Annotated in this window: 52 protein-coding genes, 1 rRNA gene and 1 pseudogene (1 of these 54 cut by a window edge); 45 read left to right on the top strand and 9 right to left on the bottom strand. The window is 46.7% G+C overall.

Going from position 1 to position 55429, the window contains the following annotated elements; all coding sequences use genetic code 11:
* From BM358_RS23110 to BM358_RS23190, 16 genes are all read left to right on the top strand, one after another.
* Positions 1 to 394: the 3' portion of a FecCD family ABC transporter permease gene (locus tag BM358_RS23110; RefSeq protein WP_023987173.1), read on the top strand. It extends 620 nt beyond the left edge of the window; the window shows 394 of its 1014 coding nt (coding positions 621-1014); its start codon lies off the left edge, out of view; its stop codon occupies positions 392 to 394.
* Positions 391 to 1434, top strand: coding sequence for a FecCD family ABC transporter permease (locus tag BM358_RS23115; protein ID WP_023987174.1), 1044 nt, complete (start codon positions 391 to 393; stop codon positions 1432 to 1434). Before BM358_RS23110 ends, BM358_RS23115 begins: the two co-directional genes overlap by 4 nt.
* 13 nt (positions 1435 to 1447) lie before the next feature.
* Entirely contained in the window at positions 1448 to 2269 is an 822-nt protein-coding gene (locus BM358_RS23120) for an ABC transporter ATP-binding protein (protein ID WP_023987175.1), read from the top strand.
* Entirely contained in the window at positions 2238 to 3020 is a 783-nt protein-coding gene (locus BM358_RS23125) for an IucA/IucC family C-terminal-domain containing protein (protein WP_049828457.1), read from the top strand. The genes BM358_RS23120 and BM358_RS23125 overlap by 32 nt, the downstream gene beginning before the upstream one ends.
* 332 nt (positions 3021 to 3352) lie before the next feature.
* Positions 3353 to 4378, top strand: a complete 1026-nt coding sequence (locus BM358_RS23130; RefSeq protein ID WP_023987178.1) for an ATP-grasp domain-containing protein — start codon at positions 3353 to 3355, stop codon at positions 4376 to 4378.
* Positions 4379 to 4697: 319 nt separating this feature from the next.
* Positions 4698 to 6413 (top strand): IucA/IucC family protein, encoded by a 1716-nt coding sequence (locus BM358_RS23135; protein WP_231517219.1) that lies wholly within the window; start codon positions 4698 to 4700, stop codon positions 6411 to 6413.
* On the top strand, positions 6401 to 8185 hold the full coding sequence (locus BM358_RS23140; protein WP_028542064.1) for an IucA/IucC family protein: 1785 nt from the start codon (positions 6401 to 6403) through the stop codon (positions 8183 to 8185). The genes BM358_RS23135 and BM358_RS23140 overlap by 13 nt, the downstream gene beginning before the upstream one ends.
* On the top strand, positions 8182 to 8958 hold the full coding sequence (locus BM358_RS23145) for an HpcH/HpaI aldolase family protein (protein ID WP_028542065.1): 777 nt from the start codon (positions 8182 to 8184) through the stop codon (positions 8956 to 8958). The genes BM358_RS23140 and BM358_RS23145 overlap by 4 nt, the downstream gene beginning before the upstream one ends.
* The gene (locus BM358_RS23150; RefSeq protein WP_049828458.1) at positions 8955 to 10208 is read left to right on the top strand and encodes a type III PLP-dependent enzyme; all 1254 of its coding nucleotides are present in this window, start codon (positions 8955 to 8957) and stop codon (positions 10206 to 10208) included. The genes BM358_RS23145 and BM358_RS23150 overlap by 4 nt, the downstream gene beginning before the upstream one ends.
* Positions 10168 to 12090, top strand: coding sequence for an IucA/IucC family protein (locus BM358_RS23155; RefSeq protein ID WP_028542066.1), 1923 nt, complete (start codon positions 10168 to 10170; stop codon positions 12088 to 12090). Before BM358_RS23150 ends, BM358_RS23155 begins: the two co-directional genes overlap by 41 nt.
* A gap of 218 nt (positions 12091 to 12308) precedes the next feature.
* A complete protein-coding gene (locus BM358_RS23160; RefSeq protein ID WP_028542067.1) occupies positions 12309 to 12650 on the top strand; it encodes an iron-sulfur cluster biosynthesis family protein in 342 nt (113 codons plus the stop codon).
* 416 nt (positions 12651 to 13066) lie between these two features.
* Complete coding sequence (locus BM358_RS23170) at positions 13067 to 13624, top strand: SLOG family protein (protein WP_023987185.1); 558 nt, start codon at positions 13067 to 13069, stop codon at positions 13622 to 13624.
* Between the two features lie 157 nt (positions 13625 to 13781).
* Positions 13782 to 15647, top strand: a complete 1866-nt coding sequence (locus tag BM358_RS23175) for a rhamnogalacturonan lyase (RefSeq protein WP_028542068.1) — start codon at positions 13782 to 13784, stop codon at positions 15645 to 15647.
* Positions 15648 to 15822: 175 nt separating this feature from the next.
* Entirely contained in the window at positions 15823 to 16056 is a 234-nt protein-coding gene (locus BM358_RS23180; protein WP_023987187.1) for a hypothetical protein, read from the top strand.
* A 111-nt stretch (positions 16057 to 16167) separates the two neighbouring features.
* Positions 16168 to 17037 (top strand): DL-endopeptidase inhibitor IseA family protein, encoded by an 870-nt coding sequence (locus BM358_RS23185; protein WP_028542069.1) that lies wholly within the window; start codon positions 16168 to 16170, stop codon positions 17035 to 17037.
* Positions 17038 to 17127: 90 nt separating this feature from the next.
* Positions 17128 to 17373, top strand: a complete 246-nt coding sequence (locus tag BM358_RS23190) for an HPr family phosphocarrier protein (protein ID WP_023987189.1) — start codon at positions 17128 to 17130, stop codon at positions 17371 to 17373.
* A 76-nt stretch (positions 17374 to 17449) separates the two neighbouring features.
* Here the strand turns inward: BM358_RS23190 and BM358_RS23195 are convergent, their stop codons facing one another.
* Positions 17450 to 18238, bottom strand: coding sequence for a formate/nitrite transporter family protein (locus BM358_RS23195; RefSeq protein ID WP_013308962.1), 789 nt, complete (start codon positions 18236 to 18238; stop codon positions 17450 to 17452).
* Positions 18239 to 18327: 89 nt separating this feature from the next.
* Positions 18328 to 19110 (bottom strand): Cof-type HAD-IIB family hydrolase, encoded by a 783-nt coding sequence (locus tag BM358_RS23200; protein ID WP_023987190.1) that lies wholly within the window; start codon positions 19108 to 19110, stop codon positions 18328 to 18330.
* Between the two features lie 198 nt (positions 19111 to 19308).
* On the opposite strand from BM358_RS23200, the gene BM358_RS23205 reads away from it, so the two are divergent.
* The 16 genes from BM358_RS23205 to BM358_RS23280 all read left to right on the top strand — a co-directional run bounded on the left by BM358_RS23205 (position 19309) and on the right by BM358_RS23280 (position 34617).
* Complete coding sequence (locus BM358_RS23205; protein WP_023987191.1) at positions 19309 to 20340, top strand: WXG100 family type VII secretion target; 1032 nt, start codon at positions 19309 to 19311, stop codon at positions 20338 to 20340.
* Between the two features lie 516 nt (positions 20341 to 20856).
* Entirely contained in the window at positions 20857 to 21303 is a 447-nt protein-coding gene (locus tag BM358_RS23210; protein ID WP_023987192.1) for a tellurite resistance TerB family protein, read from the top strand.
* A gap of 28 nt (positions 21304 to 21331) precedes the next feature.
* Complete coding sequence (locus BM358_RS23215; protein ID WP_013308969.1) at positions 21332 to 21925, top strand: TerD family protein; 594 nt, start codon at positions 21332 to 21334, stop codon at positions 21923 to 21925.
* Between the two features lie 47 nt (positions 21926 to 21972).
* Positions 21973 to 22548, top strand: a complete 576-nt coding sequence (locus BM358_RS23220) for a TerD family protein (RefSeq protein ID WP_023987193.1) — start codon at positions 21973 to 21975, stop codon at positions 22546 to 22548.
* A gap of 31 nt (positions 22549 to 22579) precedes the next feature.
* The gene (locus BM358_RS23225) at positions 22580 to 23161 is read left to right on the top strand and encodes a TerD family protein (RefSeq protein ID WP_023987194.1); all 582 of its coding nucleotides are present in this window, start codon (positions 22580 to 22582) and stop codon (positions 23159 to 23161) included.
* 102 nt (positions 23162 to 23263) lie between these two features.
* Positions 23264 to 24532, top strand: a complete 1269-nt coding sequence (locus tag BM358_RS23230; protein WP_028542071.1) for a TerD family protein — start codon at positions 23264 to 23266, stop codon at positions 24530 to 24532.
* A 26-nt stretch (positions 24533 to 24558) separates the two neighbouring features.
* Positions 24559 to 25293 carry a TerC family protein gene (locus BM358_RS23235; protein WP_023987196.1) on the top strand — a complete coding sequence of 245 codons (735 nt, stop codon included), beginning with the start codon at positions 24559 to 24561 and terminating at the stop codon, positions 25291 to 25293.
* Positions 25294 to 25460: 167 nt separating this feature from the next.
* A complete protein-coding gene (locus tag BM358_RS23240; protein ID WP_028542072.1) occupies positions 25461 to 26648 on the top strand; it encodes an HpcH/HpaI aldolase/citrate lyase family protein in 1188 nt (395 codons plus the stop codon).
* 52 nt (positions 26649 to 26700) lie between these two features.
* The gene (locus BM358_RS23245) at positions 26701 to 28047 is read left to right on the top strand and encodes a phosphoribosyltransferase family protein (RefSeq protein WP_028542073.1); all 1347 of its coding nucleotides are present in this window, start codon (positions 26701 to 26703) and stop codon (positions 28045 to 28047) included.
* Positions 28044 to 29195: a cysteine protease StiP family protein gene (locus BM358_RS23250; RefSeq protein ID WP_023987199.1), complete on the top strand. Its 1152-nt coding sequence runs from the start codon at positions 28044 to 28046 to the stop codon at positions 29193 to 29195. Before BM358_RS23245 ends, BM358_RS23250 begins: the two co-directional genes overlap by 4 nt.
* A complete protein-coding gene (locus tag BM358_RS23255; protein WP_023987200.1) occupies positions 29192 to 30028 on the top strand; it encodes an HAD family hydrolase in 837 nt (278 codons plus the stop codon). The genes BM358_RS23250 and BM358_RS23255 overlap by 4 nt, the downstream gene beginning before the upstream one ends.
* Positions 30029 to 30045: 17 nt before the next feature.
* Positions 30046 to 31077, top strand: a complete 1032-nt coding sequence (locus tag BM358_RS23260; protein ID WP_023987201.1) for an ATP-grasp domain-containing protein — start codon at positions 30046 to 30048, stop codon at positions 31075 to 31077.
* A gap of 58 nt (positions 31078 to 31135) precedes the next feature.
* A complete protein-coding gene (locus BM358_RS23265; RefSeq protein WP_028542074.1) occupies positions 31136 to 31816 on the top strand; it encodes a hypothetical protein in 681 nt (226 codons plus the stop codon).
* A 98-nt stretch (positions 31817 to 31914) separates the two neighbouring features.
* Positions 31915 to 33015, top strand: a complete 1101-nt coding sequence (locus BM358_RS23270; RefSeq protein WP_023987203.1) for a toxic anion resistance protein — start codon at positions 31915 to 31917, stop codon at positions 33013 to 33015.
* A gap of 336 nt (positions 33016 to 33351) precedes the next feature.
* Positions 33352 to 33897, top strand: coding sequence for a hypothetical protein (locus BM358_RS23275; RefSeq protein WP_023987205.1), 546 nt, complete (start codon positions 33352 to 33354; stop codon positions 33895 to 33897).
* Between the two features lie 42 nt (positions 33898 to 33939).
* On the top strand, positions 33940 to 34617 hold the full coding sequence (locus tag BM358_RS23280; protein ID WP_028542075.1) for a vWA domain-containing protein: 678 nt from the start codon (positions 33940 to 33942) through the stop codon (positions 34615 to 34617).
* 251 nt (positions 34618 to 34868) lie between these two features.
* On the opposite strand, the gene BM358_RS23285 is transcribed toward BM358_RS23280, so the two are convergent.
* The 4 genes from BM358_RS23285 to BM358_RS23300 all read right to left on the bottom strand — a co-directional run bounded on the left by BM358_RS23285 (position 34869) and on the right by BM358_RS23300 (position 38966).
* On the bottom strand, positions 34869 to 35249 hold the full coding sequence (locus BM358_RS23285) for a DUF3899 domain-containing protein (RefSeq protein WP_028542076.1): 381 nt from the start codon (positions 35247 to 35249) through the stop codon (positions 34869 to 34871).
* Positions 35249 to 36892 carry a peptide ABC transporter substrate-binding protein gene (locus BM358_RS23290; RefSeq protein ID WP_028542077.1) on the bottom strand — a complete coding sequence of 548 codons (1644 nt, stop codon included), beginning with the start codon at positions 36890 to 36892 and terminating at the stop codon, positions 35249 to 35251. The genes BM358_RS23285 and BM358_RS23290 overlap by 1 nt, the downstream gene beginning before the upstream one ends.
* A 195-nt stretch (positions 36893 to 37087) precedes the next feature.
* Complete coding sequence (locus BM358_RS23295) at positions 37088 to 38038, bottom strand: ABC transporter permease (RefSeq protein ID WP_023987209.1); 951 nt, start codon at positions 38036 to 38038, stop codon at positions 37088 to 37090.
* A gap of 1 nt (position 38039) precedes the next feature.
* Positions 38040 to 38966: an ABC transporter permease gene (locus tag BM358_RS23300; protein ID WP_023987210.1), complete on the bottom strand. Its 927-nt coding sequence runs from the start codon at positions 38964 to 38966 to the stop codon at positions 38040 to 38042.
* A gap of 318 nt (positions 38967 to 39284) precedes the next feature.
* On the opposite strand from BM358_RS23300, the gene BM358_RS23305 reads away from it, so the two are divergent.
* The 5 genes from BM358_RS23305 (at position 39285) to BM358_RS23325 (ending at position 43207) form a co-directional block, all read left to right on the top strand.
* Positions 39285 to 40052, top strand: coding sequence for an amino acid ABC transporter substrate-binding protein (locus BM358_RS23305; RefSeq protein WP_028542078.1), 768 nt, complete (start codon positions 39285 to 39287; stop codon positions 40050 to 40052).
* Positions 40053 to 40092: 40 nt separating this feature from the next.
* Positions 40093 to 40752 carry an amino acid ABC transporter permease gene (locus BM358_RS23310; protein ID WP_023987212.1) on the top strand — a complete coding sequence of 220 codons (660 nt, stop codon included), beginning with the start codon at positions 40093 to 40095 and terminating at the stop codon, positions 40750 to 40752.
* A gap of 15 nt (positions 40753 to 40767) precedes the next feature.
* Positions 40768 to 41520 carry an amino acid ABC transporter ATP-binding protein gene (locus BM358_RS23315; RefSeq protein ID WP_028542079.1) on the top strand — a complete coding sequence of 251 codons (753 nt, stop codon included), beginning with the start codon at positions 40768 to 40770 and terminating at the stop codon, positions 41518 to 41520.
* 466 nt (positions 41521 to 41986) lie between these two features.
* Positions 41987 to 42592, top strand: a complete 606-nt coding sequence (locus tag BM358_RS23320; protein WP_028542080.1) for a VC0807 family protein — start codon at positions 41987 to 41989, stop codon at positions 42590 to 42592.
* A gap of 6 nt (positions 42593 to 42598) precedes the next feature.
* Positions 42599 to 43207: a TetR/AcrR family transcriptional regulator gene (locus tag BM358_RS23325; RefSeq protein ID WP_028542081.1), complete on the top strand. Its 609-nt coding sequence runs from the start codon at positions 42599 to 42601 to the stop codon at positions 43205 to 43207.
* A gap of 242 nt (positions 43208 to 43449) precedes the next feature.
* Here the strand turns inward: BM358_RS23325 and BM358_RS27015 are convergent, their stop codons facing one another.
* Positions 43450 to 43620 carry a DUF6809 family protein gene (locus BM358_RS27015; protein ID WP_231517221.1) on the bottom strand — a complete coding sequence of 57 codons (171 nt, stop codon included), beginning with the start codon at positions 43618 to 43620 and terminating at the stop codon, positions 43450 to 43452.
* Between the two features lie 485 nt (positions 43621 to 44105).
* On the opposite strand from BM358_RS27015, the gene BM358_RS23335 reads away from it, so the two are divergent.
* A complete protein-coding gene (locus BM358_RS23335) occupies positions 44106 to 44744 on the top strand; it encodes a glycoside hydrolase family 11 protein (protein WP_028542082.1) in 639 nt (212 codons plus the stop codon).
* Positions 44745 to 45032: 288 nt separating this feature from the next.
* Positions 45033 to 45501, top strand: a pseudogene (locus BM358_RS23340) (formylglycine-generating enzyme family protein).
* Between the two features lie 113 nt (positions 45502 to 45614).
* Here the strand turns inward: BM358_RS23340 and BM358_RS23345 are convergent.
* Complete coding sequence (locus BM358_RS23345; protein ID WP_028542084.1) at positions 45615 to 46967, bottom strand: MATE family efflux transporter; 1353 nt, start codon at positions 46965 to 46967, stop codon at positions 45615 to 45617.
* 138 nt (positions 46968 to 47105) lie between these two features.
* On the opposite strand from BM358_RS23345, the gene BM358_RS23350 reads away from it, so the two are divergent.
* Together BM358_RS23350 and BM358_RS23365 are read left to right on the top strand one after the other, a co-directional pair.
* On the top strand, positions 47106 to 47792 hold the full coding sequence (locus BM358_RS23350) for a TetR/AcrR family transcriptional regulator (RefSeq protein WP_028542085.1): 687 nt from the start codon (positions 47106 to 47108) through the stop codon (positions 47790 to 47792).
* Positions 47793 to 49352: 1560 nt separating this feature from the next.
* Complete coding sequence (locus BM358_RS23365; protein ID WP_028542086.1) at positions 49353 to 49931, top strand: sugar O-acetyltransferase; 579 nt, start codon at positions 49353 to 49355, stop codon at positions 49929 to 49931.
* A gap of 93 nt (positions 49932 to 50024) precedes the next feature.
* Here the strand turns inward: BM358_RS23365 and BM358_RS23370 are convergent, their stop codons facing one another.
* Entirely contained in the window at positions 50025 to 51506 is a 1482-nt protein-coding gene (locus BM358_RS23370; protein WP_028542087.1) for a MocR-like pyridoxine biosynthesis transcription factor PdxR, read from the bottom strand.
* Positions 51507 to 51631: 125 nt separating this feature from the next.
* On the opposite strand from BM358_RS23370, the gene BM358_RS23375 reads away from it, so the two are divergent.
* From BM358_RS23375 to BM358_RS23390, 4 genes are all read left to right on the top strand, one after another.
* Positions 51632 to 52417: a PhzF family phenazine biosynthesis protein gene (locus BM358_RS23375; RefSeq protein WP_023987233.1), complete on the top strand. Its 786-nt coding sequence runs from the start codon at positions 51632 to 51634 to the stop codon at positions 52415 to 52417.
* A gap of 75 nt (positions 52418 to 52492) precedes the next feature.
* Entirely contained in the window at positions 52493 to 53710 is a 1218-nt protein-coding gene (locus BM358_RS23380) for an MFS transporter (protein WP_028542088.1), read from the top strand.
* Positions 53711 to 53740: 30 nt separating this feature from the next.
* Positions 53741 to 54577: a 3-methyl-2-oxobutanoate hydroxymethyltransferase gene (gene panB, locus BM358_RS23385; RefSeq protein ID WP_028542089.1), complete on the top strand. Its 837-nt coding sequence runs from the start codon at positions 53741 to 53743 to the stop codon at positions 54575 to 54577.
* A 633-nt stretch (positions 54578 to 55210) separates the two neighbouring features.
* A 16S ribosomal RNA gene (locus BM358_RS23390) occupies positions 55211 to 55429 on the top strand; the annotation flags it as partial.

A 55429-nucleotide genomic window follows, 5' to 3' on the forward strand; every position in this document is an offset into this window, starting at 1 on the left:
GGTTGCCATTGTGGTATCCCTGTTTATGGGCCGGGCGATCAATCTGCTCCTGACCGGTGATGATATCGCCAAAGGCATGGGACAGAACGTGCTACTGGTTAAGCTGCTTATGGGAGTCGTTACGGTATTGCTAGCCGGTGGTTCTGTTGCGGTGGCCGGTTCGATTGGTCTGGTAGGATTAGTTGTACCGCATATCATGCGGGCGTTTGTTGGCAACGACTACCGCTGGCTTGTTCCCTACTGCATTCTGGGCGGCGCCATTTTGTTATTGGCGGCGGATGTTGTTGCACGGCTGATCATCATGCCGCAGGAGGTTCCGCTTGGCGTTATGACAGCGCTCATTGGTGGTCCCTTCTTCGTCTATATTGCCCGCAAGGGGGGGACGAAGATATGAGGAAGATGATTACTTTTCGCAATAAGAAAGATACGTTATCCTTGCAAATGGAGCGCAAATCGCTGTTCATCATCGGAATCTGTATGGTTTTGGTATTGATTGCATCCATTCTAGGAACCAGTGTGGGTAATGATTTCATATCTCCGCTGAATGTGCTGCAGACGATTTTCGGTCTGGGCGCAGGCGATCATGACTTTGTCGTGTTGACGCTAAGGCTGCCGCGTGTGCTGTTATCGTTGCTTGTTGGTGCAGCACTAGGCATGTCCGGTGCCCTATTGCAGGGGATTATTCGTAATCCGCTCGCTTCACCGGATGTGATCGGGATAACGGGAGGAGCTGCCGTTGCCGCTGTAGGTTTTGTCACCCTGCTGGGTGGAACCATCAGTATCAAGCTGTTGCCGCTGTTTGCCATTATGGGCGCGATGATTACCACAATCATCATATATCTTCTTGCCTGGAAAAAAGGAGTAAGCCCGATTCGACTGGTGTTGATCGGAATCGGAGTGTCAGCCATTACGGGGGCCGGGACGACCTTCATGCTGATTCTTAGTCCATTCTATACGGCTGGTCAGGCGTATATCTGGCTGACGGGGAGTGTGTATGGAGCATCGTGGACCGATGTCAGAACGATCATCCCGGTGATTGTAATCGTGCTTCCGTTGGCGATCTGGTTTGCCCGTAGTCTGAACGCACAGGAATTCGGGGATGATCTAGCCACCGGGCTGGGGGTCACTGTACAGCGTCATCGTTCAGCACTGCTACTGTGCAGTGTACTGCTGGCCGGGGGTGCTGTAGCTGTCGCGGGGACGATTGGTTTTGTCGGTCTGATTGCGCCGCATATTGCCCGGAAACTGGTAGGGCGTATGTTTGGCAGCATGCTCATCGTTTCGGGACTGGTCGGTGCCCTGCTTGTATTTGCTGCTGATCTGATTGCCCGTACGGTATTTCTGCCGCTCGATGTTCCGGCAGGGGTATTTACCGCCGGGGTAGGAGCACCGTTTTTCCTGTATCTGTTGTTCAAGAATCGAAATCAGTTTTGAGGAGGAGAATGCTGTGAGTATTCTGGAAGCCAAGGACCTTACGATCGCCTATGGCGCAGAGCCTATTATTGAGAATCTGAACCTGACTATTCCCAAGGGGAAAACTACTGTCTTGATTGGCAGCAACGGTTGCGGGAAGTCCACCTTGCTGCGAACGATGGCGCGGCTGCTGAAGTCCAGTTCAGGCTCGGTGCTGCTGGATGGCGAGGAGATTGCGAAGTTGCCTACCAAGGAAATTTCAAGACGTATGTCCATTCTGCCGCAAGGCCCTTCTGCTCCAGAGGGACTTACAGTGAACCAACTAGTTCGGCAAGGACGGTACCCACACCAGACCTGGCTGAAACAGTGGTCAGGTGAGGACGAACGCATGGTCAGGCTCGCGCTGGAATCCACACATCTGACTGCTCTGGCTGATCGGCCCATGGACGCATTATCCGGCGGACAACGCCAGCGTGCCTGGATTGCGATGACACTCGCACAGGGAACAGAGACCTTGCTGCTGGATGAACCAACGACTTATCTGGATATGACCCATCAGATTGATATTCTGGATCTGCTGTTCGATTTGAATGAACGGGAGGGGCGCACCATAGTGATGGTTCTTCATGATCTGAATCTTGCGTGTCGCTATGCTCACCATATCGTGGCTGTCCACAACAAGTCCATCTACGCGGAAGGAAAACCGGAAGACATTGTTACGCAGGACATGGTCCGCGCGGTCTTCCAGATGGAGTGCGACATTGCGGTTGATCCGCTGTTTGGCACACCAATGTGCATTCCGCACGGGAAGGGAAGGAAGTTAAATGAAACCACACGCTACAGCCACTTGGCTTGATGATCAAGAGATGCAGGCCTTGGCTGCCGAATACCGTTTGACCTGGGAGCCTTCGACAGATCGTACATTTTCGATGCCATTTACGGACTTGCTGGACCCGTCCAAAAGCCTGAACTATTTGCAAGGGGTGAGTAGCATCTTTGAGACGGATTCTGAAACGGCTACTGTATCTCTCTTTGCTAAACGGTATGCTTACTTGATTTTGGCTTCGGGTCTCTATGCCATGTCACGCTTCAACAAAGGCCTAAATTATGAGATTGCCAACGGCACGATCGAATCCAGTTATCAGGGGGAGGCATGGCTCCCCAAGGCTCGTCTGACTAATTGGCAGACGAGCTCACCGGAGGCGGATCAGCGTGGCGTATGGAGAGATCAGGTGATTGAACAGATGTTCGCCGGTAATCTGGCCAAGGTGTGGCAATCGCTGTCCAAGGCAACGCGGGTTTCACGTTCAGTCCTGTGGGAGAACACGGCCATTTACGTATACTGGCTCTATGAGAACAAGTTTGCTGAAGGAGCCACGCCTGAAGAAAAGCAGCGTGTCGAAGAGGACTTCCATTATCTAATTCGTGATGCACCTGCACATCTCTTTGGTGAATCCCGTAATCCGCTCAAGCAGTTTAACACGCCCAAGCGGGCAACAGCTGTCTCAGATACACCCATTCGTGTGCGCAAAACCTGTTGTTTCTATTATCTCGCTGCAGATGATCCAGAAGATTACTGCCCAACCTGCCCCAAATTAAAGCATTAATGCCGATGATCATCATCCACATCCCCAGCCTATACTTCATTGCATCTCAATACAGCGAATAGCACAGGCAAGCTTATGACATAACGAAATTCAGAGCTTGCCTTATTTGTTGTGCCCATTGTTCCATGAACACTCCTTCATTTGGGGATTCTCTCCCTGCAAAAACCATCTTATTTTTCCTAAAAAGCTTATTATTGACAAGGTGACTGAAATTGCCATAAAATAGATTTTGTTTGAAACTGATAATCATTATCAATATTATTTCCATCAAATCAATCCGATGAAAGCACAACCAGGAGCGAACGCCTTCATTCGGTCGGGGAGGATTTTCATTGTTTCCGAAAGGAATTCATAATCTGCAAAACCGACTCATCATAAGCAAAGCAAGAGAAATGGGAATGACCTGCGAGCCACTTCTCGCAGAATGTGAAGATTTTTTGGAATTATCCTATGGGGATAAGCGCAGAGTCATTAATAAAACCAGATCGCATCGTCTACCCTTGATCGCTGGACTGCTCGCCAAGAACAAGCAGGTTTGTAATATGCTACTGCATGAGCGGGGAATGCCTGTGCCGCCGTTTATCGTTATCGAGGCAATGGGTGACAAGGCAACGCAGTTTCTGAAACTGCATCGTTCCGTTGTAGTGAAGCCGCTGGACGCAAGCGGCAGTGCAGGTGTGACACTGGACGTTCGAACAAACGAGGAACTGGAAGCGGCTATTGCCCGGGCGGGTACCCATAGTAACAGCATCATGCTGCAGCAATTCGTAACGGGTGTGGATTACAGGGTACTGGTCATTAACGGGGAAGTGGCGGCAGTAAATGAGTATCGACCTGTCTATGTAGAAGGAGACGGCACCTCAACCATCCGGGCGTTGATTCGAATGTTGAATCAGCAGCGAATCCAGCATACCAGTATAGGGAAGTTCGAGGCCTTTCCCAAGATTAATGAAGACGCAGAGCCTTTGCGAAAGGTTCTGCTTGGACAGGGAATCACACTGGAGGAGGTACCTGCGGCAGGAAGGGAGATCGAGCTATATGATCTTCGCAATTCGGCCGCCGGGAACATCAGTGAATTTTATATGGACTGTACGGAAGCGATTCTTCCTGACAATGCACAAATGGCAATTGAGGCCGCAGGAGCCCTCCGGATTGATGTGGCTGGCATTGATATCCGTTGTGAGAATATCCGCCAGCCGCTGACAGGAGATCAGGGAGGCATTTTGGAAGTCAACGCATTGCCGGACCTGACCCACCATGTCTTCCCCTTTGGGGGGACCACACGTGATGTCGTCCGGTTGTACCTGGAGTATCTTTTTCAGATGGAACATCATTTCGAAAAGTCGATTGCAGAATAAGGGCAAATCATTGCTTGTTCTGGCTCAATAGCCCGCTTGCGTTTTGCGTTGTTCTTGCTCCTATGGTGTGATCGGTATATTCGAATGGACGTGCCTGCCCGCCGCAAGCGGTGGCATCCATCCAGCATTCCGCTGCTGGTCAGCAGTGTAGGTACTCTGGATGATTAGTCTGCTAATGGTTCAACGGGTCAGAACACCAGCAGATACGGCCAGATGGGCGGCACTGAAAGAGATTAGTATGGGTCTCGGCTGTGCCATCCTGTGACCTTGTCCCTTGTTTTATTTATAACCCGAAAGAAGGTTGGCAACATTGTTCGAGATGGAAAACAGGCTCAGGTCTGAAGCAGAGCAGCAGGCGAATATACACTCTTGTAAGCTGCTGCTCAATTGTTATATCCGGGAGCTTGCGGTGGAGAAGGAGGGCGACATTCGGATTGATCCGAATGCGATGACGTACGCAGTTGCTTTTCAGGCCAGCGGGGTGATGATAACCGGACAATTAGCGTATTACTCGGCTATGGGAGAGCATGAGTACCGAAGCGTACAACAGCACGGGCAAGCGGTGCATTATCAGGACCTGGTTCGCTGGATCACACGGGAGTTGAGTGAAGACACGGCGTATGGAAACAGCCGGCATGAGCAAGGCAGGTTGACCCATGCGGCTGATGTGCGTGATTTTGCGGAAAAGGTAGATAACAGCGTGAATAATCTTGCGCTGTATATCGAGCAGGCTGCTGGACTTGGCATATATGATTACTGTACTTCTGAACAGTCTCTGGTATATGGTCATCCCTTTCACCCGTTTCCGAAAAACTCCAAAGGCTTCACCGAACACGACGTACGGATGTACAGCCCAGAACTGCGTACCTCGTTCCAACTCTGTTACGTTGCTGTGAGGAAGGATGTGTACATGCAGGAATGGGTGGATGATTACACTAGGATCAATCTGCAAGCCAGCCTGCACGGGCATGTGGAACAAGCTTGGGAAGCGGAGTGCGGTGAGTATGGGGATGAGTATGAACTCCTGCCTATCCATCCCTGGCAGTATGCGTACGTGTTGGGCTTGTCCGAGGTCCAACAGTATATTCTGGACAAGAAACTCATTCCGATGGGCAACGGCGGACCGAAGGCCTACCCGACCTCCTCGGTACGCACTGTTTATATTCCAGAGCTGAATTGCAATATCAAGCTGTCGCTGAACATGCAGATTACCAACATGATTCGCACCAATAGTGCAGAGCAGATGCGAAGGACGCTGGACGCCTCCAGGTACGTCAGGCAGCAGAATTGTTTCGGTGCAGATCAGCATACGCAGATTGCCTATGAGACAGGTGTAGCTACTTGTGACTTTCAGGAGGGAGAATTAACGAGTCTGTTTACCGTCGCATACAGACCGATTGAGTTTGACCCGGAATGTACATATGTCCTGTCGAGTCTGGTAGAAGCCCCCTTGCCGGGAATGCGATCACGACTTATGACGATGCTGGGTGGCGTACGTGCTGAAGCCGAACGCTGGTTTGCACGTTATCTGACCTTGTCTTTGCTGCCCATTGTACGAGCGGCCGGAGAGCGCGGCATTCACTTTGAAGCTCACTTGCAAAATACTCTCGTGACGCTAAGGGACGGAATGCCTGAGGCATTTATCGTGCGTGACTTGGAAGGAGTCAGTGTCGATGCGGAGCTGATCCATGAGGAGGATACCGCTCCCTCCAGATTGCTGTTTTATCCACGGGACAAGGCTTGGGCGAGGACATCCTATTACTTTATTATCAATCATTTGGGTTCCCTCATTCATGCGATGGCAAGGGATGTGAACGTACCGGAGGAACATTTCTGGGCAAAGGTCCGCGAAGTGCTGGTGAAGGAACTAGACCGAAATGGAAACGTATATGTGCAGCATTTGCTGACCACGGACAGTTTTCTGGCGAAACAAAATCTGGTGAGCTGTCTCAAGGGGATCAGTCAGACCCCGGCGTATGTGCCGGTGAGCAATATAATGAACCGAATAGGGAGTGAAGTGGCGTGGGGTTCATAGGGTACAGGGCTGAGAAAGGTCACAAGACGGCAGTATACACGGATGTACAGGAACGGATCATGCGGCAGGCACTGGAAGCCATGTGGTTCGAGGGTATCCTTGACTGTAAGGTGGATGGGAACGAATGGCGCACTGTGGGGCGGAATACGTCAGGGCAGGCTGTGACATACAGCTGTGAGGCGGAGCGAAAATTTTCATTTGGCCGAGTGAAGGTGGCGAAGGGCTCGATTCGAAGAGAGGGCGTTCCCTGCACCGATCTGGATCTGTTTCTGGAGGAAATGGTACTGAACCTTCTGGAGGGTGCGAATGTGACGGCCTTCATTCAGGAATTGCTGGAGACGATGGCGAAGGACAGTCAGTGCCGGGCTTTGCTGCCTGAGAAGATTCCGGATGAAGACCTGCACTATGATGCCCTCGAAAGCCATATGAGCGATGGTCATCTCTACCATCCAAGCTACAAGTCGAGGCTTGGCTTCACCCTAAAAGACAATCTTGCTTACGGTCCAGAGTTTAACTCGGATGTGACCGTATACTGGATTGCCGTGAAAGAAGGACTTGTGCAAACGGCTCTTTCCACAGGCTACACGTCAGAACAGTTGGTGAGACAACATCTCACAGAGGAGGATATCAGCCGATTTAATCAGATACTTCAGTCGGAAGACACGGAGGGTAAACGCTATATATTCATTCCTGTTCATCCGTGGCAGTGGGAACACCAGTTGGAATCGGTGTTTGCCCGGCAACGAATGGACAGAGATATCGTTTTTCTCGGCCCTTCGGACTCAACCTATCGCGCCCAGCAGTCCATTCGTTCCCTGTCGAACCGGATGAATTCGAAGGCACCGTATCTCAAGCTGTCGCTGAGTATTACCAATACATCGAGCATACGCATTTTGGCACAGCACACGACCCAGAATGCACCGCTAATCAGCGACTGGCTGGAAGCACTCATTCGAGAGGATGAGTTGTTGCAACGGGAAGAGTTTTCCATTCTGAAAGAGATCATGGGACTCTCGCTCCGGTACGAGAATTTGCCTGCAATCCAGTATGGACGGGCGTATGGCACAACAGGGGCGATCTGGCGTGAAAATGTATCTGTTCATCTGCAAGAAGGCGAGACTGCCTGGCCCTTAAATGCACTTATGCTGGTACAGTCGAACGGGGTACCGTTTATCCAGGGTGCAGTTAAGCATCATGGCATTCAGAAGTGGAGTGAAGCGCTCGTTAGAACGGTATCGCTGCCTATTATTCATCTGCTCTATGCACACGGCATCGCGCTGGAATCGCATGCCCAGAATATCATTTTGGTGCTGGAAAATGATCTGCCGAAACGGATCATCATCAAGGACCTTCATGATGGTGTCCGCTATGTACCCGAGAAGTTGCTGAATCCAGAACGAGCCCCGAAGCTGCACCCCGAACCGGAGACCCACCGCAAGTTCAATCGGTATTCCTTTATCTACGCGGGTGACGTGTCGGAAGTCCGGGACTATACGTATGATGCGTTCTTTTTTATTTGCATGACGGATATTGCGCTGACGCTGGAGAATTTCGGTCTGACGGAAGAAGCGTTCTGGCAGCTGTGCGCGGCCACGATTGTGGACTATCAGCGAGAGCACCCGGAGTACGAGGAACGGTTCGAGTGGTTTGATCTTTTTGCCGAGGATGCGCTGATTGAAGAGATGACCAAGCGCCGCCTGTATGGGGATGGGGAACTGTATTTCCGTAAGGCCAGCAATCCGCTGAAGTTGGCGAAGGACGTTCTCAGATGAGAACCAACACGCTGAAGGAGAAAATTGAACGTAAACAGCCGGTGTTCGGTCTTTTTGTCTCCATTCCGCAACCGGTCATCATTGAGATGATTGGACATGCGGAGTATGATTTTGTAATTATCGACCTGGAACATGCCGCAACGAATATGGAATCGGTGGAAGAGCTGGTTCGTGCTGCGGAACTGGCAGGGATGACCCCGCTGGTACGCATCTCGAAGGTAGAGCGAACAGAGATTCTAAAGGTATTGGACTGCGGCGCACAAGGCATTGTCATACCTCATGTGGAACAGCGGGAGCAGGTGGAGGAAGCGGTTCGTCATGCGTATTATCATCCGCTTGGCATGCGGAGTCTGAACAGTGGGCGACCGGGGGTATTCGGCAAGTATCCACTCACCGGGTATATTCAGGAAGCGAATGAACAGGTGATGGTTGTACCGATGATCGAAAGTGTGGAGGGCGTCCGGCAAAGTGCGAGCATTCTGTCTCATCCCCAGGTGAGCTGGGTACTAGAGGGGGCGGCAGACCTGTCGCAATCACTTGGTGTACCGTGGCAGACGGAACATCCAGACGTGCAGCGTGCGCTAGGCGCATTATACGAAGACGCGAAGGAGTGCCAGGTACCGTATGCAACGGTGGCCAGAAGCCAGGAAGGCATGGCGCTGTGGGCCGAACGAGGGGTATACATATACGTGTTGGGCGATGACCGGAATACGGCTTTTCGGGCATACGAACAGAAACGGAATGACTATGGAAATGCGGGTGGACTGATATGAAATCAAGCGTATGGAATATGATCCATGAACTGCAAAGGGATAGTGAAGACCCGGTATGTGCTTATGTCTACGATCTGGCTGGTATTCAGGAGCAGGTCCGTCACATGCTGCACACGCTGTCCAGAGGCACGCGGCTATTCTATGCCATAAAGGCTAATCCGGATCCTCGAATTATCGAGGCTTTGCTGCCCTGGGTTCACGGGTTCGAGGTAGCTTCCATTGGTGAGTTGCTCAAGGTGAGGAGTGTAAGTAGCGAGGTTCCAATCCTGTTTGGCGGTCCAGGGAAAAAGGAGAATGAGTTGAAGCAGGCTATCGAGCATCAGGTGAGTTTTATTCATGTGGAGAGCCTGCTGGAACTGCGGCGTGTCATCACCATTGCTACAAGGAGAGAACAGGAAGTCCGCATTCTGCTGCGGATCAATCTGAGAAGCAGCACATTGCCGCGGACCCGGATTGTAATGGGCGGCGGTCCGAGTCCATTTGGCATGGATGAGGAGAGCGTGGAAGAAGCAATCCGGGTCATTCGTGAGGAAGGCGCAGGTTTGGTGCGTTTATGCGGATTTCATTTTCACTCGTTATCGAACAATGTGGACGCGAGACTGCATGCCGAGATGATTGAGATGTATTTGCAAAAGGTGGAGATGTGGCAGCAGGCATATGACCTGCATCTTGAAGTAATTAACGCCGGAGGCGGGTTTGGCGTCACATATGATGGTAGCCCCGGGTTTGACTGGTCCCTGTTCACATCCTTAATTGAGCGCAGTGAAGCCAGAGGGCGCCTTGCTTCACGCGGCATACAGTTGTATTTCGAGCCGGGTCGCATGCTTGTCGCTGACCACGGTTATTATGCGGCAGAGGTTACGGACATCAAAACATCGCATGGTCAGCATTTTGCCGTGTTAAGAGGAGGTACACATCATAATCGTTTGCCCGCATCATGGGGACACAACCATCCGTTTCACATTATGTCTACGGACCGTTGGGGGCATTCGTTTGCAAGACCAGAGGTACGGGACAACAAAGTTCACGTGGTCGGAGAACTGTGTACACCCAAGGATCGTATGCATTCAGATGCGGAAGTAGAGCGGCTGCGGGTAGGCGATATTGTTGTATTCGAGAAGTCGGGAGCCTATTGCTGGACCATCTCGCATCATGATTTTCTGGGTCATCCGCACCCGGCATTCCATTATTTGACGGAGGACAATAACCATGTCAACAGTGATGAAGCGTGCCAGTCTGCAAGACGCTGAGCGCCGGATTATGGAGGATCTGATCAATGCATTTCTGGCCGAGCAATTGCTTCCGCTGGAAGGGCATCCGTTCATTGAACTCTCTACTTCACCAGAACCGTTCCGCCGAATGTTTCTGGGGGATGGTAATGGAGGTCCTTCGCAGAGCAGATGGGGAACGGGGAACGGAACCGACGGCAATGTCGCAGGTAAGGATAAGCAGGATGAGAATGGGGCAGGTAGACATAGTGGACAGCTTATGCTGCATCAGAAAGGGATTTTGTTTCTGGTGAAAGCAGGCAAAAGGCAGGGATATCAATGGGTACAAGGTTCACCCGTCTATGGAGAGACACCGGATGGAGGCTGGAAGCTTCTTGAATCTCCGGCAGTCGTAGGACAGGCTGTGCTTCGGATGACGCTTTCGGATGAAGCATACGCGCATCCCGGGGTTGCGGAATTCTTGGCAGGCGTGAAAATAGCCACCGAGCAATTGGCACTGGGACTCCAGCAGGTACAACGTCTGAGAGAACAAGTTCCGTTCAATGCCTACGATTGGTTTATCAAGGGAGAGCAGGTGGCAGCGCTGCGAGATCGTCCATTTCACCCCACCTCCAAGGCCAAGGTGGGGTTCACAGAAGCGGATGTGACCCGGTATGCAGCGGAATTCAGGAAGGAGATCCCGCTGCGATGGGTGGCGGTGCGTTGGGATGCCGTACAACAGGGATGTAAGGAAGGATTGTCCACACTGGATGTACTGGATGAAGAACAGCGGAGCAGGCTGGAAGCAGAATTGGCCCGGAAGGGCCTGAATCTGCAAGAATACATGCCCATGCCAGTACATCCATGGCAGATGGAACATATCATCTTGCCACGTTTCAACGGAGAGATCGCGGACGGTACCATCGTTGTACTGGATATTGAATTGGGAGAGGTTCAGGCGACATCGTCCCTGCGCTCGATGGCCCCGATGGAAGGATCCACACAGATGCTCAAGCTTTCGGTCAGTGTGTTGTCTCTCGGGGCCGCCCGCTATCTCCCGGTGGTGAAGCTACTGAATGGTCTGGCTGGAGAGAAGATGTTACGACAGGCGGTGGCCTGCGATGAATCGCTCACAGGTAAAGTGTGGCTCTGCGAGGAACGGAATTGGTGGGGATACATGCCGGAATCCATGGGATTGTTCGATGATCATCCTCGCCATCTGGCCGCCCAGATTCGCATCTATCCGCCAAAGTTGCTGGAAGAAGGTGTCCAGGTTATTCCCATGGCTGCGCTTGGGGTGACGCTGGAAGGTCGCCATATGTTATCCGACCTGTTGGGCAGAGAGTTAACCAGTGAAGAGGTTATAGGATTCTATACCAATCTGACTGCGTTATTCTATGATGTGGTGATGCGGCTGTTCAAGGTAGGCGTTGTACCCGAAATTCACGGTCAGAACTGCTGCGTGGTCCTGCGGGACGGACAGGTGAACGGCCTATTATTCCGTGACCACGATTCCGTACGTTTGCATCAGCCGTATCTGGACAAACACGGCATTGCGGACCCAGGTTATCATATCCGGCCGGGATACTCGAACAGCTTGTATAATGAGACGATCCGCAAGCTGATCTTCTACGTGCAGTCGCTGGGCACGCAGGTGAACCTAGCTGCGATTATGGAAGCGCTAAGCGAAGTGTATCCTATCCCGGAAGCGAAATTATGGGATATCACCGAGCAGGCGTGGAAGGAAGCGCTACGGGTGGTGCCGCTTCCTGAAGCTGACCGGGCCGAGCTGTTCCAAACGGTATTCGAGAGCAGGGAATGGCCGGTGAAGCTCATTGTCCGTCCGCTGCTTGAAGCGGACGGGGTGCCTGGGGCGATGCCATCGGGCAAAGGCACAGGTCATAATCCTTTTTACAAAGGATAGAAGTTGTGACTAGAATGTTGGTTTAGATAAGATGAGAGATGACGGAGGTGACCCGGTGTAATCGGGTTGCCTTTTTATGTAAGAGTTCATTGATAGCAGTGAGTGCAGTCACATAGACACATTCGAAAACATGACTATAATGAACACATAGTTAAAATTTAGTCTTTATGGAGCTGACGGTTCCAAACATCTCATTTACAAAGGAGAGAATTCATCTCATGAGCATACATTTAGAATTGGATTCCTTGTCCGTTGAAAGACTAGAATTGGCCCTTTCAGGACGACCGGGAATGTTCAAGTTGTTTTATGACACAGAGGATTGTGGATGCAATGGCGTACTCGTCATCTTGGTTGTCACTACACCGAATACAACTGATAAAGTAGTTCAGTCTGAGTCTTATTCTTTTTGGGTAGATCAGCAGCAGGAGCAGCAGTTCGATAGCAGAATGCGGCTTGAGGCAGACCCTAGTTACCCGTCATTCAAGCTAAGTAGTGATGCCGGTATATTTAGTAGCAACATTAGAATTAAAGATGTCCGCATAAAATCGTCTGAGGAGTGATAGGGAATGGAAAAAAATAATCTTACCCAATTTCAATAATATCAGGAGAACAAATTCACCAAACGCATTATTCATAAGGAAGCGGCGGTAGTCAAAGGGGATATCATTCATATCACCGGAGACGAGCATTTTGCTTATCGCAACGGCGCAGATACTACGTCCAGCCTGTATGTCGTTTTAATGAAAATACCAAGTGAGGATTATGCTCAGAATAGATAATAGGAATTCATTAGGCACCCAAAAAGCAGTTCTGAATGAACACCAAACTCCAAAAGACGATCCTGATCCAGCCCAATTGGAAGAGGTTCGTCTTTTGCGTTATATTCAATTCGTTCCTCCAAAAAACGAAGTGTTTAGTGGTCTGCTCTGAAGTGGTACAATAACCTTTATGATAATCGGAGAAGGACGTTGAGAAGATGAAAAACTTGCTTGTTTCGGGCTATCGTGCCCATGAGCTGAATATTTTCAGTCAGAAGCACGAAGGCATTCCATATATTAAAAAGGCGATTGCAGGCAGGCTTATTCCCCTGGTCGAAGAAGGGTTGGAATGGGTGATTACCCCCGGCCAATACGGGGTGGACTTGTGGGCCTGTGAGGTCGTTACTGCACTAAAACAGCAATATCCCCACCTCAAATGCTCTATTATGATGGCTTATCAAAATATGGAAGAAAAATGGAAAGAGGACAAAAAGGAATATTTTCAGCAGATTTGTGCCGAAGTTGACTATGTGGGAGTAGTCAGCCGCCAGCCTTATCAGGGAATATGGCAACTTAAGGCACGGGATGAACTCCTTTTCCGCAAAACAGACGGTTTATTGCTTGTTTACGATGAGGATGCGGGAGAGGGCAGCCCACGTTTTATGAAGGAACTTGCATTGAAAAAACAACAGGCAGAGGGCTATCAGTATATCAGCATCAGCTCGGAGGATATCCAGAGCATTGCGGATGAAGAACGATTATTCATGGACCTCTGATTTTTAAAGCATTAGCCCGGATTTTTGAACAAAAAGGACGTATTCGTCCCTTTACATTTATGTAAGCGCTATCATAAAATTTAAATAACAATAACTTATCAGTCACATAAAATAAATCTATTGAAAATACAAACCATGAAAGGAGCTAATGATTCAGATGAACAAAAGGTTTCGGTATACTGCGTTGCTCTGTCTCGGTGTAATGTTGAGTGGAGTGGTCACCCCGATGGATAGCCAGGTCTCTGCTGCCTCTACGAGGCAAATGGAAAAGCTAAGCCGGGGAGCTGTCGCTGTAAAGGTGCCTGAGGGTGTACTGGTGAGCTGGCGCTTGCTGGGCACGGAAGCGGATTCGGTCGGCTTTAATTTGTACAGAGGGACAAGCAAGGTAAACGATGCGCCGATTACATCGAGAACCAACTTTTTGGACAAGGCAGGTACGACCTCATCTTCGTATACCGTTCGTGCCGTGGTCAATGGAGCAGAGCAGGCTGCTTCTCCTGCGGTGAAGGTATGGAACAACAACTACCTGGATGTTCCGATCCAGCAGCCCGCGGGAGGCACAACTCCGGATAATGTGAACTACACATACCATGCCAATGATGCCAGCGTAGGGGATCTGGATGGGGATGGCGAGTATGAGATTGTGTTAAAATGGGACCCTTCCAATGCCAAGGATAATTCGCAATCCGGTTATACGGGAAATGTATTTTTGGATGGCTACGAGCTGGATGGAACACGCAAATGGCGGATCGACCTGGGACGGAACATACGGGCTGGAGCTCACTACACGCAATTTCTCGTCTACGATTTTGATGGAGATGGTAAAGCAGAGATCGTATGTAAAACAGCAGACGGCACGGTAGATGGTGTAGGTGTAAAGATTGGGGACGCTTCGGCTGATCATCGAAACACGAGCGGATATATTTTGCAAGGTCCCGAGTTTCTAACTGTGTTCTCAGGTGATACAGGCAAGGCTCTTAGTACGATTGACTACGTGCCACCGCGCGGAACGGTATCGAGCTGGGGAGATAATTATGGTAACCGTGTGGATCGTTTTCTCGCCGGGGTTGCTTATCTGGATGGCGTGAGACCCAGCATAGTGATGGCACGTGGTTATTACACCCGCACCGTTCTGGTCGCATATGATTGGCGGAACGGTAACCTGAGCCGACGCTGGACCTTTGACAGCAACAGCTCCACCAATGCCGGGACGGCTGGACAGGGGAACCACAGTTTGAGCGTGGCGGATGTGGATGGAGATGATAAGGATGAGATCGTGTATGGCTCGCTGGTTGTAGACGATAACGGAGCGAAGCTGGCTAACACGGGGATGGGACATGGAGATGCACTTCATGTTGGCGATCTGGACCCCGACCGTTCAGGTTATGAAGTGTTCAAGGTGAACGAGGACAAAAATGCCACCTACGGAGCTGCCATGTACGACCCGCGTAATGGAAATATTTTATGGGGCGTAAATACAGGCAAGGATACCGGAAGAGGCATGTCGGCAGACATTGACCCGCGGACCAAAGGGAACGAGCAGTGGGCACCGGGTATTGGTTTGCGTTCAGCCAAGGGGCAGCTCATCACCAACACGCTACCGTCTTCCATTAATTTTGGCATCTGGTGGGATGGGGATCTCCTCCGTGAACTGCTGGATCATACCTCATCAAGCGCTGGAAAGATAGACAAGTGGAACTATACGAACTCGACTACTTCCAACTTGCTTACGGCAACAGGAACGAGTTCCAATAACGGAACCAAAGGAACACCGTCCTTGCAGGCCGATCTCTTCGGTGACTGGCGTGAGGAAGTCATTTGGCGCAAAAGTGATAATTCGGCGCTGCGGATCTACACAACACCATACGAGTCAGAACATCGATTCTATACGCTTATGCATGATCCAGTGTATCGCCTGAGTGTTGCCTGGCAGAACGTAGCTTATAATCAGCCGCCGCACACCGGGTTTTATCTCGGAGAAGGGATGTCCAAGCCCCAGCAACCGAATATATATACTCCTTGATATGTCGTTCGAAAGTGGTCTGAAAGCAGGTAGAATGAACAAAAACAGAGAGGGCTCCTAGCTAATTGGAGCTCTTTTTGTCATGAGAGCCCAAAAGATAACGTATGATTTCCATAAAAATGGGAACACTAGTTCTTATTGATGGAACATATGTATGAAGAAGGAGGCGGAATCTGTGAGTTCTTTAACGACTGAAGGCATGATCGAGCTCGTAACTAATGTCGGATTCCCTGCTGCATTAAGTCTGATTCTGTTAAAATACATCCTCGTCACTTTGAGTCGCAGATTGGAGGAGCTGGACCGATCTGTTAAGCAACTGTCGCTATCCTTGGAAGAGATGGAGGCAAAGCAGTTGAAACAATCAGAACAGCCGTCCCCGGCAAATACGGACAAACTTCGTGCAGAATGAACAAAAAAAGGCAAATAGAAACAATTTAGCAACCCAATCGAGAAGCGAAATTCTTATAATAGAAACGTGTGCAGTTTATGCAGACATATGATTATGGAGGTGTATATGAGTATGAAAATAAATACGAAGCTATCCGCGCTGTGCATTGCGGCCACACTTATGAGCGTGGCACAGGCCGCCGCTGCCGCGCCCGCCGTGACCGCTCCAGCGGAAGCGACGCAACCGAGCGTGGCCAATCCGGCTGCATCCGTCCCAGCCCAGGTGCCAGCACCAGCAGCGTCTGCATCGGCTACGATGCCAGCCCCGGCGCAAGCGCCATCGGTTCCAGCCGCCTCGACCCCGGCTGCAGCCGCAGGTTCTGCTAAAGCCGCTACACCAGTAGCTCCGTCTGCACCAGCACAGCGTCCATCTACATCGGTAGCACCAGCGGCTGCTCCGTCCGTACCGTCGACTGTGAAGCCGTCTAAGCCGCAACAGCCGTCCACTTCGGCGCCAGCAGCCACGGCTACCAGCGTGAAACCGACGCAGCTGGACAAGCTGAACCACGAGAGTGCGGTTCCGCTAGTGCTGGAGGCGCAGTCTCGTTATCAGTATGCGATTAGTGGTGGCAGCCCGGTAGGTGAGTCGTTCCAGTTGAACGGTAAAAGCTACCGCTATCTGTCCGAGGACATCGGCACGAAGACCAAATTGATCAGCTATCTGACGCAGGCTTACACAAAGCAGGCCAGTGAGCAATTTGTCGGTAAATTTTTCGTTGAAGTTAACGGCAGATTAGCTCAGTTGAACGCAGATGGTGGCAATTTGCTAGAGTTCAGCCGGGCTACGGCGAAAATGGTAACCATGACTCCGGTGAAGCGCAGCTACCTGCTAACCGTGCCTTATCCGGCAGAAACCAAGCAGCCGAATGCGAAAATCACCGTGAATTTTGAAAAGGTCGGCAGCTACTGGAAAATCAGCTCCGCGCCGCATGTCATTTTCTAAATTAAGATTTTGCAACAGGCTTCATATGGGGTAAAGTGATGTTAAGGCTTGTTTCGTAAGCCCCAATTCAATACAGGGGAGTGCTGTGCAATGATGACACCCATCAAGGTAAAAGACGTGAAGGATATTGAAAAAATCAATCAAATCGTTTCGAATTATACCTATGACATCTGGATTCATGGCAAAAGCGGCATGGCAGATGCCAAATCCATTTTAGGCATGTATGTGCTGAAGCTGGATGAGCCGCTAACTCTGGTTGTACCTGACAATGTTAATCCCAAGAAGCTGTTCAAGGAGTTGGAGGAGTTTATCCATTTTCCTGCTCAAGAAGGATAAAAGGCAAGAAAGCATCTGCTCTATTACTAAAATAACGCAAAGAAGCCGTGGAACCTAAGTCCCACGGCTTCTTTTTTTAGTGTTCTTCCTCGTCCAAAAACGGGAGATTCACCGAATAGTACATAACCCCCATAAGCAGCACGCCACCAACCAGATTTCCGAGCGTAACCGGAACGAGATTATGGATCACACCAGCGACAGAAACCGTACCCGGATGATCCAACACGAGCGCAATGGCGAAAGTACACATATTAGCCACACTATGCTCATATCCCGAAATGAAAAAGCAGAATACAAACAGCATCATGGCAAACATCTTTGCGCCATTTTCCTTCATAAACATTGGAACAAAAAAGGCAAGACAGACCAGCCAATTACACAAAATAGCTCGGAAGAATAGCTGCATTGCAGGCGCTTCCATTTTATGCTCAACCACGTTCAGTAGAAAGCTGTTCACGCTGGAGGAGTCAAACAGCCCGGTCAAGTAAATAAGGAGTGCAAATACCCCCGCACCCAGCAAATTACCGCCATAGCTGGCAGCCCATAATCGAAGCACCTGCCCCCAGCGCAGCTTTTTACGGAGCGCAGCATACGTGTAATAGAAGGTGTTACCTGTAAACAAATCCCCGCCGCCGTAAGCGATCAGAATGATGGCCGCTCCGAACGTGAGTGCCGCCATGGGATAAGTGAATGGAGAATGCTCCATGTAAAAAAAGTTGCCCGTCTTGAAGGCTACAATAACGCCGAACCCGATGAACATACTCGCCAGCATGGAACGTGCCAAATACCGGAGTAGGCTCTGCTTGTAAATTTTGTACTTCTTCATGGCTAGCTGTTCGACATTGCGTAAGCCTTCCGTCTCCATATTTAAGGACAACCTCCTATTTTCTCATATGTAAGTCTTTAAACAGACTTTATTTTTCCCGAAACATGCCCAGTCTATCAGCAATCCTATTAGCTTAACAAGCCAAGCTTTTGCAGTCCGTACAAAATACCGTCTTCATCTGCGCGTTTTGTGACCATTTTAGCTGCGGCTTTGGCTTCATCACAGCCGTTGCCCATCGCGACGCTGTTATGTATAGCTGTCAGCATCTCCACATCATTTAAGCCATCGCCAAAGGCGTATTGATTTTCATCGGCAATGCCCAGTCTGGATGTAATTTCGCGAATGCCCTTCGCTTTGGAGCCAGCATGAGGAACAACGTCCACAGAACTCGGATGCCAGCGCACAAAGTCAAACGCCTTGAATACCGCTTCATAGAAAGGCTCTTCTTCTGCTGTACACATCAACAGCGTCTGATAAATATCTCTTCCCTGGAAATAGAGCGGGTCGTATCCAACTGAAATCTTGGCCTTAAGCGTTTGGACTGATCTCTCCACAAGCTCATCGTTAGGAATATTGGCCTTCATGTCCATATGATCCATATATACGAGAGCATGATTATGTGTGAGGGCCAGATCGGTCATTGCTTGCAAGGCTTCTCTGTTCAACGGATTGGTAGCGACCACTTCCCCGCGAAGCACGACATATTGCCCATTAAAGCTGACGTAGGAGTCAATTTCCAACTGCTCGCGGATATCTTTGAACATAAAAGGCGCACGGCCTGTTGCGATGGCTACCTCATGTCCCAGCTCTTTCAAAGCAAAGACGGCCTTTTCTGCCGTTAACGGCATTTTCTTGTCATCGTCCAGTAATGTACCGTCGATATCGAAAAAGATAATTTTTTTGTCTGACATGTCCCTACACCTGACTTTCAATAATGTATTGTCGAAATAAACTCATATGGATTCATTATATCAAAGGAACTGCTTCTGAATACACAAATACGTATAAATCCTCATGAATGTCCGACCTCTATAGCTTACAATATGAAATAAGGATTACTGTAAAATATAATTTCTATCTCCTATTTTCATAGATGGGATGTGATCACCATGACAAAAATCCAAGTCACACCGGAGCAGCTGGACAGCGTGGCCTCCCAATTTGCCAATGCCCACGGCACACTGTATAACCAGTTAAATGGCCTGGATAGCACAATGAACCGCCTTCACAGCCAGTGGGATGGTATGGAGAGGAATCGTTTTTATAATGACTATCGTACGGCTAAATATACACTTTCTTCTGTATTAAATAAGGTTCAATCCATTGAAATTGAGCTGAAAAGCATCGCTTCGAAGTTTAGAAATGCGGATGGTGAAAGCACACGTGGCTTCTGGACAGCCCTAGCAGCGGCAATGAACGCTAGCGCAGCGCTGGCAGGCGGTGGAGAGGCTGGAGATCATGATGGTGAAATTGCCAAACAGCCCAAAAACATAGACGAATGGGATCAGGCAGACGCGGATAAATATCATCAATATGAGGAACTGCTGAAAAACGCCGAGGCCATCGGCGACAAGCAGGTTATGCAGAAAATTCATGACCAGATGAATGTCCTGCGGCTGCAATATGAGGACTCAGTTCCCCGTACAGATTACAATACAGGAGAGACCTCCAAGATCACATCCGATTCCCTTGTCGCCGTCACCGAACTGACAGGTAAAGACGGAAGCAAAACGGATATATCTATCGATAAAAAAGGGAATGTTGTGAGTTATGAGCAAAATACGGATAAATACGATTACTGGGTCCAAAAGCATACCCAATCAGCCGGAGAGCACGCTCTAGGTAAAACGGCCCAGACCGTCACCGGATATGGAATAGGTCTTATTTTGTCGCGCGGGGCTGGAGTTAGTGGGGCAGGTTCGGGCATCGGTTCTGGCGCAGCCTCCGGGTGGGGGGAACACGTCGTCGGCATTGGTGGCGGCATGCTCAGTGACAAAGTACTCTTCTCTGTACCCGATGAGGGCGAAACTCGTACCATGATCTACCGAACGAATAAAGAAACCGGACATATTGAAAATATGATCATCGTCACCAAAGGTGAGAATGAAATGGAGTATCGCTATTGGGAGGATTATAACTAGGTCTTGAGCTGTGAACGATAATAGCGTGAATAGGAGTATCTATAAAATCTACAGTCTTTTTTTCTGGAACAGGTGAGCGGCAGGTGGAAACTGTAAACTCGCTAGCTGGAGAAGTCTGTAGATTTTTTGGTTACCAATTTTTTCGGAAAACCGATATATTAAATAGATAGAATACATATCCAAAGAGAAGTGAAAATTAAGTAGAACTAAATTTATAGATGGATAAACCGTGGATTATGGTCAAAGGCACAGTGCTTCTGTTGAAATTGGAAGGCTGTGCCTTTCTATCAACTCTACCATTTCACAGACTTGCAATTGGGGTACCAAATGATGGATGATGGAAGAGAGGGTTTTATGTAGAAATAGGGCTAAAGATAGAGAGGATACCAATAATAAATAGATCGGATTTACCGTATTTTTGTATATTATTGTAGAAAAAGATCGTAATTCAGGTTATAGTAAAGGAAGAAATTAACTAGGATACCTTTACCCAAATACGTAATTGTGGAGGGAAACATGAGTACATTTAAAAATTGGTTGAATACAACTAAAAAAGGACTTGGAGACCAAGTTAAGAAGTTTAAGAATAAAGATTTTATGGAAGCTGTTGTTGCAGGCTGTGCGTTAGTAGCATTTGCTGACGGTACGATTAGTCCGGAAGAGAAAACAAAAATGGCCGGATACATAAATATCAGTGAAGAATTGAAAGTGTTTGATATGGGTGAGGTCATCAACCGTTTCAATCACTATGTAGCGAACTTTGAATTTTCACCTCAAATCGGTAAACAGGAAGCACTGAAGGCGATTGGTAAATTGAATGGCAAGCCTGAAGTAGGCCGACTCGTCGTTGGCGTATGTAGCGCTATTGGCGCAGCTGATGGTGACTTTGATACCAATGAGCAGCGAATTGTGGCTGAGATTTGCGGCGCGCTTGGTTTGAATCCGTCTGAATTTAGTCTGTAAATTTTACGGAAGGGAGGTGTGTTAATCAGTGGCTGTAATTAATCTGGTCAAGGGCCAGAAAATTGATTTGACCAAGGGAAACACAGGACTAACCAAGGTTATAGCAGGATTGGGATGGGACCCTGTACAGTCCAAAGGATTTTTTGGCTTCAAGAAGCAACCCAATATTGATTGTGACGCTTCTGCCATTTTGCTGGACGCCAACGGAAAACTGACTCAGTCAGATAACGTAGTGTGTTTCCACAATAAAAAAAGTCCATGTGGCTCTGTTGTGCATTCCGGTGATAATTTGACCGGACAAGGCGACGGTGATGATGAACAAATTGCGATTGACCTGGCACGTATTCCTGCCAATGTCGACAAAGTGCTTGTTGTTGTGAATATATATGATTGCGTAAACCGGAAACAGGACTTCGGCATGATCGAGAAAGCGTATATCCGTATTCTGGATGGTGCTAATTCCAAGGAACTGGTGACGTTTAATTTATCTGATAATTATGAAGGGCTGACCGCACTGGTCTGTGGAGAACTCTATCGTCATAACAACGAATGGAAGTTTGCTGCAATCGGTGAAGGAACCCATGCCGTACATATTGATGTGCTGGCTCAGCGTTATATGTAATTTTAGGTTGCTCATACAAAACTTAATGTGAAAAGGGGTTCTTACTCATGGCAATTAACTTATCCAAAGGTCAAAAAATCGATTTGACGAAAACAAATCCAGGTTTGTCTAAAATCACAGTTGGTCTCGGTTGGGACACAAACAAATACGATGGCGGTAAAGATTTTGACTTGGACGTATCCGTGTTTTTGGCTAATGCGGAAGGTAAAGTAGAATCCGATAAGAACTTTGTCTTTTTTAATAACCCACAAAATGAGAACGGCTCTGTCATTCATACAGGGGATAACCGCACAGGTGATGGCGACGGAGATGACGAGCAAATTAAAATTGATCTGGGTAGCGTGCCAGCTAACGTTGAAAAGATCGCTTTTACGATTACAATCTATGAAGCACAAGAACGCAGCCAAAACTTTGGACAAGTGTCCCGTGCTTACGCTCGTATTGTAAACGAAGCAAACAATGAAGAATTGGTCCGCTTTGATCTGGGAGAAGATTTCTCGATCGAAACAGGCGTTGTTGTAGGCGAACTGTATCGTCATAGCGGTGAGTGGAAGTTCAATGCCATTGGTAGCGGCTACCAAGATGGTCTTGCAGGATTGACGCGCGATTACGGTTTGGCGTAAAAAATCTATACAAAGAAAGCAGGTATGCGGAATGACCATTAGCCTTTCCAAAGGACAGCGTATTGATCTGACCAAAACGAATCCCGGCTTGACTCGTGTCGTTGTAGGTCTTGGATGGGATACGAATAAATACAGTGGTGGCGCGGACTTTGACCTGGATGCTTCGGCTTTCCTACTTTATGAAGACGGTAAAGCCAAAGCTGCGGATGATTTTGTATTTTACAACAACCCGACAGGCGGAGCAGGATCGGTTACTCATACAGGCGATAACCGCACAGGTGAGGGCGATGGGGATGACGAGCAAATCATCGTTGATTTCTCGAAGATTCCTGCGAACATCCACCGTATCGGGATCACGGTTACCATTTATGATTACGAGGCACGCGCGCAAAACTTTGGTCAAGTGTCCAATGCTTTTGTACGTGTGGTAGATGCGGCAACGGATCGTGAAGTGCTGCGCTACGATTTGGGAGAAGATTTCTCCACCGAAACGGCCGTCGTATTCTGTGAATTTTACCGTCAGAATGCAGACTGGAAATTCCAGGCTATCGGTAGTGGCTTTGCTGGTGGATTGGGTGCGCTTGCTAAAAACTATGGCTTGGACGCTCAATAATATCCACTTGGGGTGGTGTCCATAGGGCGCTACCCTTTCTTTTTAAGCTATTACATTAGCGTACGCTGACACATGACAAACGGACAGAAAGGTGACACAATCATGGCTGCTATCGTAGTAAAGGGACAGAAGGCGGATTTGACGAAAACAAATCCGGGCCTGACCCATGTCAACGTAGGGATTGGCTGGGAGTCCCCAGCGTCTCTGGAGCTGGATACTTCGGCATTTTTGCTGGGTCCTGGAGGAAAAGTATCGGGCGATGAGGACTTAATTTTTTACAACAATCCGACCACGCCCTTTATCACCTATTCAGACGGACAACAGTCCGGTGACAAAAAGCAATTTGCCCTTGATCTGACGCGAATTCCTGCAAACATCGAGAAGATTGCGTTTACGCTAACGATTTATGATGCGGATCAGAAACGGCAAAATTTTGGACAGGTTCAAGGTGGGTTCATTCGTTTTGCTCATCCGGTTAGCGGAGAGGTTTTGCGGTTTAATTTGGACAGTGGATTTACAGTGGAAACGGCGATTGTCATTGGGGAACTGTATCGTCATAACGGGGAATGGAAATTCAACGCGATTGGCGCAGGTTTTTCCGGTGGATTGGATGCGTTGTGCGTTAATTTTGGGATTGAAGTGGAAAACAGTCCGGCTCCTCCCACGCCAGTGCCTACACCTCCGTCTCCAGCGCCTCGGCCAGCACCAACGCCGCCACCAGTACCACCTGCTCCGAAGCCAGAGCCATCTGCAACACCGGTGAATCTGAATCTGCGGAAAATTGAGCTGAAGAAGAAGGGCGACACCATCAACCTGAAAAAAGGCTCAGGCGGATTGGGTGAAATCCTGATCAATCTGAACTGGAATCAGGTGCAGCAAAGCAAGGGCTTTTTCAATCGCGGCTCCAAGGGTGTCGATCTGGATCTGGGCTGCTTGTATGAGATGAAGAACGGAGATAAAGGCGTTGTGCAGGCGCTCGGGGAAGTTTTCGGTTCTCTAAATCGCTTCCCGTACATTGCTCTGGATGGCGACGACCGTACAGGCTCTGTGAAAACAGGGGAAAATCTTCGCATTAATGGTGCTAAAATTTCTGAAATTAAGCGAATTTTGGTATTCACCTTCATCTATGAAGGAGTCACGAACTGGTCACAAGCGGACGGGGTAGTCACGCTGTACCAGAAGGATGGGCCGGACATTATCGTTCACATGAATGAACATGACAATCGCAAAGGGATGTGTGCGATTGCCATGATTCAAAATGTAAACGATGAAACGTTCAGCATTGAAAGACTCGTGCAGTTCTATGGCGGTCATCGTGAGTTGGATCGGGCCTATAACTGGGGCATGCGCTGGTCGCAGGGTAGCAAATAAATTGAATTATCGGAGGCACTCTTTTCATGTTGAATGATTTGTTTAAAAATATCAGCGAAAACTATGGCCATTTCTTTTCATGGAGTGATGTTGTAGCTACGCTTACTGATCCAGTGAGTTGGGGGATTATAGGAACTCTCATTTTGCTGGAAGGACTTTTATCGGCGGATAACGCCTTGGTTCTCGCAGTTATGGTTAAACACTTACCCAAGGAACAACAGAAGAGAGCCTTATTTTATGGGATTTTGGGTGCGTATATATTCAGGTTCCTGGCTATCGGCTTGGGTACATTCCTGATTAAGTTCACACTGATTAAGGTACTGGGTGCGGCTTATCTGCTCTATATCGCTTATAAGGGCTTATTCAAGTCCGAAGGTGATGGAGAAGTGAAAAACAAACCTACTTCTTTTTGGAAAACCGTATTAATGGTCGAACTGATGGATATTGCCTTCAGTATTGACAGCGTCATTGCCGCTTTCGGTGTGAGCGAGAAAGTATGGGTTCTGTTCCTGGGTGGTATTCTCGGCGTTCTGATGATGCGTGGTGTTGCTCAAGTGTTCCTCAAGCTCATTGATAAATTTCCGGAACTGGAACAGACAGCCTTTATTATGATCGCCATTATCGGGGGTAAAATGCTGGCTGCTGCTTTTGGCTTTCATATGTCGCAGGTTTTATTCTTCGGCATTTTGATTGCTGTCTTTGTAGGCACAATGGTTATCAGCTCGGCGAAAAGAAAGAAAAAGGCCGACAAAGAGGCTTAATGTACAAAGTATAGCGAAATCCCTCCTGAAACTAAGGGGGGATTTCTTTTATACCCGAAGCACAGGGCTTCAGTCAGGCAAGAAAGAGCAAGAGGAGGGGAAGGGCCCTGAAATATTTTAATGATTTAACCTCTGAGGAAGTAGAAGCGATCTTTTATACTCCACCGTTGGAGTTTCATAACCGTTCTCCCAAAAGTATATTGGCTTATGCAATAGGAGCAGCTTTGTACATGCCTGCTACCCGCTCGGAGGTAGCGGAAGAGATCAAAAATGGAAAACATGAAGGACTAACAACGGTCATTTTGGATTTGGAGGATGCTATAGGGGATCACCAAGTCGGACAGGCAGAACAATCGCTGGCACAGCAGCTGCTTCAACTATTATCCTATGTACGGACGGGGATGATGAGTGAACAGCAATTACCTTTGTTATTTGTGCGTGTGCGCTCTGTAGAGCAGTTGGAACGACTACTGAACGGTTTGGGTGAATCTTTGTCGCTGCTCACGGGCTTTGTCTTACCTAAGTTCTCTTCTGATAATGGACGGGCGTATTTTGCACTCATTTCCGAATATAACCGGAATATGCATACAGGGGCAGGAAACGCAAGCGACATGCCTGTGCTGTACGGATTACCGATTCTTGAAAGCTCCAAAATCATATATCGGGAAACCCGCTGGAAAGAGCTGCTGTCAATTAAGGAAATTTTAGACGAGTACCAGGAATATGTGCTCAATGTACGAATTGGGGCAACCGATTTCTCCAGTCTGTATGGCTTGAGACGCAGCCCGGATATTACGATTTATGAAATTGCCGTCATTCGGGATTGCATCGCAGATATTATTAACTTGTTTGGACGCGTGGGCTCAAATTATGTCATTTCCGGTCCTGTATGGGAATATTTCTCTCACCGAGAACGTGTCTTTAAACCTCAATTAAGAGTGTCTCCTTTCGAAGATGCACTTGGAAAGCCGGGAAGACACTTGCGGATGGACTTCATCTCAGATGCCGTAGACGGACTGATTCGAGAAGTCATGATGGACAAAGAGAATGGGATTATCGGCAAAACAATTATTCATCCCTCCCATATTAAACCGGTACAGGCCATGTATGCGGTGACACATGAAGAGTATATGGATGCACTTGAAATTGTTGAGCGTAACGACGGCAGTCTGGGTGTATTCAAAAGTACCTATGCCAACAAAATGAATGAAATTAAGCCGCATTTGAATTGGGCTCATCGAATTATCAATAGATCAAAAGTATACGGGGTGTTACATGAACAACAACATTTTGTCAGTCTCTTACCCAACCACGAAAACACATCTGCTGCCAATCCTGGAGCAGTTCAGCGTTAAAATTACGGAGACGCATAATCCATTCCGCCTTCCTGTGGACAAGCTGTTTGCGATGGCGGCACGGGTCAATAAAAAGCGTTCGTTTTTGTTTGTCAGCAAGGTGCTGGGCAAGCATATTCCGGTAAACCCATACACTTCTCTGCTCAGTGGTGCGGCGCTGGCGATTCTACTATATAAGGAGCTTGTCCCGCAGGCAGGACAACAAATGGATGAACTGATTGGAGAGGCCGTGAGAGGACTTCTTGACCCGGACTATGCGAAAGAGGCCTACCGAAAGCTGATGGATGAACGTCTAGCTTTTGCTTTTACGGAGCCGATCAAGTTTGTTGGTTTTGCCGAGACGGCTACAGCATTGGGACACAGCATGTATCGGTTGTTTGACGACGGAGCCTCGTATATTCATACGACGCGCGAGGATATTCCGGGCCTTCGGCCTATTATTCGGTTTGAAGAAGAGCATTCGCACGCTGTTGACCATCGTTGCTATGCACTGGATGAAGATGCTTTTGCGGGAGATGGCCCGATTGTGCTGGTAGATGATGAAATTACGACGGGAAAAACAACGCTTAATATCATACGGGATATTCAGGAGCATTTTCCGCGTAAGCAGTATGTGATTGCTTCATTATTGGATTGGCGGACAGACAGCGATGAGCAGGCTTTCACTGATCTGGAGGCAGAGCTAGGCATTACGATTACGCCTTTAAGCTTGCTCAAAGGAAAGATTGAGGTACAGGGAGTACCCATATTGGATCACGCAGAATATGCTGCACAGGTTGGGCACCCAGAACATGCAGCCACTAGCATGGCAGAGGTTAATAAAGACGCTTCTGGGATAATTGACCACCGTTTTGAAAAGGATACTTCCGGTTTTGAGCGGGTAGTACACAGTTCCATGTCAACGGACGGATACGCCAATACAGCTCCTTATCTAAAATATACAGGCCGTTTTGGTCTACAATCCGCTGACAATTCAGCGTTGGATGCAGAAATCACGCGTACAGCTGAACGACTGAACCAACTTCGTTCTGGGCAACGCACGCTGGTTATGGGCACAGGCGAATTCATGTACATTCCAATGCGGATTGCAGCAGAGTTAGGTCTGAATGTGTATTTTCAATCGACGACACGCAGCCCGGTGTATCCCCATCGCGAAGAAGGGTATGGAGTCGCCTGTGGCGTGACATATCCATCACCTGAAGACAGTACGATACGCAATTTTATTTATAATGTAGACCCCGGTCAGTATGACGAAATATTCGTTTTGATGGAAAGGGAGTCGGACCCAGAGCGGATGAACCCCATGCTGGAGGCTTTGACCCGTCTGGGCTGCGATAAAGTGCATGTCGTTTATTTTAACGGTTTAACTAGTCAGGAGAGTAAAGGAGCGCGGATATGAAGCAAGCACTCATGGAGCAAATACAGCAGAAGAACATTCATCCGCCCGAACCGCTGGGCAGTTATCCTGCCTCGGATGTCACTTTTTTATTGAAGGATTTGAGCCGGGTTACGTTGGAAAAAGGGACGGAGGATCGTGAAGAGGCGATTCAGTCGGGAGTCCATTATTCAGAAATGCTGCCAGTGGAATACGAGCCCACAGCAGAGTATATTGCACTGTTTCACGAAACGCTTGCCCAATCTGCCAAAAAGGTTGCATTAGCGGCAGCTTCTGTGGCTGAGATGATTGTGAGAAAAAGAGGCCTGAACACGGCGATTGTTTCTCTTGCCAGAGCAGGGACGCCCATTGGTATCCTGATCAAGCGTTATATTGACTGGAAGTATGGCGTATCCTTGCCGCATTACAGCATTTCTATTATTCGTGGCAAAGGCATTGACCGGAATGCGATTTTATACATTTTACAGCAGCATGGACTGGAGATTGAACTTCAGTTTGTCGATGGCTGGACGGGGAAAGGGGCGATTCGCCAGGTATTGATTGAGGCCTGTCGTGAGATGAACGCGGATTACGGGTTGCGTCTAAATGATGATCTGGCGGTGCTGGCCGATCCGGGCAGATGTTCAGAAACCTTTGGTACACGAGAAGATTATTTGATTCCAAGTGCTTGTCTGAATTCGACTGTATCAGGTTTGATGAGTCGGACGGTATTACGCGACGATCTCATAGGCCCTGACGATTTCCATGGGGCCAAATTTTATGAATCCTGGCGGTCAGTGGATCAGTCCAATACGTTTGTGGATACGGTATCCGGGTACTTTCAAGACGTGGCTGAAACGGCCGTTGCATACGCTGAACAAATGACATTGAATCCGCCTGCGGTGACATGGCAGGGCTTACGGGATATTGAGGCGATTCAGCAGGCATTTGGTATTCGGGATATCAATTTGGTCAAGCCCGGAGTGGGGGAGACGACTCGTGTACTGCTGCGCAGAGTGCCGTGGAAAATTCTGATTGACCGCGAAGATAATCCGAATCTTCAGCATATTATGCTGCTGGCAAAGGATCGTGGAGTGCCTGTAGAGGTATTTGAAGGATTGACTTATTCCTGCTGCGGAATTATCAAGCCGCTCAAGGGGGGACAAGAATGATCTACGCAAGTGATCTGGATCAGACACTGATTTACTCCAAACGTTCGCTTGGCGTACCGCTGGAATCCCCTGGTCTGTTGCCTGCGGAACAGATAGACGGGGCGACGTCGGCTTTTATTTCTGAACAAGCCCTGCAATTGCTAAAGACACTGCCTGAAGATGTGATGTTTATGCCCGTGACGACTCGGACGATAGAACAGTATAGACGAATCACTGTGTTTCAGACGGAGTTGGTTCCCGCATATGCCGTGACGAGTAATGGTGGAAACATCATCGTCGGAGGCGAGGTGGATCGAGAGTGGAATCGGCGTATTCATGAACAAGTACGCCGTGATGGTGCTCATGCGGAAGAAGCACGTCAGGTGTTCGGACAGGTGCTGGATGAAGACTGGGTCGTAAACGAACGCTTTTGCGACGAGTTATTTTATGCTTTCATGATTGAACGGGATCGTATGCCGCTGGAACAGGTGCTGGAGAAGGCGCGAATCATGCGTGAAATGGGCTGGGAGGTATCCATTCAAGGTCGTAAGATATATCTGGTGCCTGCGGCGGTGAATAAACAGGCAGCCGTGGAGCATATCCGTAATCTCACGAATGGAGGGGCTGTGGTTGCGTCCGGTGACTCTTTGCTGGACCGATGTCTGCTGGACTATGCTGATTATGCGATTGCTCCCCGTCATGGTGAATTGTATCGGGAACAGCTGCGGGATAAGCTGGAGGTCAATTACCGTTTTACAGAAGTGTCGGGGGTGTATGCAGCGGACGAAATCATGGCGTATGTTCATGCAATACACCGGAGTGTGTTCGCAGCTCAAACTTCATTTTCAGAATAGATAGGGGACGTGGCTCTGTGAAGAAGGTTAAGGTGTATTTTAATCGCTGGTTTTCAGTGGCGTATCATTATATGAATGCTATTCGTAACAATGAGGACGGTATTCCGTTCGAGATCTATGCGACACACTCAGATCCGCAGCACATGGCGCTACAGGCCAGTGATGTGGCTGAAGTAGAGCCTCGCACCAGTGGTGTGGAGTACGCACAATTTTGCGCTGATTTTTGCAAGCGGCACGGAATTGATGTCTTTATCCCACGGTGGAATATGCTCGATATTAGCAAGCATCTTTATTTGTTCGATGATATTGGGACAAAAGTGATGGTATGCCAAGATACCGAACTGCTGGAGCAACTGATGGAAAAGGATTTGTTTTATGAATCCATTCGTCAAAAGGAAATTGTCACGATTCCCGATTATGCCATTGCCAGCAATGCCGAGCAGTTTAAACAGGCATATGAGTCGTTAATAGCACGTGGGCATAAGGTATGCTTCAAGCCATGTAATGCAGAAGGCGGAATGGGCTTTCGTATCATCGACAATGAACGTAATCCGCTGGAGGAACTGTTCGGCCATGCGCTGAATCATATTTCGTTCGAGGAAGCACACCGCGTATTGTCATCCACAGAATCATTTCCCAATCTGATGGTGATGGAGCTGCTGGAGGGATACGAATACAGTATTGACTGCCTGGCTGACCGGAACGGAAAGCTGCTAGCGGCAGTTCCGCGTAGGAAGGCAGGAGGACGATTACGGCTGCTGGAGCAGCATCCCCAGCTGTTGGAGGTGGCACAGAAGGTCGCTGAGGCGTATCACATTCCGTACAATTATAACATTCAGGTAAAATATAACGGCGAGCATGCCAAGCTGCTAGAGATCAATCCGCGGATGTCCGGAGGACTTCATGTATCATGTTTGTCTGGTATCAATTTTCCTTATCTAGCGGTGAAATCGGCTTTGGGTCATGAGATCGGTTCACTTCATCCGCAATACGACATTTTAGCCAGTCATATCGAGCAGCCAATCACCATACGTAAATCCGTACATTGACACACACAAATATTGTTTTCTACAATATGGTAAGGGTTTACGTCAGGAGGTACAAGCTATGACGTCAAAAATGTGGGGTGCCACGATTGCTGTGGTTAGCTACCTGATTGCGCTTTTACTAAGTTTTTGGTTGCCACTGTTTGTGTGTTTGGCGATTCCGATCATTGGTTTGGGAGGATACAGCGCCATCATGGCTATTCGCCATCCTCGCCCCAATCTGACCGGTTCCGTGATTCCGGTGGTGCAGGAGCAGGTCGCTGAGACACATCAGCATGAAAAGGAAGCTGCCGTTCGACCGGAGTCTATGACAGGACAAGTACGTCAATCAGTTCAGGTGAGCAGTGAATTTGCTCAGGTGATGGAGTATTTGGAGGTACTGGAGGATATGGTGATCTCCGAGGGACAGAAGGATGCGCTTGATAACGAGATTGTCGAGAAGGCGCTGGCTCTATTTGCACGTTTGCAGCGGGTCATTCCACTTTTGCATGAACTGAACAACAGCGAAGTGAATCATACGGTTCGGAGATTGATTTTGAAGGATTTGAACGGACTGATTAATCCGTTTCTTCGGCTCAGCGGCGATGCGAAGCGGACTAACCGGAGGACGTTATTAAACGGATTACGGGATGTGGACAGCAAAATATCGGTAATTGTATCTACGGTGGAGCATAAGGATCTGTTGGAATTACAGAGCAAAGCGGAGCTTATTCACCAGCGATATAGCAGTTCCGAATTGTAGGCGATTTTTTGGGAAAATAAAAAAAGTAGCAGTATAGCTGCTCTGAATAACAACGATTAGACTTGGGTAACAGTTGTTTTCAGAATAGGAGGTAGCGTATGGCGACCCCATGGGCTGAATTGAAAAAAGAAGATGAACAAAAGGTGACTGAGGAGGCTTCACAGCTGATTCAGAAGGTATCACAAAGCGATGTCATGAGCCTGGATACCTTAATGGATGATATCGGTAAGCTGGGGGTTAAAACGCAGGAACGTGCGGGGCAAACCCTTAAAATGCTGGATCGTCCGGTAAACGACCTCATGTCCGGTGATCGGGCTGAGGTATCCAATATGATCTTAAAGCTGCGTGATGAATGCGAAACGCTCCAGCAGAGCAAAAATGTGAGCTTTTTTGGCAAGCTTCTGCGTAAAAGCCCGTTAAAGAACTACATTTACAAGTATCAGTCGGTGAAGACGAACATCGAGAAAATCATTACTGCCTTGAGAGATGGTAAGGATAATCTGGAAGAAAACATCGTCAGCATGAGACAGTTGAAGAAGGCTTCCATTGAAGAAATCTACAATTTACAGACGAAGATTGCCTTTGGTAATCGCTTGAAAGAACTGTTTGAGACCGAGATTGCCAAGCCGGAAAACGAAAACCGTAAGCCACATCTGGAGCGGGGATTGCGCAAGGTGGTTACTCGTACACAGTCGATGACAGAAATGATTTTGTTATACAATCAGGCGATTGCAGCAACAGATATTATTAATGATAACAATGATAAACTGATTGATTCTGTAAATAATGCGATTGATAAAACATCGAATCTGATCACTGTATCGGCTATGATCGCGATGGCGCTGGCGGATCAGGATAAAATCATTTCAGCCGTCGATGCGACCAACCGTACGATTGAAGATCAATTCAAGGAAAATGCAAAGCTTCTCAAAACGACGACCGAGAGAACGACAGATCTGCTTAGCAAGCCTTCTATGTCACTGGAGGCTGTGAATCAGGCGATTGGTGATTTGGTATCTGCTTTGGATCTGTCTGAAAAATCGAATCGCCAAATTATTGAAAGCTGCCATGATTACACAAGTAAAATGACAGCAATCAATGCCAACCTTAGCCAACGCTTGGGGATCGAAGGGAAAGAACCATCCAAAACACTGAAGGATAGCAATTCTTCTGAGGGTTTAAGCTCGTTTTTGAACTGATGACAATGTAGAATAATAGACCCAATCTATTAAAAGACGCCGGATGACTCCGAAAGGCGTCTTTTTTGGTTTGGCAGCAGCTAATAAAGGACATGATGAACATACATAGCATTCTCGTGCATAAACTTTTAAAAAGCGAATGACAAAAAGGAGAGAGCGAGCGTATGATGTCCTTTATTTTAGGGTGTGTGATTGTCTATTTACTCGTGGCTGTCAGCAGCGAAAAAGCAGATTCAATTGTGGAGTTAAATGATTCTGTGAAATAAAATTTTTTATTGAAAATCATGCATTTTCTGATAGGATAGAGTTAAATATTGGAATCCCAAAGGAGAATGCATGCTGGAATTTTCATTTGAAATCATCGATGAATCGAAAATCAACATTGTATATCAGTATGGAAGCAGCAACTTTAATTTTAATTTATTTTTTAACTACGGTGTGTGGACGCTGCATCCTTTTGACGGGATTCTGCTGCAAAACAAGGAAATGTGCCGTCTGATCGTTACGGATCTGTTTAAGAACAAAGATTTTCATGTCATGCTGGCGCGCGAAAATATTTTATTGTCAACCCTGCGTACCTCTATTGATCTCAATCCCGAAACTCGGGGAGAGCGATATCAGGAACAGGAGTTTGATGAGCTGTCTGATTTTGCTGAGACACACAGCTTTGAAGAGGTACTGCAAATCGAGCAGGATTCCGTCCGCGAACGTATGGATTTCTTCCAAAACATCATTCAAAAAATGTATATGGAAGGATTCGGTCCGGAAGACAATGATTTTAACAAGGTACAAGCTATTCTTCGCATTTATAAGGCTGCACATGACCAACTCGGAGAATTGAGCGACTTTCCCCTGAGAGGCGACGAACGACGCAGATGGTAGAGTAGGCGTACAAACGCAAACATCATAGAGGAGCGTGGGGACATGAGCGGTATTTCTTTACTTAAAAAGAATGCGCAACTGGTGCTGACTAAAAAGAATCTATCAAATGTGACTGCGAGAGTTGGATTGGTGCTCGATATTTCAGGATCTATGAGAAGTTTGTACAAAAATGGTACCGTTCAAAAGGTGTTGGAACGAATTGTTGCAGTAGCGAGTTCTTTGGATGATGATGGTGTACTAGACGTATGGGTGTATGATCACCGTTTTTCACGTTTGCCGTCCGTTACCGAAAATGACGTTGACAACTATGTTGAAAGACATATTCTGTCCAATGATTATTTGCCCAAGTTCGGTCGCAATGATGAGCCGCCTGTGATGCGCGATGTCATCGCCAAATACACCAAGGAAGAACCCTCTTCTGATCCGGCCTTTGTTATTTTTATTAATGATGGCGGTGTGAAGCGTGGAAAAGGAGATAATATCGATAACGCAGTCATTGATTCGTCAGGAGAGCCGATTTTCTGGCAATTTATCGGTGTGGGTGAGTCCGATTTTGGCGTATTAAAGAAGCTGGACAACATAGAAGGCCGTGTGGTAGATAACGCTAACTTCTTTCAAATTCAAGATATCGAATCTATGGAAGACAATGAATTGTACGAACTATTGCTTAACGAGTTCCCGTTATGGCTGCAAGAAGCCAAGGAAAAGCATATTTATTAAGGCTACTAAGTATTGTAGTATGAGCCCTTTTCAAAGTTTAATATAAAAAATGCAAAAAGAGAGAGTTCCGCTAGCAAACGCTTTGCGAAACTCTCTCTTTTCATTTTCACACCTCTAAAACGTATGGAAGCTCTACGGCGGTTGCCAGCTGAGCGGGCAGAATTGTTCTGAAGAAGCGTAGCGTTCGCGATCGGAAGAACAATCTGCACGCGCAGCGCCCACCAACACCGAGAAAGCTTTCATACACCTAACTAGCTTATCCCCATTAATATCATCGAGCAAAGTATAAGCCCTGTCCCGCACCCCGAAGTGTATACCTTGAGATGGCGGAACATGGATGTTTTCCAGGCTGACAGAGATTCATCGGAACGCAAACGCTCATTTTCCTCTCGTAATGCCTTGGATTGACGAATGAACAACTGTCTGATGTCGGCAAATCCCCGCAGGAAGAGGGTTAGAAAACCGCTTTGCAGAACGTGGAAGATTGCACCGATCACCAAGCCCAGCAACCCCAACAGGAATAGCAGATTTGCAGTAGCCATGTTTTCACGACCATACAAGAGATGGGGTGTGGCGTACAGAATTCCTAAAGTACCGACAATCAGGGCAGAGATCCCGAAACGTAAAATCATTATTTTTCGACCCGTTTCGCAAAGCGCAGGTCTGGGTTCGAACGAGCATCAAATACGATACCTTGAATCTTAGGACTGATTAATGCCGTGTCCGCAGAGAACTGGATCGGAATAATCGGCAGATCTTCCATCAATACGTCTTCTGCCTGATGGAGCTGTTCAAAGCGTTTTGCCGGATCAAGCTCAAAGGTTGAGGATTCGATCAGTTTGTCATACTCCGGGTTGCTCCAGTTGGTAAAGTTGTTCGAATTTTTGGAAGTATAATGCCCCAATACGCCGAGTGGATCCAGGAAGTTTCCTTCCCAGCCCATACGGGCGATCTGGAAGTTCTTCTGTTTAAAGGTATCAATGTACGTTTTCCATTCCTGATTCTCCAGCGTCACTTCAACACCCAGGTTTGTTTTCAGCATTTCCTGAATCGCTTCAGCTACTTTTTTATGCTTGTCCGAAGTGTTGTATTTGAAGGTGATCGGTGGCAGCTTGGTCAAACCTTCTTCTTTCAGACCTTCGGCCAGCGATTGTTTCGCTTTTGCAGCGTCAAACTCATAGTATTTTTTCGGTGCTTCATCACGGAAGTCTTTGCCGGATGGCGTTGTTGTTCCGTATGGAACATAGCCGTAAGCCGGAGTTTCGCCACCTTTGGTTACGCTGGTAGCCAGTGCTTCGCGGTCAATCGCGTAGGCGATGGCCTGTCTGATTTTTTTATTGTCAAACGGCTTTTGTTTTACGTTAAAAGAATAGGTGTACACACTGAAAGATGGATGCGACAGGAATTCCTTGTTGCTCTTTTCCTGATCCAGTGTATCCACGGGAAGGCTCAAAATCAGATCCAGATCGCCCGTTTTATACATTTGATAATAAGTTGTGGAGTCTTGAACCATTTTAAAATTAATCGTTGCCATCGTAATGGCATCTTTGTTCCAGAATTGATCGTTTTTAGCCAGCGTAATTTGCTCGTTATGTTTCCATTCCTTGGCTACATACGCACCGTTGCCGACAATTGTGCCCGCTTCTGCTGCCCATTTGTCATTTTTCTCAACAACCGATTGGTTTACTGGCAGATAGGCATGACCCACTGCGATCGTTGGGAAGAAGCTCAGCGGCGATTTCAGCTCAACTACAAGAGTTTTATCATCTTTGGCTGTAACTCCCACGTCTTCAATTTTACCTTTGCCTGTGTTGTACGCTTCGGCACCTTTGATGTAGTAGAGGGCAGAAGGATCGTAGGCAGCTGTTTTCGGATTCAGTACCCGTTTCCAGGAGTATTCAAAATCCTTAGCTGTCAGTGGGTCACCATTCGACCATTTTGCACCATCACGGATAGTAAAGGTGTAGGTTTTGCCGTCAGGAGATACATCTACTTTGCTGGCAGCGCCTTCTACGATTTTACCGGCCTTATCGTATGTATACAGCCCTTCATACAAGTTATCAATCACAAAGTAGGACGTTGTATCTGATGCGAAAGCAGGGTCTAGCGTATAAGGCTCCCCACCTGCCAGATTGGCAGTAATTTCTTGCGGGATATCTGCTTGAGGCGCAGCGGACGGGTCGTTGCTTGCTGTTTTGTCCGAAGTACCAGAGCATCCAGCCAAAGCCGTTACGGCCAAAAGTAAGATGATCGTCATCCAATGCATTTTTTTCATCGTGGTTTTCCTCCATTACTGTGATTAGTTATGCCAAAAATAAGGTATACGTACCGGGATTTATTCATCCTCCTTTCCCGCAGGTATGCCGCGTGTGCGCACTTCGATAAAGGAACTGCCGTTTTTCCTGCGGTTAGGCGAGAAGCTGCGGATCATGGTGACACCCCTCCTTGTCCAATTTGGATTTCTCTGTTGTTAATGTTGTGAGCGCGGGTCAAGTGCATCCTGAAGCCCGTCTCCAAGTGTATTGAACGCCAGCATGGTGAGCGATATCATCAGCCCGGGGAAGAATAGGCGCCACCATTGACCGCTTAAAATAACGCCAAGTGAATCGTTAGCCATCGTCCCCCAGCTGGCCGAAGGAGACTGAATCCCCAGACCGAGAAAGCTCAGGAACGATTCGGCAAAAATAGCCGACGGAATAGTGAACGTCAAATTTACAATAATGATTGCCGCTGCGTTCGGTAGCAAATGTCTGAAGATAATACGCGAATGAGATGTCCCCAAGCTACGGGCTGCTAACACATATTCCTGCTGCTTCAGCTGTAAGATTTGCCCACGCACTACACGGGCCATACCGACCCAGCCAGTAATAGATAATGCAATAATCATCGTGAGTAGGCCTGGCTTCATAATGACGAGCAGCAGAATGATGACCAGCAGATAAGGAATACTATACAAAATTTCAATAATACGCATGAGAATGCTGTCGATCCGGTCGCCCGTTTTACCGTGCCCAGCACAATAGCCAGCAACACAGCCGACGAGAATGCCAAGCACCAAATCAATGGCGGCAGCGGCAAAGCCGATCATGAGTGAAATTCTAGCCCCGGCCCATGTCCGTGCCCATACGTCCCTCCCCAGATCATCCGTGCCAAACCAGTGCTCTCCCGAAGGAGAAAGATTCGTCTTCAAAAGGGATTGATCACTGGGTGCATAAGGAACCATGGAAGGTCCAATAATCGCCAGCACAATAATAATGATAAGTAGGGAAAGCCCCAACAGAGCAAGCTTGTTGTTAAAAAGTCTGCGTAGCCGATCCCGCCAGGGTGATTCTTTGGGTCTGGTCAACGTGGGGGTGGGGATCTGGCTACGGTCTACAAGACTAAACAGGCTGTCCTTTTCGACAGTAGGTGCTGCTTTCATGTTAATCTCCTTTGCTGTCTAATTTGATTCGCGGATCGACAAGGCGATAGGATATATCAATTAAAAATAAAGTAACGACCAGAATGGCACTATAGAAAATGGTCGTCCCCATAATCACTGGATAATCCCGGTTAAAGATACTGTCTACGAAGTATTTACCGATGCCGGGAATGGCGAATATTTTTTCAACGACAAAGGTACCTGTAATAACGGAAGCGAATAACGGTCCGATAAAGGACAGCACCGGAATCAACGCGTTGCGTAATCCGTGACGAATGACTACTGCCCAAGAGGACAACCCTTTTGCTTTGGCAGTGCGTATGTACTCCTCATGCATAACTTCCAGCATACTCGTCCGCATAAAGCGGGCGATAACGGCAAGCGGTGAAACAGCGAGAGCCAGCGACGGAAGCACCGTATGCTGCCAGGTTCCCCATGAGGCGACCGGAAGCAGGTGCCATTGGACGGCAACATACTTGATTAACAGCGGTGCCAATATGAAGCTGGGTACGGAAATACCAACAATGGCGATAAACATCGAGATATAATCCAGTGGTCGATTATGGTGTAGAGCAGCCAGCGTTCCGAGCGAAATACCGGCAATAATCGCGACCACGATGGATTGAATACCCAGCAATGCAGAAGGTGGAAAACCTCGGGCGATAAGCATATTGACGTCCGTCGTTTTCGATTGAATAGACGGGCCCATATCCAGCACTAGCAGATTTTTTAGATACAGCACATACTGCACAGCGAGCGGCTTGTCCAGATTGTACCTGGCACGCATGTTTTGCAATACCGCTTCCGGAATCGTTTTGGAATCGTTCGAGAATGGATCACCCGGAATGATGTGCATGATGATAAACGTTAAAGTGACGATAATCCACAACGTTATGAACATCGTAAAAAGACGCTTTAAAATGTACATGGGGCTTTATTTCTCCTGTCTATCAAGCTGATTTACATACTATTGCTGCTGAAATTTTAAAATAAATAAAAGTATATAAGAATACTAGGAAATAATAAGACGGTTTAGGTGACATGTCAAGGTAAGGTTTTACATTATAGAACACAGGTCAAATTTTCGTCACAGGTTTTCCATTTATATGAGGCTAAGATTCCGCTCATTCCTCTCGACGAGTATCCTGCGGTGTGTTATGATGATACTCTGATAACGTGTTAACGAACTAAAGCGTTTGCCACCTGTTCTTGGATACGGGGGTCACCATTGTTGGAGGGGAATAAGATGAGAAAAGCAGCCATGTTTACGATGTTAATTGGATTGATGATGATCGTGTTGGCCGGATGTTCCGGCGGTAAGGATGACAGTAAATTGATTATTGGAATTGATGATAAATTCGCCCCGATGGGCTTTAGAGATGAAAATAACGAGCTGACCGGCTTTGATATTGATTATGCAAAAGCGGCCGGGGAACAAATGGGTAAACAGGTGGAATTTCAGCCGATTGACTGGTCTGCCAAAGAATCCGAGCTGAACAGCGGACGTATTGATCTCATTTGGAATGGATACACCATTACGGATGAGCGTAAGGAAAAAGTGCTGTTCACGAAGCCATATCTGAAAAACAGTCAGGTGATTGTCATTCCGGCTACTTCCAGTCTTTCCAAGCTGGCTGATCTGACGGGCAAAACGGTCGGACTCCAGACGCTGTCTTCAGCAGCCGATGCATTGGATGCAAATCCGATCAAAAGTAAATTGAAGCAAGTGTCCGAGTTCCCGGATAATGTTCTCGCTTTGACAGACTTGAAAACCGGACGTCTGGATGCGGTTGTCATTGATGAAGTTGTTGCCAAGTATTATATGTCGAAGGAACAAGGGACGTATAAGCTGCTTGATGAATCTTTGGCCCCTGAGGAATACGGCATCGGCGTGAAAAAAGGAAATGAAGAGCTGTTGACGCAGCTGCAATCCGCTTTGGATGAGCTGCACAAGAACGGAAAAGCTGCTGAAATTTCGAAAAAGTGGTTTGGTGAAGATAAAGTATTAAATTAATACGTAGTGTATTGAACTAAGGGTTTAGGAGTCGAAGGTCATGAGTATGGAATACATTTTACGAATTATGAAGCCTATGCTTGAAGGGGCACAGATGACGGTTATTTTATTTTTCATCACGCTCATCTTGTCTATTCCATTGGGTTTTATCGTTACGTTGCTGGCCAAAAGCCGGATTAAGCCAATCGCCTGGCTGATGCATACGTACATTTATGTTATACGCGGTACGCCGCTATTGCTGCAATTATTGTTCTTTTGTTTTGGTCTTCCGATGTTGCCTGTCATTGGGGAGTATCTAGTATTAGACCGGACAACGGCTGCGGTACTGGCATTTGTACTGAATTATGCAGCTTATTTTGCAGAAATTTTTAGAGGCGGGATGTTGTCGATTGATAAAGGGCAATACGAGGCTTCACAAGTGCTGGGCTTGAGCAAGTCGCAGACGCTGATTAGAGTCATTGTGCCGCAAATGGTACGGATTGCTTTGCCTGCGGTAACCAATGAGGCGACAACACTGGTAAAAGATACGGCACTACTGTATGCAGTAGCGGTACCGGAACTGCTGCATTTTGCCAATACGGCTGTAAACCGTGATTTCTCGATTGTACCTTATGTTGTAGCGGCGGTTATTTATTTGTTGTTAGCTTTGGTGCTGACGCTATTCTTTAGGGCGCTGGAAAAACGTTTTAAATTCGAGTAAAAGGAATGTCGAGATATGAATACTAATGCAATAGAAGTTACCGATTTGAAAAAATCGTTCGGCAAGCTCGACGTTCTGAAAAGAGTGAGCTTTAACGTTAAAGCGGGCGAGGTTGTAGCCGTCATCGGTCCTTCAGGTTCAGGAAAAAGTACCATGCTCCGTAGTTTGGTGCACCTGGAAGATGTGACGGGCGGGACGATCCGCATTCATGATAAAGCACTGGTGGAAAACGGTCAGTACGCTCCGGCAGGTGATATTAAGGGCATTACTACCGGTATGGGCATGGTGTTTCAGCATTTTAATCTGTTCCCTCACTTGACGGTGCAGGATAATCTGGAGCTGGCTCCGAAGCTGGTGAAAAAGGTGAGCAAGGCTGAACTGCGTCGCCAAAGCGCTGAGTTGCTGGCTAAAGTCGGATTGGCAGATAAAGCAGATGCGTATCCATCCCGACTGTCGGGAGGACAGAAGCAGCGTGTGGCGATTGCCCGGGCAATGATGATGAACCCTGATATTTTACTGTTCGACGAGCCGACCTCGGCCCTTGATCCCGAGCTGACGGGTGAGGTGCTGCGGGTTATCAAAAAGCTGGCTGAGGAACATATGACGATGGTCATCGTGACCCACGAGATGAACTTTGCGAGAGATGTGGCGGATCGTGTCATTTTTATGGATAATGGAGAAATTGCAGAATCCGGTACACCAGAGCAGATTTTCAACAATCCGCAGTTGGAACGGACGAAGGTGTTTTTGAATCGGGTGGGGGATTAAAAATATAGTTGCTTGTTGGGTGTGTGTCGGGGAGGCGCTGGGGGTGTAGATTGTTCTTCCGATCGCTGTTATCCCCGGATTTTTTCATTGGAATAGAAATTTAAAGGTGAAAATCCGGGGATAAAGGCGAACGCTCCGCTTCTTCAGAACAATTCTGCCGCTCCGCTCACTGACCATCTGGCAAGCAATATGTTTTTAAGCAAGTAATGTGGAGTTAGAATAAGAGAGGGAGATGGCCAGTGCCATCTCCCTTTTTGTAGTTGCAGGGATGTGAACTGTGTAACCACATTTGGGCAATATGTAGATTTAAGCGCGTGTACAGCTAACTTAGTGAGGGGGAGAAATCCTTAACTGGTATATAGGATAGAGATTAATATTTTTTAATCTTTACACACCTACCGAAGGTATGTAAAATAAAAGATACCTACCGAAGGTAGGTTTTAAATGATGAGAGGATGAGTCGATCATGAATAAATCTCGCAACGAAATCATCTTTACGTTAATCATCAACCTCGTATTGCCTTATTTGGCTTATCGTCTATTAATTCCACACACAAGCAGTCTGATAGCTCTGTCCATCGCTGCACTTGTACCGCTATGCGACTCGATCTACAGCCTTATACGGACCCGTAAAGCAGATGCTTTCTCCGGATTCATTTTTCTCGGCCTAATTCTTAGTGTTGTTGCTGTTCTCTTGGGCGGTGATGAACGCTTCATTTTGCTGCGGGAGTCTTATGTGACTGGTATTATGGGGGTGGTGTTTCTAGGTTCGCTGTTTTTTAGCAGACCATTAATTTATTATTTTGCCGAAAGATTCACAGGCCATAATCCACAGATGAACGATAAATGGGAGAAACTTCCGCGCTATCGCTTTAATTTCCGCCTGATAACGGCGGTGTGGGGACTCAGCCTGTTGCTGGAAGCCTTCATCAAAGTTGTGCTGGTATATTCGCTGTCGATACCGACCTTTCTGGTCGTATCGCCGTTCTTCACCTACGGGCTTATTGGTTTGACGATCTGGTGGAATATAGGTTTCATTAAACGAATAAAAAGACAGACAAACGGGAGGTAAAAGATTATGCAAGACAAAGCAATGAACGACAGTCTAAAAAAGCTGCTTGAGATTGCCGAAGAGATGATTATGGAGAAAGGCTGTCGGGCGACGACACTACAGGATATTGCGGATCGCAGCGGACTGACTAAAGGAGCCATTTACCATTATGTCAAAAGCAAAGATGAATTGTTCGGTATGATTCTAGAGGCGGGAATGGCGAAAACCAATCAGCGCTTTTTTGAATCTGTCGCCCGGACTCCCGCAGGACCAGAAGGAATCAAGTCCCCGCTTAACACCTTAACTGAACGGCTTCGTAACATTGGTAGTGGGGACAGCGCTGCCAGCCTGATTTTTATTTATCTACTCAGCCAACAGGATAAGCCCGCCGTGGCTGGCATTCTGAAACGTTATCATGAAGCATCTATCCTCACTGCCAAAACGTGGATCGAAGTCGGACAGCAGAATGGAGCTATCCCTGTTTCAATCGATGCGGACAGGACAGCTCGGATGTTCACCGTGTTCAAGAACGGGCTGCAAGTTCAGCATAACATAGTGACCGATGGCGATAAAATCAACGAACTGGAAATTTATGAGTTCTTGATGAATGCGCTGGGGGGCGCAGGCAGAGGCTAGGGAGCCCCTCCATTCGTTTTGTTATCCCCGGATTTTACCTTTAAGTTTATATTCTACTGAGGAGAAATCTAGGGATAACAGCGATCGGAAGAACAATCTGCATGTACCACCATAACTCCTCCATTATCTATCTATTACGTCAACAATTTCTTTGTCCCCGTTAAATACTTCAATCATCGTTAATGCCCCCGTCCGATACCCGTGAATGAATGCTGCTGCGGAGTGCAGGGAAGTTGACTCGCTTATAAATCAAACATGACTTCAATTGACTCAAACTCGACTGCTGGTAATTTGCTTTTCAACATCTCCATGAGATCACTAATTTTTTGATTCACTTTTTGAGATTCAGGGTCGGTTGAATGTATCTGTTCACTGGGACGCCATTTCCCATAGTACATATCCTCCAAAATCATTTTTATCATACCTCCTTATGAAAAGTTAAGTGTTTGTCCTCACGTGAATCGGGGATTCCTTTATGCGCTGCTAATCAACCAAGCACATTTTACAGCATGCGATGGATGTATATTGATATTTATGCGTTATTTGCATAAAGTTTTTATAAGTTGAGTTGAAAATGTACCTGAGGCGCCACTACGCGTTTAAGTGGTGCTTTCCCTCGCTGTAATGCTGGAATTATTCGTTGAATCGTCCCATCATAACCGTATTGTGGAGCTTACTTTCCTCGACAGCTTCTATAAATTTTAAAGAAAGCTAAACATAATAGAGTTAAAGCTTTAATTTGCTAGGTTTTTATGCAAACGCTATCATTCTATAATTTACTCAGAAAGGAGGTAAAAGTAAAAAAACGGGATATGACACGGATAAGCAATGTACTGCAAAGAGAACCAACTAACAAGCAGGTGTATGGGACAAACACAAAAATTTTAGGAGGGAAAGTATGTTTAAGTTTAGTAAGAAAATGATGACGGTAGTTCTTGCAGCTTCCATGAGTTTTGGGTTGTTTGCAACAACCTCAAGTGCAGCGACAGACTATTGGCAAAATTGGACCGATGGCGGTGGGACGGTCAATGCTGTTAATGGATCAGGCGGTAATTACAGCGTAACATGGAAGGATACCGGGAATTTTGTTGTCGGCAAAGGCTGGACTACTGGATCGCCAAACAGAACGATTAACTACAATGCCGGTGTCTGGGCGCCGTCCGGTAATGGATATTTGGCTCTCTACGGGTGGACGAGAAACTCACTCATCGAATATTACGTCGTTGATAGCTGGGGGACTTATCGACCTACCGGAACGTATAAAGGTACGGTGACCAGTGATGGGGGCACATATGACATCTACACAACAATGCGATACGACGCACCTTCCATTGAAGGCCAAAAAACGACGTTTATTCAGTACTGGAGTGTTCGACAGTCGAAGAGACCGACCGGGGGCAACTCCACGATCACTTTCAGCAACCACGTGAAAGCATGGGCGAGCAAAGGAATGAATCTGGGGAATAGCTGGTCTTACCAGGTGTTAGCAACAGAGGGGTATCAGAGTAGTGGGAGCTCTGACGTAACGGTGTGGTAACCACTCAACTGCAAGCTGTTCAACGAACAGGCGCCTGTTGGGACTGTCTCACAGGATAAGCGGGTTTTGAGAGCTGTTTGATAGATAGGGTTTAAATGAATCGATCATAGAGGAAACATCAATCCCTAAACACTGGAGGCAAACGGAAGGACGTTCCCCTTCAGTTCTATCATTAACCCGGATACGTCAAAGGTCGTCTCCCATCAGACAAAACGACCTTTGACATTGCCCGGAAGCGAGTTGCAGGCCATCACGGCCTACTATTTTTCGCTTAAAGGAGATATATCAATGAGAAAGCTATTAATGTTTCTTTTAATAGCAACAATGGTTGTGATCAGCGCTTGTTCGCAAGATAAGCCTGAAAAAAAGGATAACCTTGTATTGGTGGAAGGTGGGACTTTTCAGAACAACAAGTCCAACAACTCTGGAAAAAGCGTGACCCTAGCGAACTTTTATATCGGCAAATATGAGGTAACTCAAAAAGAGTGGGTTGAAGTCATGGGAAGTAATCCCTCGGTATTTGTAGGCGACAATATGCGGGTAGAAATGGTGAGTTGGTATGACATTGTGGAGTACTGTTAAGGGAATGGTGTTGGGAGTGGTAAGGAGATTGGATAGCCAAAGCGGTTCCTACCGGGTTGTGAAGGGCGGCGGTTGGATCGGCAACGTCAGCAACAACGAGATATCTTTCCGAGGCGAGTTCGATGCGAATGGCTTTGGTCCCGATCAAGGGTTTCGTATAGCTCGTAGAGAATAGTCGGAACAAGGCACAACAAATGAAGGTTAAACTAACGGGCAGTAGTTCTACCCCACCGAGAAGACAGGGTTGGGGAGTGTCCTTATCCTGCCTTCTTGGGTGTTATATGTTTTCTACTGTACTAACTTATCCAATTCTGGCTGCAATTTGTTCCGCAAAACATACACCATGATGGCACCAACAAGGAATGCGACCGCATCCGCAATGACAAGCGACCAGACCACCCCGTGGAATCCGTTCATTCGATTAGCAATATACAACACAGGAATCAGAGTAACTCCTTGAATAACTGACATAATAAACGCGGCAGTTCCTTGCGCTGAAGCTTGGAAGATCCCGGTAAACAATGTGGTCATTCCTGTAATGAACAAGGATAGGAACGTCACATGTAAAATGTAGCTGCCCATTCCAATTAATTGCAAGTCATTTGTAAATAAACCAATTAAGTGGTCGGAAATCAAATAGACGATGATGCCGAATACGACTGCTAACGCCACAATGACTTTGATCGTAAATCCAATGGTATGCTTCATGCGTAATTTATTCGCTGTGAAAGAGAAGGCAATCAACGGCACGACTCCCTCGCATAAGCCCATCAGAATAAACTCAGGAAATTGCAATAAACGTGATGAAATTCCGTAAGCCGCTACGGCCTGATCCCCATATTCGACAAGAAAATGGTTAAAGATGAGCGACATTGCACCCAAAAAGATACTCATAATAAAGACGGGAACTCCGATTTTGAATACATTGCTCAGAATGTCCTTGGTAGCCTTGAACCATTTTACGGAGACGGTTAAGAATTGGCTCTTATATCCCATATGGAAGGCGTAGAATGCACTCGCAACCAAGTTAGAAATGACCGTAGCAGACGCAACGCCGATCACGTCCCACTGGAAGACGAAGATGACTAACGCGTCGAGAATAATATTTATAACAACACTGAGAATCATACCGATCATCGACGTGATTGCTGCACCCTCCGAACGCACGATATTCTCCAACGTGAAGAATAATACGACGAATGGTGAGCCAATAAGCATAATCGTGACATAGTCCTTCGTGAATCCAAAGGAGTCAGTTATTGCCCCGAGGCCATGAACGATTGGATCGATCAACGGGAGACCGACCGCCATTACGATAAGACCGAGAACTAAACTGCTGTAAAAGGCGAATGAAGACACATGCTTCACATCGTCATATTTTTTCTCTCCCAGCAAACGGGAGATGAATGTGCCACTACCCATGCCTATCAAGTTGCCTAGCGCCATAATGATCGCGAATAACGGCAAGGTTAGTGCGAGTGCGGTTAACATAGCAGTATTGCCCAGTGTACCAAGGAAATAGGCATTTAAGATGGAATAAATGACACTCATTGACGTGCCTAGCATCATTGGTATAGCGAAGTGAGCTACGGCTTTTGCGACCGGTGCTTTTTCAAAGTAATGGAGGTTTTCTGCATCCATGCGGATCACTACTTTCTTTATTTATTTTGCCTTTCAGTCTAACACTGTTAGTTTGTACCTTACAGTGTTAGATGGTATCATGAACCAATGAACCTGTAAAGCATAAACTTACACTGTTAGATAAAAGGGCGGATGACAATGAAAAAGCAGCAACCTCAGATTTCGGAGGATAAGATTTTGGAAACCTCGTGGGAGCTTCTTGGAGAGGAGGGCATCGAGAAATTAAGCATGAGACGATTGGCCGACAGGTTAGGGATTCAGGCTCCCTCTTTGTACTGGTACTTCAAGAGCAAACAGCATCTCTACCAGCGTCTGGCCAACCAGGTATCGAAAATGATTCTGGAAGAGTTCCACTCCGAGGGGGAATGGAAGGAGCAGCTAACGGGGCTTGCAGTAACGGTACGGAGCGTGCTCAGCCGATATCCTTGCTCCACGCAGCTCATGATGATGACGCTGCCCCACGAACCGGACATCATCCGGTTCACCAACCGTATGCTGCTCTGCGTGGAATCGACGCCGCTTGAGCAAGAGCAGAAAATGCAAGTGGTTACTACGCTTGTGAACTATGTCTTCTATTTCGTTCTAGACGATTATCAGCATGAGCGTAATGTCTCCGCTATCCTCAAGGACCAGGGAGCACTTCCGGGTGAGGAGATGATTCACCTTCTGAATTCCATGAGCGAGACAGAAGTGGGACTATTCCGGAGGATGTTCACGAACGGGCTGTTCGAGCTGATGGGGACCGACGGAGCGTTTGAGTTCGGATTGAAGCTGATTCTGTTGGGGGTGGAGCAGGTGATAAAGGAGCAGGAAAGTAGTATGTAAAAACCGCCCATCCGGTTATTGGATGGGCGGTTTCAATTAGGTTATGTTTACCCTAAATTGTTAGTGAATTTATAATCTTCTGCCTGTCTTTTTTCCTTTGTAAACGTGATTTACTTGTATTAATCATCAAGACAGGAAATATGTATCTTCAACTCAATTACTAAGCATAAAACCAAACGAGTACGTTATTTATACAAGGAACCATAGAATGGCCGGATATGTATAATATCGCCGAGCACTTCAAGCGTGTACCTGCGATTAGGTTTGCCGAAATCAAAGGAGCTGATCATATGCTTGTCCTTACTCATGCGGAAGAACTAGCAACTAGCATCCGACAGTTTTGTCACAGGTGAGAACCATCCGTGAATAGATTGGGTATCTCTTGAATCAAAGTATTATAATGAGGTGATAAGAAGTTTTGAACCTTAAGAGCAACCCGGAAGAAACATCTTGGTGCTTGGAAGCGGCGGATGAGTGAAAAGCGTTTGTTTACAGATAACATCAACACGATGTCTCTTAAGCATGTCTATACCAAGACCTTACATTCGGAGCAGTTGAATTGACGTACCGCCCATCAAAAGAAGATTAACGCTTTTCACCAAAAATCAGGAAGTGTTTATTGAATTAAAGGGACACGTTAGTTCAATAAAACAGCGGCAGGCTCAGACTGATAAAAATAAAGTCCGAGCCTGCCGCTGTTTTATATTGGAGCCAGTCATATAATTATAATCCGGAGCCTGACGGTAAACTATACCCAGCTACCTTGTATCCCACAGACGGTTCTTGCGAGCTGTTACTCTGAAAATAAAGCATCCGTTGCAACCGGATGAAGGATAGGCAGTGGCTGAAGGGAGATGGTCCGGTCGAGATGAACAAACGCATCATAACGATCCGTCATGCTGGAAGGCACATAATTGCCGAAGCTTTATTGGCTTACTAACACAATCGGGTCGTCAACGCGGATATATTATGAAAATTCACATTCTCTGCCGCCATTAGGCTATATAAAAGTACCAACTGGGGTTGCATTATTCCGTGTTTCCTTTTAAAAGATATCCGTCGACAATGAAACCCGAACCAGGGAAATTATCTTTAGGAAAGGTCACGATCGCGCATGTTTGATCTTCATCATAATTTTGCGTTACTCTCGCCCAGAAGGTTGACGATCCTGTACGTAAGAGAATGGAGGCCTCCTTCTGTTTTCACATATAAGCAGATAACATACGAATGGTTGGCATTGTACTTATAACGTCTGGCCGGCCACCGTGAGATTCAACCATTTCTACTTCAATGATTTCTCCGGTTTGTACAAGAGATTTGATGACGTTTCCGCAAGTCGCCACGCTTAAACCGGTAATGTTAGAGACCGATGAAGTTGTTCCATGCTGCATTGACTTTAACTTGTTTTTACCAATTATATATTAAATTGTTAACTCGAATCGAGTTGTGTGGTAGATTTGGTGACTTGATCCTCATTTTTATATAAGTTATTATAAGTCGTATAATATTAGATAATAAAAAGAATGTTAGGTATAAAGTCAGACGAAAGGGAGTGCTTGAGTGACTTTAAAAGAGCAATTGAGAAGCGGAGAAATGTACAACGATTATTCGGAGGCGTGTAGTGCTGCAAGACACGAAGCGTCTAAACTAACCAAGCTGTACAATAACAGCGATGATAAGCAGGAAAGAAAAGAAATCTTAGACAAGCTGCTAGAGAAATGCGGAGAAGACGTCCATTTTGCGAATGATTTTCGCTGTGAATTTGGGTTCAACATTACGATTGGCAATCACTTTTTCGCAAATTATGATTGCGTGATTTTGGATTGCGCGGAAGTTATGATTGGTAATGATGTTTTGTTCGGGCCTCGAGTTGGAATCTATTGCGCGAATCATGCAACAGATGCCGTTGAACGCAGAAATGGTGGTTGTTATGCGAAACCAGTAACCATAGGAGACGATGTATGGATCGGCGCCGGTGTTCATATTAATCCTGGAGTCTCAATCGGTAGCAATTCGATCATTGGTTCCGGGAGTGTCGTAACTAAAAACATCCCGGCTAATGTTATAGCTGCCGGTAATCCCTGCCGAGTGATTCGAGCTATTACCGAAGCCGATAAAACCGGATTTATGGATGCATGACAAAACCGATAGGTGGGATCATAAAAGAAGACTGCTGAAGTAAGCTTCAGGCAGTCTTCTTTGTGTTTTCTTTTCGAGGCGGCCCAAGGATATTTAAAAATAAGGAGAGGAATGCGAGTTTTTTCTACTTAAAATGATGCCCGCTAAAATTTCGCATAACGTCGTTATGCCTTCACGAAGCAATTCCTGACTGACGAACGAAAAACTTAATCGGATATGATGATTCTCATGTTCAACAGAGAAGCAGGAGGATCCCGGCAAAAAGGAAATTCCCTTTTTATTGGCTTCTGCTAGAACAAGATGCGATTGTACCCATTCCGGAAGGCTAAGCCACAGATTAAGTCCTCCTTGTGGCACCATCCAAGACACTTCTTTCGGGCAGCGCTCTGACAGAATTTCAAGCGCTAAATCGCGTCTTATTTTCAGTGTCGTTCTTAAGTTTTGCATATGACTTTCTACAATCGAAGGCTCGAGAAAAGGAAGCAGTATTTTTTGAGTCACCAATGGAGTACCTAAATCCGCGTTAGCTTTTGCAGCTAACACTCGCTTGAAAATAGAACCTGAAGCCGATAAAACGCCGATCCTACAGCCGGGTGCCAATATTTTACTCAATCCTTTTAAATAAATAACATGTCCATATTCATCCATGCTTTTAATTGGAGCAGGGGGGTGCTGATCATAATAGATTTCGCCCCAAGGATCGTCTTCGATAATAAGTGTTTGTGTATTTTGCGCCATTTCCAGAAGTTTCCTTCTTCGCTTATGGCTCATTAAGACACCGGTCGGATTATGAAAATTCGGAATCGTATAAATAAGTTTAGGATGATGTTTATCAAATAATTGCTGCAAAATATCCAAACGCATTCCTTCTTGGTCGAGAGGAACGGTTAGAATCGTAACGCCTCGATTTCGGAAAATATCGATAGCTCCGGGATATGTCGGAGCTTCAAGAATCACAACGTCCCCAGGACCTACGAATGTTCGAGCAATTAAGTCAATTCCTTGCTGCGAACCGTTCGTGACCAACAAATTTTCAATTTGCGTGTAAACGCCTAGACCGTTTAAATATTGCTGCATAGCGAGCCTAAGTTGTTGATCGCCCTGAGTATGACCGTATCGCGATAAAAAGGTTCCATCTTCTTGAATCAAGTGTTCAAACGCCGTTTTCAAATGTCGGTTAGGAAGCAATTCGGGATCGACCATGGAAGAAGCCAAGTGAATTTTTTGCGGCACATGATGAAATTGAGCGAGTTGGGAGCGCGGTAAATAATCCGGAACCGACAATTGCCAGTCCTGAGTTAATGGTTCTTCGATGCAGGCAGTCTCAATATCATTGTTTTTTTTACGGACAAATGTCCCGCTGCCTTGTACGGAATAAAGAAAATTTTGCTGCTCTAATTCGCGATATGCTTTGACTACTGTTAATAAACTGACATTAAGCTGCTTGGAGAGTACTCGAACAGAAGGCAATTTTTCACCTTCCTGCAGGAAACCGGATAAAATTTGATCAATCACAGCCAGCACAATTTGCCGAGTAATTGAAATCCCATTGTTTCGCTGAATATAGATGTGCATACGAAACCACCTCAAGTGTTATATCATCTAGTTGATTGTTATACATATAAGTCCTTTATAATGTCTACATTGTTTCATCATAACATAACACTTTAAGTGTTATTAGCGAAAAAAGAAGGAGAAGGATGAGATACTATGTAGTAGATGCTTTTGCGGAAAAGGTATTCGAAGGGAACCCTGCGGGCGTATGTATTTTGGAAGAATGGCTTCCGGAAGCAACGATGCAAAGCATCGCAACCGAAAATAATCTTTCTGAAACAGCATTCGCTGTTAAAGAAGGTGAAGATTATCGGTTAAGATGGTTCACACCGGCAGCAGAGATTGAGCTATGTGGACATGGGACTTTGGCTACTGCTTTTATTCTCGCTCAGTTTTATGAGCCAAACAGCAACAGGTTTGTTTTTCATACGTTAAGCGGGATCCTGACTGTTTTGAAAAAACAAAATCTGTTTGAATTGGATTTCCCGAATCGGCTTCCGGAATCTTTTGCTTTGACTCAGGATATGGTCGATGCGCTCGGAGTCACTCCTATAGAAACCTATTTAGGTCGTGATCTGATGTTTCTATTAGAAAACGAGGATCAAGTTCGTCAGTTAACCCCGGATTTTTCGAAGCTTAAACAGCTGCCGGATGGGCTAGGGGTCAATGTGACATCTCAAGGCAGTCAGTTCGACTTTGTCTCGCGAAGCTTTTTCCCAAAACTTAATGTCAACGAAGATCCGGTATGCGGTTCGGCTCATTGTAATTTGATTCCATTCTGGGCAGGACGATTAGGGAAGAACGAATTGGTGGCTCGGCAGGCGTCCCCTAGAGGAGGCACTTTGTATTGTCGTCTGGAAGGCGACAGAGTCGTGATGGGCGGTACAGCAGTTCTCTATGCTACATCTGAACTGCATCTCGATCACCTATAAAAAAACCTGAACGGACTAAAATAGCAGTTCAGACCTTTTTTTATTCGTATGTATTGAGTAGAGGAGTATCCTGAAATGAAATTGCATTATGGATGGATTGTACTATTTGCCACGTTCTTTGCGCTGTTTGCTGTCCAAGGCGTGCGATTGGCTTTTGGCGCATTTATTATTCCATGGGAGAACGAATTTTCCCTGGACCGAAGTATGACTTCTTTGATTTCGACCGTCAGTTTTATCGTGTATGGCCTTTCTCAACCTGTTGTGGGACGACTAATCGATCGATACGGCGCGAGAATGATTGTGATAGGGAGCACGGCTTTAGTTGGAGTAAGCGTCATATTGACTGCTATGACTCAGCAATCATGGCAGTTATTTTTATTGTATGGTTTCTTTGTTTCCTTAGGCGTAGGGGGAGCTTCCAATGTAGCAGCTGCAGCAATCGTGACGAAATGGTTTACAGCTAAGCGCGGTTTTGCTTTGGGGATCGTGGAAGCGGGTTTCGGAGTCGGGCAAATGATCATGGTTCCGGGCTCTCTTTTGCTCATTCAAGTTATGGGCTGGCGAGGGACGGTTGTCGTACTGGGATTGTTTTTATTGCTTTTAGTCGTGCCGGTGGTTGTTTTTTTATTACGAAATCAACCTGCTGATAAAAATCTTTCGCCGTATGGCGGCGTCAATGAACAAGGCGATACCGTAGCTGAAAACAAAAATTCTTCCCCATGGAGTGTTTTTGCCGATTATAAGTTTTGGTTCATTATTATGCCATTCGTCATCTGCGGTTTTACAACTACGGGATTAATGGATACCCACTTGATTCCTTTCGCACATGACCATGGGTTCTCAACTCAAGTCACCGGGAGTGCGGTCAGTATCTTAGCCGCTTTTAACATTGCCGGCATCATACTGTCAGGATATTTGGCCGATCGCTGGAGCAGTCGTCGAATGCTGATTTTCCTTTATAGTGTTCGCAGTCTGTCTTTAATTCTTTTACTGGTCAGTCACGAACCGGTATTGCTTCTTATATTTGCGGCAGTATTTGGATTAGTCGATTTTGCAACAGTAGCGCCTACTCAACTGCTGGTTACCAAGCATTTCAACAAACATCGGGTAGGATTCATTATTGGATGGTTATTTTTGGGGCATCAGGTAGGTTCAGCTTTAGGGTCATATATTCCAGGGTTACTATATTCTCATCATAACAGCTATTCCAGCGCATTTTACGCGGCTATTTTTCTTCTGGTTTTGGCCGTTATAATTACTTATCTATTACCCAAGAAAGAACTTGCTTCCTAACTTCAATACTTCATTTTCAGGAGAATATTCATGAAGCAAACCGTGGATTTTATAAAAATGAAGCAGCGCGAAGAAAAAATCGTTGTGCTGCCTGCCTATGATTATCCTTCTGCTAAGCACGCAGAACAGGGTAGCGTAGATATCATTTTGGTTGGCGATTCTCTCGGGATGGTGGTACTGGGTTACGATTCCACCGTCCCGGTTACGCTTGAAGATATGATTCATCATACTAAAGCAGTTAAACGAGGGGCAAAGAACACATTTATTATGGCGGACATGCCCTTTCTAAGTTATCACCTTACGGTGAAGGACACCTTAATCCATGCCGGCCAATTGGTCCAAGAAGCCGGTGCCCATGCTGTAAAACTGGAAGGAGCCGGTGAGGTTATCGAACATATTGCTGCATTGACGAGAGCCGGAATTCCTGTCTGTGCCCATTTGGGCCTGACGCCGCAGTCTGTCGGTGTCTTAGGTGGCTATAAAGTGCAGGGGAAAGATGCCCGATCTGCTCAACGTCTTCTGGAAGATGCGAGAAAGTGCGAAGCTGCCGGTGCCTTTGCTTTATTGTTGGAATGCGTGCCGAAGCAGCTGGCTGAAAAGGTTGCCAAGTCCTTGACTATACCTGTAATCGGGATCGGAGCTGGCTTGAATGTGGATGCTCAAGTTCTCGTTTACCATGATATTTTAGGCTACGGTGTTGAACGTGTGGCCAAGTTTGTGAAGTCTTATCAAAAACTAGATGCTTCTATATCAGAATCCATTCAGGCCTATGCAGCAGATGTGCGAACCAAACAATTTCCTGAAGAAATCCATTCGTTCAACATGAAGGAAGAGGAATTAAAAAGAGTTTATGGAGGCAAGGAATAAAACAAGCAGTGATTTGTGAAGGGTAACCGGTTTTGAAATTGAAAAATGAGAAGTTAAGGAACAGCAGTGCCAAACAGGCACTGCTGTTGTTAGTTTCACCTGTTCTAAAAAGTATACTTTTAGGAACGGTTCTAAATTAGTTTATTTCACGTTCCAAAATGTTTGTAAATTATTATTGGAACGTTTCAATATTAATCCCCCCTTTTGGAACTGAAAGGGGGAGGCATCATATAGTAGAAATGAAGAATAGCAAATTCGAAAGTATGAGCAGTAAAGTAATAGAACTGATTTTGATAACTTGGTTATTAATTGGTGTAATTTTCATGTAGTAATCAGCAAATCTAAATGATATATTATTTATCCGGCCGTAAGATAGGCTGTGATGTAATATTTAGATGGACTTCAAAAATTCAAAGGATCACCTGTGAGGTATTATTTACCAGTAGTATGAATCGCCAAAGTATGATATATTAATATTCCGGGTGTTGATATGTCCGGAAATGCTTGATCTTTGAAAACTGAACAACGAGTGAGTAAAACGATTTTGTTCGCAAAATCAAACAAGAGATATTTTATCTCGTCAGTTTCAAAATGAGCTTATCGCTCTTTCTATAAACCAACTTCGGTTGGTCTTTAATGGAGAGTTTGATCCTGGCTCAGGACGAACGCTGGCGGCGTGCCTAATACATGCAAGTCGAGCGGGGTTATGTAGAAGCTTGCTTCTACATAACCTAGCGGCGGACGGGTGAGTAACACGTAGGCAACCTGCCCACAAGACAGGGATAACTACCGGAAACGGTAGCTAATACCCGATACATCCTTTTCCTGCATGGGAGAAGGAGGAAAGACGGA

It is taken from the genome of Paenibacillus sp. cl130 (genome assembly GCF_900116035.1).
Classification (GTDB): domain Bacteria; phylum Bacillota; class Bacilli; order Paenibacillales; family Paenibacillaceae; genus Paenibacillus; species Paenibacillus polymyxa_B.

Coding starts and splice junctions, on each gene's coding strand:
- BM358_RS23305 (WP_028542078.1), top strand. CDS start 39,285: ATGAGAAAAGCAGCCATGTTTACGATGTTAATTGGATTGATGATGATC.
- BM358_RS23310 (WP_023987212.1), top strand. CDS start 40,093: ATGAGTATGGAATACATTTTACGAATTATGAAGCCTATGCTTGAAGGG.
- BM358_RS23320 (WP_028542080.1), top strand. CDS start 41,987: ATGAATAAATCTCGCAACGAAATCATCTTTACGTTAATCATCAACCTC.
- BM358_RS23230 (WP_028542071.1), top strand. CDS start 23,264: ATGGCTGCTATCGTAGTAAAGGGACAGAAGGCGGATTTGACGAAAACA.
- BM358_RS23115 (WP_023987174.1), top strand. CDS start 391: ATGAGGAAGATGATTACTTTTCGCAATAAGAAAGATACGTTATCCTTG.
- BM358_RS23380 (WP_028542088.1), top strand. CDS start 52,493: ATGAAATTGCATTATGGATGGATTGTACTATTTGCCACGTTCTTTGCG.
- BM358_RS23220 (WP_023987193.1), top strand. CDS start 21,973: ATGGCAATTAACTTATCCAAAGGTCAAAAAATCGATTTGACGAAAACA.
- BM358_RS23170 (WP_023987185.1), top strand. CDS start 13,067: ATGAAAAACTTGCTTGTTTCGGGCTATCGTGCCCATGAGCTGAATATT.
- BM358_RS23145 (WP_028542065.1), top strand. CDS start 8,182: ATGAGAACCAACACGCTGAAGGAGAAAATTGAACGTAAACAGCCGGTG.
- BM358_RS23155 (WP_028542066.1), top strand. CDS start 10,168: ATGTCAACAGTGATGAAGCGTGCCAGTCTGCAAGACGCTGAGCGCCGG.
- BM358_RS23210 (WP_023987192.1), top strand. CDS start 20,857: ATGAGTACATTTAAAAATTGGTTGAATACAACTAAAAAAGGACTTGGA.
- BM358_RS23370 (WP_028542087.1), bottom strand. CDS start 51,506: ATGCACATCTATATTCAGCGAAACAATGGGATTTCAATTACTCGGCAA.
- BM358_RS23335 (WP_028542082.1), top strand. CDS start 44,106: ATGTTTAAGTTTAGTAAGAAAATGATGACGGTAGTTCTTGCAGCTTCC.
- BM358_RS23255 (WP_023987200.1), top strand. CDS start 29,192: ATGATCTACGCAAGTGATCTGGATCAGACACTGATTTACTCCAAACGT.
- BM358_RS23200 (WP_023987190.1), bottom strand. CDS start 19,110: ATGTCAGACAAAAAAATTATCTTTTTCGATATCGACGGTACATTACTG.
- BM358_RS23205 (WP_023987191.1), top strand. CDS start 19,309: ATGACAAAAATCCAAGTCACACCGGAGCAGCTGGACAGCGTGGCCTCC.
- BM358_RS23275 (WP_023987205.1), top strand. CDS start 33,352: ATGCTGGAATTTTCATTTGAAATCATCGATGAATCGAAAATCAACATT.
- BM358_RS23245 (WP_028542073.1), top strand. CDS start 26,701: ATGGCGGCACGGGTCAATAAAAAGCGTTCGTTTTTGTTTGTCAGCAAG.
- BM358_RS23285 (WP_028542076.1), bottom strand. CDS start 35,249: ATGATTTTACGTTTCGGGATCTCTGCCCTGATTGTCGGTACTTTAGGA.
- BM358_RS23135 (WP_231517219.1), top strand. CDS start 4,698: ATGGAAAACAGGCTCAGGTCTGAAGCAGAGCAGCAGGCGAATATACAC.
- BM358_RS23195 (WP_013308962.1), bottom strand. CDS start 18,238: ATGGAGACGGAAGGCTTACGCAATGTCGAACAGCTAGCCATGAAGAAG.
- BM358_RS23300 (WP_023987210.1), bottom strand. CDS start 38,966: ATGTACATTTTAAAGCGTCTTTTTACGATGTTCATAACGTTGTGGATT.
- BM358_RS23345 (WP_028542084.1), bottom strand. CDS start 46,967: ATGGATGCAGAAAACCTCCATTACTTTGAAAAAGCACCGGTCGCAAAA.
- panB (WP_028542089.1), top strand. CDS start 53,741: ATGAAGCAAACCGTGGATTTTATAAAAATGAAGCAGCGCGAAGAAAAA.
- BM358_RS23125 (WP_049828457.1), top strand. CDS start 2,238: ATGAAACCACACGCTACAGCCACTTGGCTTGATGATCAAGAGATGCAG.
- BM358_RS23150 (WP_049828458.1), top strand. CDS start 8,955: ATGAAATCAAGCGTATGGAATATGATCCATGAACTGCAAAGGGATAGT.
- BM358_RS27015 (WP_231517221.1), bottom strand. CDS start 43,620: ATGATTTTGGAGGATATGTACTATGGGAAATGGCGTCCCAGTGAACAG.
- BM358_RS23225 (WP_023987194.1), top strand. CDS start 22,580: ATGACCATTAGCCTTTCCAAAGGACAGCGTATTGATCTGACCAAAACG.
- BM358_RS23265 (WP_028542074.1), top strand. CDS start 31,136: ATGACGTCAAAAATGTGGGGTGCCACGATTGCTGTGGTTAGCTACCTG.
- BM358_RS23185 (WP_028542069.1), top strand. CDS start 16,168: ATGAAAATAAATACGAAGCTATCCGCGCTGTGCATTGCGGCCACACTT.
- BM358_RS23290 (WP_028542077.1), bottom strand. CDS start 36,892: ATGAAAAAAATGCATTGGATGACGATCATCTTACTTTTGGCCGTAACG.
- BM358_RS23280 (WP_028542075.1), top strand. CDS start 33,940: ATGAGCGGTATTTCTTTACTTAAAAAGAATGCGCAACTGGTGCTGACT.
- BM358_RS23160 (WP_028542067.1), top strand. CDS start 12,309: ATGAGCATACATTTAGAATTGGATTCCTTGTCCGTTGAAAGACTAGAA.
- BM358_RS23175 (WP_028542068.1), top strand. CDS start 13,782: ATGAACAAAAGGTTTCGGTATACTGCGTTGCTCTGTCTCGGTGTAATG.
- BM358_RS23190 (WP_023987189.1), top strand. CDS start 17,128: ATGATGACACCCATCAAGGTAAAAGACGTGAAGGATATTGAAAAAATC.
- BM358_RS23295 (WP_023987209.1), bottom strand. CDS start 38,038: ATGAAAGCAGCACCTACTGTCGAAAAGGACAGCCTGTTTAGTCTTGTA.
- BM358_RS23250 (WP_023987199.1), top strand. CDS start 28,044: ATGAAGCAAGCACTCATGGAGCAAATACAGCAGAAGAACATTCATCCG.
- BM358_RS23315 (WP_028542079.1), top strand. CDS start 40,768: ATGAATACTAATGCAATAGAAGTTACCGATTTGAAAAAATCGTTCGGC.
- BM358_RS23375 (WP_023987233.1), top strand. CDS start 51,632: ATGAGATACTATGTAGTAGATGCTTTTGCGGAAAAGGTATTCGAAGGG.
- BM358_RS23235 (WP_023987196.1), top strand. CDS start 24,559: ATGTTGAATGATTTGTTTAAAAATATCAGCGAAAACTATGGCCATTTC.
- BM358_RS23350 (WP_028542085.1), top strand. CDS start 47,106: ATGAAAAAGCAGCAACCTCAGATTTCGGAGGATAAGATTTTGGAAACC.
- BM358_RS23325 (WP_028542081.1), top strand. CDS start 42,599: ATGCAAGACAAAGCAATGAACGACAGTCTAAAAAAGCTGCTTGAGATT.
- BM358_RS23270 (WP_023987203.1), top strand. CDS start 31,915: ATGGCGACCCCATGGGCTGAATTGAAAAAAGAAGATGAACAAAAGGTG.